Genomic DNA, 48,370 nt, shown 5'->3' on the forward strand with positions numbered 1-48,370 from the left:
GGCCCGCTCTGCTTCCAGTATACACGCATCATACTAGTATGCAACTAGTATGGGTCGGTTAAATCGCCTCTCACCTGCGGCGATGCACCCGACACCACGCGGTCAGAGCCGTTCGCGCAGGGCCCCCCTTTCCCTGACACCTGCCGATCTCGTGCGCAGCGAACGGAGTCAAGGAAGGGAACCCGGACGGGAGCGAACAATCTGGCCCGAAATAAGCGAAGCGCGGGCCAGATTGTTCGCGGACGACCGGGCGACGGCGGAGCCGGCGCCGACCTTGACGCCGGTAGCGGAGCACGAAGACTCGGGGTGGCAGGGAAAGAGGGCTGACCACCAGATCGCCCCACAACCCAAGGTCGGCCACCCACCTGCACCAGGGGACTACGCCCCGGGAGTCACCAGACGGTATTGCACGCGGGAGCTGGCCCCAGAACACCCACACCCATCGAGCAAATGGGTTATCCCCAGCAAGTCACATGAGGCTCCACATGCTGGTCACAGGGCTGCCTTCCGACTTAACTCTGGTGTCCCACCGGCTCTTTATACTGAGTTCGCTTCCTTCCGGCAGGGGTGCGGCCCATCATCCGCAGGGCCGTTGCCTAGATGGAAGGAGGTGATGTGATGGGAACCCGTCGAAATGACGAGAAGCCGACCTTCTGGGTCGCTGTGGTTAGCGCCACGGCCCAGGTCGGTCGACTTCTCTTGGATCTCATCCGCTTTGGAACCGACGCCTAGCTAGGTGACAGTTCCAGGGAGGCGCCGGAGTAGCAGCTCCGGCGTCTTCCGCATTTCAGATGCTACGCACATGACTATATGCGCGCAAGATGCGTTTGAGCAGGTCAAGGCGTAACAGGGAGTGCCTCGGAGCGGATGCTGATGCCGAGGTTGCGTGCTTTGGCTCCGGTGAGCAGGGGGTGGTCCTGGCCGTTGCTGTCGGTGTAGATGGTGGCGGCGAGGTCGTGTTCGTCGGCGTCGATGATGACGTCGTCACCGATTGTCAGGCTGGCGTGGGCGTTCTCGGCGAGTTGCTTGCGTAGCTCGACGTCGTAGACGACCTGGCCGGTGAATTTGCGGGCGGTGGGGTTGTAGGCCCGGTGGAGGACTTTGATCGTGAGCACGTTCGAGCCGGACTTGAGCTGGTTCAGCGTGCCGATTTCGATCACGTTGCCGTCGATGACCATGGTGGGGTCCTTTCTGGTTCGGGGTGACTGCGGTCGAGAGCCCAGCGTAGTCGGCCCTGAGCGCTGCGCCGTGGGCTGAGCTCGGCCGGGTCAGCGTCTGGGGGAGGGGTTGGAGACTGTGGAGATAGCGGGAAGGGGTCACCTCCGGTCCCGGTGCCAGCTCGGCAGTTCAGTGCCCCATACCCACTCCGCCGTCGACGTTGAGCACGTTTCCGGTGATGTAGCTGGCTTCCTCGGAGGCCAGGAACGCGACGGCGGAGGCGATCTCCTCGGGCCGCGCGAATCGGGCGAGCGGGATCATCGAGGTACCGAGTTCCTTGGCTTTGTCGTCCATGGCGTCGGACATATCGGTCTCGGTGAATCCGGGGGCCACGACGTTCGAGGTGATGCCCTTGATGCCGAGCTCGCGAGCGAACGAGCGGGCCATACCGATCACGCCGGCCTTGGAGGCGGTGTAGTTGACCTGGCCGGGGACGCCGGACATTCCGGATGCGGATCCGATGAAGATGATGCGGCCGTACTTCTGCTTGAGCATGTTGCGGGTCGCTCGTTTGGCGATGCGGAACGCGCCGGCCAGGTTGGTGTTGACGACGTCGAGGAACTGCTCTTCCTTCATCCGCATCACCAGCGTGTCCTTGGTGATGCCGGCGTTGGCCACGACGACGGAGACCGGGCCGAAGGTCTGCTCGGCGTATGTGAACGCGGCATCGACGGACTCGGGGTCGGTGACGTCGCATTCGACGCCGTGGATGCCTTCGCCGACGCCGCTGCCCCGGTGGGTGCCGACGACCGTGAAGCCGTCGCGGGCGAGTCGGGCGGCGATAGCCGCGCCGATGCCTCGGTTGGCGCCGGTGACCAGGGCTACGCGTGCGTCGGTCATGTGTGATCCTCCTGGGGTCGTCGTGCAGAGAACAGCGCGACTTGGCCGACCCGCCGGGTGCTGACCTCGGTGTAGCCGCGGAGCGCGTTCTCCAGTTCGTCCATGGTGTCGTCGGCGTTACCGAACACGCCGAGCTTGTTGTAGGTGCTATTCAACGCTCGAGCTGCGAGCGTCGCGGTCTCGGGATCGGGGATGAGGGTGGAGCCGAAAATGGTCCCGCCAGGCCGGAGGTGGCCGCGGAGCTGGGAGAGGCGGTCCCACTTCTCTTGACTGGGGATGCAGTGAAGCAGGAAGTTCAGACCGATTGAGTCGAAGCTGTGCTCACGGGGGAGCGGGTCGAAAAAGGACTGCTGGAGGGAGGCGACGGATCTGCCGTGGCCAACTCTGTCGGACGCGGCGGCGAGGCAGGAGGCGTTGAGGTCGAGCAGGGTGAGCGAGGGGGAGTCGATGCGCTCGAGGAAGTAGCCGGTCCCGGGGCCGACATCGAGGTGGCTACGGCCGGCGTGGCTGCGGTAGTGCTCGACCATCGTCGCTGTCGGGCATCGCCAGATCAGTCGATTGGTCAGCCCGAGGACGCCCGCGTCGTAGAGCCTGAGAGTGACGGGGTTGTAGATACCTCCGCTGGCGCCGCGATCGCGTGCTTCGCTCATGCAGTTCCTCTTCTACGCAGCATTACAGTGGCCGCCCCGCCTTCCATGTCTGCGATCGGGACCACCCTGGCATCGAACTCGATGCCATCTAACTCGACGGGGAAGACGCCGGTTTCATACAGGTCATACTCGGTGACGAGGCGGCACAGTGCCTCGTAGCTCAGCGGCGCGTCTGCACCGACACTGGTGACGGCGCTTCGCGCCAGGCGGTTGACCAGTGCAAGCGTGATGGAGGCGAACTCGACGAGCGGCCCGAGGAGGTCCGGAGGTTCCTGCGTGCGCTCGGCGAGGACGACGCTGGTGCCGATGATCCGTCGCTGCTCACCCTCGACGCGGAGCCGGCCTCCGCTGAACATGTGCAGCGGGGCAGCGTCCGGCAGGTTGAGAGTCCACTCGTATCCGACCCACGTGTTGTCCGGGTCGAGCACCGCCGCTTTGTAGCGCGTGACAAGGGTGGCGGCGTCGGCCGGAGTCAGGAATCGCCACAGATCTTGAATCGGCCGCTGTTCGCCGGCGACACGGCCGTCGGCCATGAGGGAGACGTCGTCGCCGGCAGTGACGGTGGTCAGATCGGCCAGGTCCATGACCCACGAGTTGAGCACGCAGCGCTCAACCGGCGGGGTGGGGTGGAGCCAGACGGCGATTCCGGTCGGACCGCACTCGGGGTGTTCGACCAGGCGGTAGTCAGCGTGCAGGCCGGGAGTCGAGCATGTTCGGGTGCGGGCGTAGTCCGTGAGCAGCCTCAGACCGTCACGGTCGAGGTCGAGCAGGTTGCTCTTGACGGCCCGTCGGAGCGTGCGCTGGCAGGGGATTCCACCGATGGAGTGAACCATCAGATCTCCATCGCCTCTGTCTGCGAGATCGAAGACGATCCATCTCGGATCAAGCCTCACGTGAAGCCTCCTGACGTGGTCAATGACGGACACAGCCTATGGTTTCGAGCTCAATCTCGGGCGATCAACTTCCCCCGATCACCACCCTCAGTCGCTACCTGGCGAGGCCGAAACGGTCGTTCTCCGCCGACCTGCGCTGCCGTCGCCGCAGGATTGAGCGAATGGCGTCCATGTGGCGTGACACCTGCTCAGGAGTAGCCGCGCGTTCCTCGGCTGCGGCGGCGGCCTCGGCCCGTCGGCGCTGCTCTTCGAGGGCTTGCTGTCGGTGCTCCTCGGCCACCTCGCTGGGTGAGGGGCCGGCGAGCACGTTCCGGAGCCGTGAGAGGCGATGCCGCAGGAAACCGGCCGGATTCTTGATCGTCGAGGGCCAGTCCCGCGGGTTCTTCCGCGCATCCTCGTTGAGGATCGTCACCAGATCACGCCCTGTCCAGCGAGTGCAATCCACGAGCTCGTCGATGACGTCGACCAGTGACCCGAGGTGACGGCCGTTGTCGAGGCTCTTTGCTGAGGCGACGAGCTGGGCGGTGACAATGTGTGCCTGGCGAGGCCGCTCTCGCCCCTGGAGTCTTGGTGAGCGCCCGGAGGGCGCCGGCGCGCGCTTGCGCGCGTGTGTGGGGGAACGCTTCTTACGGGGAGTTTTACTCCCCGTAGAACCGCTACGCGGTAGAGACGATTTTGTGTACCACCTGCGGGGAGTCGTCAGCGCCCATGTGGATGCAGCTCGGATCTGGACTCCGTCGTGGTGCACGGCTGCCTGAAATCGTTCCTCGGCGGTGAGGTATCGCCCCCGCGCGACCTCGACCGCGAGTTCCAGCGCCGCCAGGACGGCCCGAGCTTTCAGGACAACATCGTGGCAGTACGGACGAGCGCGACCCGCTAGTTCAGCGGCGACCCGGCCGATAGTGGCGTTGGAAGCGGTGACGCCTCGCCCGGTGCTGGAGTCTGCAAAGTGAGCGCACGCCCGAGCTACGAGCAGTACGGTCCGCGAGGACACGCCCCACTTCCGGCACAGCTGCCGGCCTGGAGCGCACGCCAACTCCGCCGCGGCGGCCGTGAGCCACTTGGTGCGGCTTTGCCACACCAAGGCTGGCTGTCGGCCGTCGAGGGCCCAGGAGTGGCCGCGTTGGCCGCGCAGCGTGTTTTCTTTCTCGGCATCCTCGATCCGCTGGCGGATCACGTCGCCGAGGTTGGGTTCTTGCGTGTTATCGAGGTCTATTGGCGCACCCTGCGACTCGCCCAGCATTGACATGCTGGACACCGCATTTGGGTGTGCGCTACCCTCGGAGCTGTCTCGCACGACAGTTCCTTCCATTGGGAGGGAGCGCAGATCAGAAGCAGGTTTGGTCGCCTGTCCTGATCTCAAACTTCAAGGACGTCACCCGATTCCCGTCGGGTGGCGTTCTTTTTTGTTTGTGAACGCTCCGCTGTGCAGTTGTCACGCAGGTACTCGGTGGTCAGTCGATACCCGCGTCAGTGCATGGTGAGAGGCGTCCTCCTATTCAGTCGTGGTCGGTTCTTAACCGGCTTGGAGCAGCTCCTGCTGCCCGCCCCGGTGGTCTTTGGGTACGGCTTCGTACGCTTCGACGCCCAGTCGGACGATCTCTTCGACAACCTGCCAGCGTTTGGGGTTGCCGGATTCCCGCCAGAGGCGCTGCACGTCGGCGAACAACTTCTCGTCGATGAGCGCATTGAGTTGAGTGCGACCTTCAGTGGTACGAGGAGGAGCCATGGGAATAGTGGTATCACGGGTGTAGTTTCAGGTGTGTTATTTCCTAGGCCGGGCGGCGTGTCGGGCCGGTATTACTTAACGATACAGATGTGCGCTATTGGGTGGAACCCTTGAGCGTGTCGTTGGCGCGTTGCCATGCGTCGCGCACGGCCTCCTGGGGCTCCCCGTAGAGGTCGGCCAGGCTGGCGCACAGCGCTTCGGACAGTGGCGAGCCCCCCTGCTCGATGGTGGAGAAGGCGCTTTGGCTGAGGCCAACGCGCTCGGCGACCTCGGACTGATTGAGCGCTGCGTGCACGCGCATGTCCGAGAGGGTTTCGCGGCCCGGGAGTACGCCCGTGAGGTCCCGAACGTTCAGCTCGAGGACTTGGGCTAGCGCGGCGAGTTTCGCTGGGGCTGGCGCCGTGCGGCCGGCTAGCCAGTTGCGCACGGTCGAGGGGTTAACCCCCACGCGAGCGGCGACCTGGAGGCCCGTGAGGCCGTGTCGGAGCATCGCTCCGCGAGCCACGGAAGGGCTGACATAGCCGGGCCTGCGAGCCACGCAACCTCCTGCATCTGGCGTGCAACTCGCATCATCATCGCAGTCCATTTCGGCCCCCTCAGCCCTTGCGCCGGTATAACTTAACGCTATAGCCTAGCGTTGCAGACCCGCTAGACAAGCTGGTCTATCAACTAAGTAGAGGCTCACCGGAATTGAGAGGGAAGCCCTTGAGCAAGCACCCAGCGTTCGCATACCGTGCCTTCTGCGCTCGTACCGTCGGTACGGCTCCGCACCGGTTGATTCTGTCCCGGTGCGATGAAGCGCAATTCCCACCACACGCGTGTGCTCTGCCGACTGTCGGCGCCCCCCTGGTCACGGGGCGCTGCCCCGTGCCGAGCGCCGCCCTCAGTGATCCGAGGATGCGATGAGCCATACCCAGGGAGACCTCCGTTCGGCCGTTCGCGGAGCAGCCATCGGCGCCTGTACAGCGTTGATCGCCTTCGGCGGCGTGTACGCGGCATCGGCCGCGACACAGTCAGGAATCGAGGAGGCGACTGCGCCCGCAGCTCGGCCGTCGACCGCTCAGGCCGGCGTGGATGTGGCTCAGAAGCCCAGTGCTTCCCAGCGGTCAGTCAAGGCCGCGCAGGCGACCTCATCCCGGACGGCTACGCAGCGTCCGGCCCAGGCCAAACAGGCCGGCCTAGCGAAGGCGGTCCAGCCAACCCGTGAGGTGAAGAAGGAGAACGAGCCCGACGAGCGCCGAGAGTCGGCCCCCAAGGTCGAAATCGCTCCGGCGACGCAGGCTCCCACGCAGCAGGTCCGCTCTCATCAGCCTGCGCCGGTGCAGCAGTCCCCGTCGTATCCCGTTCAGCAAGCCCCGACGTACCCGGTGCAGCAGGCGCCGGTTCGACAGGCTCCCGCTCCCGCTCCCGCTCCCGCTCCCGCTCCCGCTCCTGCCCCGGCAGCCACACCGCAGGGGATCACGATCGACCTCGGAGGTCGCGCGCCCGTCGTGCCACAGGCCCCGATCCTTCCGAAGCAGCTTCACATCGGCTGACGACCGCCCGGTCGCCGGTCCCACCCGTAGAGAAAGAGGAACAACCATGCTCACCGCCGCTTCTGCCATCTCCGGCGCGATCATCGCCGCGCTAGCGACCCTTGGCCCGATCGCTGCCCCCGTCATTGGAGCGGCCACCGCCGCCGGTCCGATTGCCACCGCTGGTACCGCGATCGCCGGCCTGGCCGGTACCGGAAGCGCCGCCGGTGGTGCCGCCTCGCTCGGCGCCGGCGGGGCCGCGGTCAACGCCAACCCGCACGCGGCGATGGGCGTGCAGAACGGCATCAACGACTCGATCAACCAGGCCAAGGACCACGTTGCCGGGTCGATCAACGACCTCAACATCCCGGGTGTGCCCCCGGTCCACTTCAACTGATCTGTTTTCGCGCCGAGAGCATTCCCGCCGATTGAGGAGGGCCACAAGTGTCGGAAAAAAACAATGGTGACGAGTCCTCCCTGCGGCGCGTCGACTCGGACGCTGAGCAGGACTCCAGCGCTGCTGGCGCGGATTGGATGGATGCTCTCGGCGTGGCACCTCCTCCCGGTGGCGAGGCCCCACGGACCTCGCCGCCGGAGTCGAAGACGACTCCTTCCGACCCGGATTGGATGACCCAGCTCGGAGGGAGCGGGGCTGAGCCGCCGCTGGACCTGGCCACCGACGAGGACGAATGGGCGGGCTCGGCTCAGTCGCCCGGCCCTGGTCGTCGCCGGGAACGAACGCTTGCGGTGGCACTAATCGCCGGGCTGGGAGTGCTCATAGCCGGGGTGAGCCTTCTGGCACTGGCACAGATGTCTGGTGGCGAGAACGAACCAGACAACATCGCCGCTGACCTGGACCAGATCCAAGCCGAAAGCGGAGCTGCGGCGCAGGTTGAAAGCGCACCTGCGGAGGAGTTCGCGTGCGAGGAGTCGGAGTCCGGCGGAACGATCACCGGTGCTGGAGCCGGTGACACCAAGTCCGTAGCTGGGGTGATCCTGGCCTTCGAGCACGCTTACTACTCGGCCCGTGACGCGGAGAAGGCCCTGGACCTGACCTCGGACGACTCCACGCTGGTCAATGTCGATGCTCTCCAAGAAGGCATCGACTCTGTTCCCAAGGGCACCGAGCACTGCGTGTCGATCACACCGGACGGTGACACCGCGACGGTCGAAATCACCGAGGTCCGACCCTCGCAGGCTCCCCAGACGTTCGTGCAGGAGATCACGACGAGCCGCGACGGTGACCGCGTCGAGATTGTCGAGATTGCCGAGGAGGAACAGTGACTCCCATCCTGGCTCAGACTCGTAACGACGTCGCCTCGGGGCTGGGGCCGGTACGCCCCGCAATCCAGCCACCTTCGGCGGGCGAGTGCGCCCAAGTGTGGGACACGCCCATTCCGACGAGCGGCGCTCCAGGGCTCTGGCTGCTTGGCGCTCATGGCGGCGCCGGGGTCACAACGTTGTGTCGCTGGATTGGCCCTGCGGGTGACGCTCAGGGGCGATGGCCCGGAGGCCACGCCCGGCAGTCTCCCTTCGTGGTGCTGGTAGCCGAGGAGTCAGTTACAGCGCTGACCAGGGTCCACGCCCTCGTGCGGCAGTTCGCCACCGGCGGAGCTGGTAGCGCACAACTACTCGGAGTAATCACGGTCGCGCGAGTGCCTGGCCGTCGACCGCAGCAAGTGCGCCAGCGACGGGACGTCCTTGCTGGTCTGCTCACCCAGATCAGCAACGGGGCTCTGCATATGTGGGCCGTCCCCTTTGTTCCCGGAATGACCACCGTGGCCGTGGACGAGCTGGCCGTTTGGTCCCTCGGCCAGGCGCCCACGACCAAGAAGCGGCCGTCGCTGCGTGAGGCGGTTCCACCGGCCGTCGCCGAACTCGGCACCGAACTCATCGACGCCGCGCGGACCCAGGTCGCGGCATGGGGCGGAAGGTAAGCAATGAGCATTCGAGTCGGACTGTTCTCGTCGTTGATGGTGCCGGCGTTGGTGGTGGCCGGCACCGGCCCCGCGGCGGCGCAGACAGCAACCTCCCGGACCACTCCGGTCGCGGCGAGCACCACGCAGTGCCCGGCGGTACACATGCTGCTGGCACCGGGCACCTCGGAGACCGCGCGGTTCGCCGAACCCAACCAGGACACCCACGGCTTCCTCTCGCGCGATCTGGCTCGCCCGGTGATGAACGCAGTCAACGGACCGAACATCGGAGACCTGTCGTCTGGCTTCGCCGAGCTGCTTGACCTGCCTGACGGTATGCAGTCGCTCGCCGGCACCGCCGGTAAGGCCCTCGGGGCGGCGATGACCAGCCACCAGCAGCAGGTGCCTCGAGTCTCACGTACGTACGTGACGTACCCGGCCACGGTCGGGGGAGCGCAGCCACCCGGCATGCAGGGCATCCCGCTGAATGTCGGGGATCTAACTCCGTACGGCGAGTCCATGCTCACCGGGGTCGAGATGACCGAGGACCTGATGGGCAAGATTGCCACCAAGTGCCCCGATACGAAGGTCTTCCTGGCGGGGTTCTCTCAAGGCGCCGAGGTCATCAGCAACGTCGCTCGCCGGGCCGGCGCAGGGCTGAGCGTTATTGACCCGAGCCAGATCGGCGGCGTTGCACTGTTCGCCGATCCGACTCGAGCGGGCGGCACGCCACTACACCCCGAGGGCTCCTCCACCGTTGGCCCCGTTCCTGGCACTGACGGCGAGAACGTGCAGCGAGCATTGGTTGGCCTGGACCAGCTCGCCACAGCGAATGCGGGCGGCTTGGGAACCGACAAGACCGGCCTCAGTGACTTCGGCCAGATCGCCGATCGCGTGGTGTCGTGGTGCCTGCCCGGCGACTACGTGTGCGGTCTGCCCGCGGAATCGGAGCTGGTGACCGACATCGTTCCGCTCCTCGAGGAGGTCTCGCTCGGTGACCCGGTGGCGGCGCTGGAGCGGCTCGCGCGGATCCTCGACCGCGCGGTCAGCATCGGAGACCTCTCAGAAGTGGTCGACCTGGGTTTCAGCGGTGTCGGATTCTCCCCGCGCCCCGATGGGGGTGCGAAGACCCCAGTGCTGAGCAAGCGAGTCCAAGCGGCCACGGCAGAAGCAACCACGGCCGCATCGACGAGCAGCCAGACGACGTCGACGAGCACGACAAGCTCGACGTCAGAGACCAGCGAGACCGCTGAGCCCTCGCCGGTGCAGGCGCCGGCGGGCCAGGTTCTCCCGCCCGCGCCTCCGATGCCGGCGGGGCCAGGACTCCCGGGAATACCGCCGTTGCCGACACCAGAGCAGGTGGTCCGGACCGTGGTCGACGTTGCTGCCGGCCTCGGAGGTATGGCGTTGGGCGCGGGAATCACCGTTGTTCGCAAGACCGTGACGCCGGAGAACTTGGCGCAGATCGCTGTTGCCGGTCTGACGGGTGGACCCCCGGCGGCGGGCGCTGTGGCCGTGGCGAAGTTGTCCGAATCGGCCATGTCCTTGCTCGAGCCTGGTTCCGCCTCCGGGTTGGCACGGCAGACGTTGCAGGTGTTCAAGGACGCTGGTGTCCCGGTCCCCGAGCAGGTCGAGCTGGCGGTGAGTCTGACGGCGTGGCTGTCGACTAACGAGCACAACGCCTACGCCGAGCGGCCGGTGTTGCCCGACGGCCGGAGTCCGGCAGCGGCGACGGTGGATTGGGTCCAGGCCATCGCGCAGGACGTCACCGCCGGAAGTGATGAACCCCTGGCCCCCGCACCTCGGCGGTCCGTCGATGGGCTGAGCGCTCTGGCGACCGTCGAGTTCGACAACCAGGCAGCCCGCGCGGCGCTGGATGACCTCGGTTACACCACTACGACTTCGTCGACCGCGGTGTCGACGGCAACCTCGGCGCCCTCCACGAGTGCGTCCCCCACCTCGAGCTATCTGGAAGGCAACTAGCTATGAACACCCGAGTACTCGCCCAGGGCGACACGTCGTTCATCAACAACATCACGCCCTGGCTGCCTGACTTCCTCTCTACCCGTCTGACCGACGTCGCCGGGGTCGCGCTGGCCATCGGCATCGTCATCGCAGTCATTGGCGGGGTCATGGTCTTCGCCGGGATCGCCTTCGCCCGCCAGGACGGACGCGGTGACCAGGTGTCCGGCCGCCTGCTGTGGTGGGGCGGCGGCGTGGTCGGCCTGGGCGTCCTCATGCCGATCGTCGGCTGGCTGCTCGGATAGGCGAAGCATTTATGACGCTCCGCCTGCTCGCGCAGCAACCACCTCCCACATCGCCGATACCGCTGCCCCCGGTGATGCAGGGGCTGTTTGCCAACTGGATCTCGATAGGACTCGCGTTTGTCGTCGTGACCTCCGTGGTGTTTCTCGGCTGGACATTCGCGGAGATAAGCAACGCACGCGAGATGGGCCGAGAGCCCAAACAGGGCGTGGAGCGCCTGCTGGTGATTGCCGTCGTTCTCGTCCTTGGTTCGAGCATCGGCATGGTCGTCTCACTGATCTACACCCCCGTCTGATCGCAGCGAAGGAGAGCACGATGGGCACGCTCAAGAGATTCGCAGCGGCTGCACTGGTGGTCGTGACCGCCACGGCCTGCGGCTCGGACAACACAGACGAGGTTGCCGGCCCCGACCTGACGTCAGCGCCGGAGGCGACCTGGTCGCCAATGGCCGGTATCGCTGTTCCCCGCGCTGAGCAGTGCCCGGAAAAAACCGAGCCCGTTGAACACGGGTACGCCAGGACGCCGCAATGCGCGGTAATCGCTGCGATCACCGGTCAAACGCTGCTGGCTACGACCGGCGACGCAGAGTGGCCGCGGATGGCCAATACGATCCTGGCGCCCGGGCCGGGCAAGGACCAGTGGATACAGGCTCGCGCCTTGGTCTCCGTGGAGGGACGGGTACGCAATCCCGCGACGTTCGCAGGCTTCCGGTTCACCGACTACTCGGACGATCGAGCTCAAGTGCTGCTCGCTGTCGAGTGGCCCGACGGGACGCTCACTGCCCAGCCCACGCAGCTCGCCTGGCAGACGGGTGACTGGAAGCTCGTCCTGCCCACACAGCAGACCGCGGTGGACGCCGCCGAGATCGACAACCTGGACGACTTCACCGAATTTCGGCCCAACTCTTAGGAGCTCAGCATGGACTCACAGCGACGGAGCAAGCTCACAGCAACGGTGATCGTCGCCGCTGTTGTTGTCGCCGTGGCCCTCATTGCCGCCCTCATCATGGCGGTCGTCGACGGTGACGATGACAGTGCAGGAGAGTCCGCTCCACCGCCGTCGTCGGGGCCGGCGGAACCGCCCGCCACCGCCACTACCGACGAGGATGCGGAGAGCATTGACGTTGACCTGATCGGGCGCCGGGTGACGCTCGTCGACGCCCCGGGCGGCACGCCGCGGGAGCAGACCGGCCAGCCCGGTGCTTTCCCCGAAGGGCAGGAGATGGTCGGGCCTCCCGCCGGGCTCGAGCTCCAGCGGGTAAGCAGTGGCGCAACGGTCATGGTGTCGCGCTCGGACGGGCCGACCGACCTCGACGGGGAAGTGATGACGGGGTACGCCCACTCGCCCGGTGGCGCAGCGCTCGTGGCCGCGAACTTCGCGGGCCTCGGAATGGAGATGGGAGCGGCGTACGCCGATTTCCTCCAGCAGTTCATGCCTGACGCGGTCGCCGAAGACCCGGCGGTTCTAGACGAGATCCGCTCGCGCGGAGCATCGGCCGATGGGCGGGCTCTGACTGCGGCGCAGGGCTATCAGGCACCTCGCTGGTTCCGATTCCAGCACTGCGACGAGCAGGTGTGCACGGTCGAAGCGGCCATGCCCTCGATCGCCGAGGCGGTCGGGGAGATCGAGTCGATCGACGTAGGGCCCCACGATCACCAGGTGGTGCGGGTGTCGATGGAGTGGACCGGAGAGCAGTGGGAGATCCTGTCGTCCCGCGCCATGCCTCCCGTCGTCGAGATCGACGGGACGTGGTCACCGTGGACCTGAAACCGGCAGCAAAAGTCCTCATCACGCTGGTCGTGGCGCTCTTCGCGGCCTTGGCCGTGTCCGCTCCCGCCAACGCACAGGACAACGCGCAGAACCAGTTCCAAGACTTCAACAATGACTGCCGCTCGGGCGAGCTCGACGGCGAGTTCTTCGACGGCGGCATGATTGGAGGAACCGCCGTCGGCGACTGGCTGCGCGATTCCGCCCACGCCGGCGGCCTGAGAGAGGCGGTGACGGCGCTTCCTCGTGCCGCTGTGTCCGGGGCATGCATCACGGCGGGCGCGGTACAGCATCCCGGCGATGCGATCCAAGCCGTCGCCGACGAGGTGTGGGACGGCAAACTGGCCGGGATCGTCCGCGAGATCAAGGACGGAAACCCCGCCGTCATCGGTTACACGATGACGCTGTGGACGAAGTTCAAGCTCAGTCCGGAGGCCCTGGAGCTGTCGTCGGGCGGAATCAACAACATCGTGTGGCAGGCCGCCGTTGCCGGGCTGGCGTTGAGCTTGACGATCGGGCTGCTGAAAGTCGCCTCGACCCGGCGGCAAGGCTCCGGCGAGGCGATGGAGGATGCGGCCTCGGCATACGGGCGGTACTTGCTCTACGGCGCGTTGGTTCCATCGTTGGCGATCCCGGCGATTATGGCGCTCGACGCCTTCGCTGACGTCCTGGTCAACACCTATATCGCGCCGGCGGAAGACTTCACCAAGATCACCGAAGCGGTGACGATCGGGGAGGAAATGAACCCGATCCTGGTCCTGGTGTTCGTGCTCATTTCCCTGATCGGCTCGCTGGCGATGTGCCTGGCAATGGTCATGCGGATCATCTTGCTGCCGGTCCTGATCGGTCTGATGCCGATCTTCGCGGCGTGGGCGATCGGTCGAGCGGGGCGATTCACCGTGGAGAACGCGATGGGCGTCCTCGTCGCGTTCGGGCTGCTGAAGGTGGCGGCGGCGTTCGTCTACATGTCGGCGGTATGGGCGGCGTTGAACCTCGACGGGTCCGAGGAGAACAAGCTGGTCTCCCTGGTCATCTTCGGGGCCGCCGGGCTCTGCGCACCCGCTCTGCTGGCGATCGTTCTGCCTCAGATGAAGGGCCAGGCCGGCGGGTCGGCGGGTGCGCTGGGGGGTGCAGTGCTTGGGGCGACCGGGGCGGTCGTGGGCACGACGATCGCTGCGGCAAGCACCGGCGGTGCCGGAGCGGTGGCTGCGGGCGGCGCAGCCCTGGGCGGCGGCGGCTCCGGCCTCGGACTCAGCGACGGGGGAGGCGGCGGTGGGGGCGCGGGCGGCCGAGGTCCGTCCGGTGGATCTGACTCGGGCGGCAATGGCCCGTCAACGGGCGGTGGATCGGCCCGTGGCGCGTCCGGCGCTGCCGCTGGCACGGCCGCTGGCGGCGGCGCTGCGAGCGGAGGCCCCTCCGCTGGCGGTGGCCACCAGATAGCCGGGATGGGGCAGACCGGCGCACGGATCGCCCGCAACGCCGGCGGCATGGCCGGCACGGCGCTTCGTGCGGGCGGCGGCATCCTCGACGACTCAGTAGGAGCTCCGGTGAACCCGGGGCCGTACCGGTAGGGGAGTGCGATGACTGACACGGTTGCGCCGCAACACGAGACGACGACATACACCCTGGGCCGGAAGCGGGAGCGCAACTTCATCGGCCGCATCCCGGCGCGCACGGCGGTCGTGGGCCTGGTCGGCCTTCTCGCGTTCGTGGTGTCGATGCTGGCGCAGCAGGTGCGCTTCGCGCTGATGTGCGCGCTGCTGGCCGTGCTGGTAGGTGCTCTGGTGCATTTTCACCGCGATGGCCGGTCCTTCGTCACATCGGGGCGGTTGGCAACGGCGAGGCTCTGGCGTTATGTCACCGGGGAGGATCTGTATCTGTCGGGGCCGGAGTCGCGGGTACCCGGCGGGCAACGTCGGGCCCCGGGACTGTTGGCGGGCACCGAGCTGCTCGAGGACGTCGATGCGAACGGTTACCGATACGGGGTGATCGTCAATCCCTCAGCCAAGCAGGTCACGGTGAAGCTGACCGGGCAGCTGTCGGGCGACGTTCTGCGAAGCGCGCAGGAGGACGAGGCCACGACCGCACAGTGGGGCACCTGTGAGGCCCAGTGGGCTCACAACCGGAACCTGCTGGCCGTGGTGGCCCGGCACACCACGAGGCCGTCGACGGGGATGCTGGCGCTGCGGGAAGTCGACACGCTCGACTCTCCGGAAGCACCTGAGGTCGCCCGGAAGATCCAATTCGCCCGCGCCAGGAGGCTGCAATCCGGCGGCCAAGACTACGAGTTCGAGCTGGCCTTCACGCTCAAAGCCGAACTGTCGCACGTGCGCGATCGCCGTTTCCTCGAGCAGCTCCGGTACGAAATTGTCGCGTTCTACAGCGGTGCGTTGCCGTGGGCCGGGATCGAGGCGCGGCCGATGACCGCAGACGAAATGGTGGCCTCGACACACAAGGCGTTCAACCCCGCCGCGGAGGGGGATTTCGAGGAGCTCCACATCAATGGCACCCCTCATCAGTTGCCGTGGTCGGATGCAGGGCCGGCGGTGGCTAAAGCGACTAATCGCGGTTATTTCCACGACGGCACGTGGTCTCGGACGTGGGAGATGGTGGCCGCGCCCCCGGCCACGTTCGAGAACAAGCATCTGCGCCCCTTGCTGGCGCAGCATTCGCGGATCGTTCGCAAGACCGTTTGCCTGGTCTACCGCCCGTTTCCTCCGGGCACGGCGCACTCCTTGGTCGAGGCCGAGCACCGAGACGCGATGGTCGGCGTCAACGACGGGAAGACGATCAAGTCGGTGGACGCCGAACTGCGACTCGAGGGCACGTCAGCCTCACGCAAAGCGCTGGCCAAGGGCGCTGGGTACGGGCGGCGGTCGATGTACGTCGCGGCGACGTGGCTTCCGGGCGAAGACGACCGGGCGATCGACAGCGACATCGAGGCGCTGGCCAACCAGCTCAACATTCGGGTGCGCGAGATGCGGGGGATGCAGGACTCTGCGTTCTCCTTCTGCCTCGGCGCCGGGGCACTCCCGTTCGGAAAAAAGGACTAGTTCGATGCTGAGCCTGAATCTCAAGACCGTCATCAGGTGGATCCGGGGGACCAGCCTTCCTCTGCGCGACCTCAGTGTCAGCGAGACCGTCGACGCCCGCGGATTCCCACAGGCACACATGACCGACGCCAAGCGTCACCAGCTCGCGGTAGCGAACCTGGTCGATGGGTCTGGGGTGGTGGAGCCGGACCGGATCAGCGCCTGGACTCGCCAGGTGGCAGGACTCGACCGACTGCGAGTCAGCTTCGCGTGCGACAGCACGACGTCGGCTCCGCCGCTGCTGGGTGGACTGTTCTCGGCGCAGACCAAGGCCGAACGCAAAGACCTCACGGAACTGGCCTCCATCGTCGCGGTCGACGCACCGGCCCTATATGACGCTGCCGCACTAGCCGGCCTGCCTGCGCGGCCCGCTCGAGAAAGTGACGTGGCTGGACGGTGCGGGCACCTGCTGGCCGCGGCCGTGCGAACGATCCCCGACCTGACGGAGCTGACCTGGCACGAGTCCGCGCGCAGTGTCCAGGTGGGGAGCGTGGAGTGCATCAGCTTCACGGTGTCGTGCTCGGACCCGGCCAGCGGCGCCGAAGCCAGCGCAGACTTGTCCGAGGTGCTGGCCGAGTGGGACGCCGGAGGCCACATCTGGAGAACGCGGTGGATGCGCCCGTTTGTCGACCCGGACTCGGTCAGTGCCATCGAAGCCGCTGATGGGGGGCGGGTGTGGTCGACGGTGACAGTGGCCGGCGGGCACGAGATCGCCCACCTGTTCCTCCAGGCACTACGGCCGCGCACTCGTCTTCGAGTGCGCCACGAGTCCGGCCGCCAGGGAGTGATGCTGGCCGCCAACCTGGGCCTGGGTGTGGCGGGGTTCCAGCACGCGACGATTGATACGGAGTTGCCGCGATGAGCATGCTCGGACCAGAAGACCCCACCACGGACTACGCACACCTTTTTCAGGCAATCCTCGACGGCCAAGAGAAGTACCCGTGGCCGTGGACCCGCCGGGGGCGGGCGTTGGCACGGTGGCAAAAGGCCAACCCGGACGAAGTCAGGCGGATCAAGCACGAGGCACTGGCCCGACAGGGCGTGGCCCCGGTGGTCGGCGAGGACGCGTGGCCTCGGGCCGGAGCCCGGGGATTCCGCGCCCCTTTCGCCGCCGGCCTCGGCTCGGGCCTGGTGCGATCTGTGACGCCGCCGAACGAGTTCATGATGGCCACCAACTATGCCGCTGGCTGGAACCCCAACTCGGTAGGGTCACCATCTCCCATGATCGGCCCGCCGATCGGGCGCAACCTGCTCGACGGGAAGGACCTTGGCTTCGACTGCCTGAGCTGGCTTGAGCAGAATCTGCTGTCGACCCCATCGGCGTTCCTGATGTCCGTACCCGGCCTGGGGAAGTCCTCGCTAGTACGACAGATTCTGCTCGGGCACGCGGCCCAGGGGCACGTGCCGATCGTGCCGAACGACCTCAAGGGTGAGTACGTGCCGCTGGCACGGGCCATCGACGGCCAGGTCATCCGGATCGGGCACGGGCTGGATCTCATCAACCCTCTCGATGCCGGCGCTCTGGGATCGGTGGTGCCGGTACTACAAGAGGCCATTGACGCCCACGCCGAGCAGACCCCGGCCGACCACGAGAGACTGCGCACGCTGGAGCAGTTGCTCCATCGGGCGAAGAAGGAAGTCGCCGCGGGCCAGCGACGCATGATCGAGACGCTGGTCTCGATCGCGCGGCAGGACCGGATGGCCGACTACGAGTCCGCAGCTGTGGCCGTGGCGCTCGACGACCTTTACGCCTCTCCTGGCCCGAGCGGGCAGAGCCGCTGGGTGCATCCGCCGGAACTGACGGATCTGATCGAGACGCTCCAGACCGGGTCCGAGCAACTCCACGAAGTGACCGTGGCGTCGACGCCCGAGGAGTATCAGGCCACCGTCCGGCCCCTCCTGCGGAGCCTGTACGCGATGCAGCACGGCGTGACGGGGGAGATCTTCTCAGGGCAGACCACGACCAAGATCGACGTCGACTCCCCGGCGGTGGTGATCGACGTCTCCGCGCTCGACGACAACGACGAGACCGTGAAGGCCGCCGTCATCATGGCGTGTTGGTCATCGGCGGCAGGCGCGGTGACGGCGTCGAAAATCCTCGCCGATGCCGGCCTGCGCAAGCGCAAGCTGTTCGCCTACACCCTCGACGAGCTGTGGGGCACGCTGGCCGCTGCGCCGGGACTGACCAAGCACGTAGACGGTCTGATGCGTCTGCTGAGAACACTGGGCATGGCGGTGTACCTGGTCACGCACGGCTCGAAGGATCTGGAGACCCTGCCGACAGAGGCGGACCGCAATCGCGCAATGGGGTTCATCGACCGGGCCGGTGCGGTGATCTGCGGCGGACTGCCAGCCGACGAGCTGTGGCTGCTGGGCGGCAAGCTGCCCTTCACAGAGCGGGAAATCGCCGAGATCACCTCGTGGTCCAAGGGCGCGGCCCCTGCCCGGGGCCGGGCGGCGGAGGCTCCGGTACCTCCGGGGCGTGGCTGCTTCATGATTAAGGCCAGCAAGAGCACCTCACCGGGCATCCCGTTCCGCACCGACATCTCTCCGCTGGAGAAGCAGTGGCGACTGCACGACACCAACGCCGCGTTCGAGGACGAGTGGAAACGCACGTCGGCGCAGGTGGGGGGCATGGTTCATGCCTAGCCCGGTGGGCGGTTACAGCCCCGAGTTCAAGCGTGAGGTCGTGGACCGCTTCGTCGGGTACTTCGACGCCTCGTCGACCCTGACGGCCGCGGCCGCGACCGCTGGCCGCGATTTCGGTGTGGCGACCTCGACGGTGCTCAGCTGGGCCGAGGATCAGCAGCGCATGCCCCGCCCCACCTGGGGTGAGATCCGCCGTCTTCGGGCGGCGAACGCCCATCTGACGGCCCGGCTGCGGGAGCTCGAGGGGTCGTGAAGATCAAGGGCCTGGCGACGGTGACGGTCATCCTGCTCGCGATCGCCTTCGGGCTGACCATCATCGTGTCCTCGTTCATCGAGGACGATGCCTGCCGCCCGGTCGGCGGGGGAAGCAGCGTCGCCGGTGGCGTGCCCGACGGCCACTACTCCAAACCGATGAAGGAGGGCACGCACCAGATCTCATCGGGCTACCGCTCGCCCGATCGCCCCGACCACCGGGGCACGGACATGGCTGCCGATCTGCACACGCCCATCTACGCCTTCGCAGACGGCGTGGTGACCGAGTCCGGGCCCGCCTCCGGGTTCGGTAACTGGGTGGTCATCGACCACGAGGGACCAGACGGCATGTTCTCCACGGTGTACGGACACATGCAGGCCGGTGACATCAAGGTGCGCGCCGGCGACCAGGTCAAGGCCGGCCAACATATCGCCGGAGTGGGTAACGAGGGCCAGTCCACCGGCGCTCACCTGCACTTCGAGATCTGGGTGGGGGGCCGCTACGGAGGCCGCGACGTCGATCCCGGACCGTGGATCGACAAGGCCACCAACCCGGGCGAGTCCGCCCCCTCTCCGGCTCCGAGCAGGGACCGGCTCCGGGACCGTCGCTCTGCCGGCGGTGAGCTTCCGCCCTCCCCGGTCATCGCCAGCGAAGACAAACTCCAGGTCGACGCCGTGCGGGTGGCTCGATCAGTTGCTCAGAAGTTCCCGGAAGTGGAAGCGATCGGGGGGTGGCGCCCGGTCGACGCGTTCCCGGACCACCCGTCGGGCCGCGCGGTGGACATCATGATTCCTGGCTATGACACCGGGGAGGGCAAACGGCTCGGTGACGAGATCACCGACTACCTCTTCCGCAACCGGGACGCGCTCAACATCGAGTACCTGATCTGGCGGCAGCAGTACATCCCCTCCGAGGGGCAGCCGAGCCAGATGGAGGATCGGGGCGACCCTACCCAGAACCACTTCGACCACGTGCACGTGATCGTGACCGGTGGAGGAGCAGCCGGACCGGGCCAGCGGTACGGGCCCGCTCCGGAGGGCACCGGTCCCGGCGTGGGGCCGTCGACCGGTGCGTGCGATCCGTCCGGCGTCGGCGACCACGGGCGCTCACTCAACGCCGGTCAGATCCCCGACGAGCTGCGAAAATGGATCAGCCTCGGGGGGCAGGTGTGCCGTGAGGTCGACTCTCCGCTGCTGGCCGGCCTGCTGTACCACGAATCAGCCGGCTTCCAGGCCACGGCGGTCTCGACCGCCGGCGCTCAGGGCTACGGGCAGTTCATGCCCGGCACGTGGGCGGCCAAGGGCGCGAAGGTCGACGAGAACGGGCAGGTGGCCGGTCCACCCGGTTCGGGCTCCCCGTCTGACCCGGCGGACGCCACGATGGCCGCCGCCCGCTACTTGTGCGAGATCGCCGAAGGCCAGCGCGAAGGCATCGCCTCGGGAGCACTCAAGGGTGACCCGCAGGAGTTGATGCTCGCCGGCTACAACGCGGGCCCCGGCGCTGTGCAGCAGTACGGCGGCGTACCGCCGTACGCCGAAACACAGAGGTACGTGGTGATAGTGCCCGAGGAAGCGGCGAAGTTCGCCGGAGCAGAGTGAAGGAGCAGTGGCCATGAGGGTAGAGCGACGACGATCGCTGATCGTCGGCGTCGTGATCGCCGCAGGTGTAGTGGTGGCGTGCGCGCTGGCGGCACTGCTGGTGGTCATGTTGCGCGGCGGCGCCGACGAACCGGGCACAGACGCCCATCACCCCCACCCCGAACCGACCGAGTCGGCGGACGGCGCCGCGACCGCCGCAATCCGGCAGATCTTCACCTGGCGACCTGCCGAACAGTCCGGCCCCTGGGAGGCGCTGCACGCAGCGTCGGATGTCCTGACGGGACCGTTGGCGCAGGCCGCAGCCCAACGACCCGCCGACGAGCCCCTGCCGCGGCAGTGGGATGCGTGGGCCGCCTCGGCCGACGTCGTAGTCGGCGCCGTCGAGATCGTCGGCAGCCCGATGGGCCCGAACGACGACAAGGGACCGGTGACGCTGATCCTGCGCCAAGTGGTCCAGCACCGCGACGGCAGCACGACCCCGCTTCCGGAGATGACGGTGCAGGTGGACATGGTCCGCGACGGCCCCACCTGGAAAGCGGCCCAGTACCGGTTCGAGCAGGCGAGGTAGGGACACATCATGGCAGGCAGAGACAACCCGAGGAACACCCGTATCGGACTGTTCCGTCCTGAGCACGTCGTGCTGTTGATCGTCCTGGCTGGCTTCGTCGCCATCAATCTCTCGGTGTGGGCGGCTCACCGGGCAGCGGTCAAACTCGGCCTGGCCGAGCCACCGAGCCCGTTCCCGACGGTCGGTGCGATCGAAGTCCTCGCCCGGGACTCGGTGGAGTGGACGGGCGCGGCCACCGCAATCCTCGTGGGCGAATGGGTGGTCGTGGTGGCGGTCGCCGTGACGATCATCGTCGCCCGCAGGCGGTGGGAGTTGCGTCGTACCGGCGGCACCAAGTCACGGATCGCCCACGCGACCCGACAGATGGCCTCAACCAGCGACATCGCGACGCTCTCGCCGCGAGCACGCAGGCACGAGCACATCAGCAACAATCTGCCCGATTGCGGCTGGTACGGCGCCTATCTGGGCCGGGAGTGGGCCACCGGGCAAGTGCTGATGTCGGGCACCGAAGACAACGTGCTGAACCTGTGGGCGCCGCGGGAGGGCAAGACCACCAGCAAGGCCATTCCGGAGATCTGGAACGCGCCGGGGCTGGTGGTGGCCACGAGCTGCAAGCGTGACCTCATCGACGAGACGATTCGCCTGCGCGAGCACATCGGCGAGGTGTGGGTATTCGACCCTCAGGGGCTGGCCCCCGGCGCCGGCTCCGACGGCGGGTTCTACTTCGACCCGCTCGACTTCGTCCGAGCCGCTCGATACTGGGACGGTTCGGCGCTACGCCTGGCCGAGATCTTCGAGGGCGCCACCACTTCCCGCTCCGCGGTCTCCGGCGATGCCGGCGAAAACGCATTCTTCTACCAGCAGGCCCGCGACCTACTGACCGCACTGTTCCTGGCCGCCGCTCTGGGCAACAAGCCGATCACCGACGTGTACAAGTGGGTATCGGCTCCGGGGGCCGGCGAACCCCTGACCCTGCTACGAGAAAGCAACTACGAGGCGCAACACGAAGATCTGAACGCCAAGTACTCCCTGACCCCTCGCACACGTGACGGCGTGTTCTCGGCCGCGAAGAACTGCATCGCGTGCCTGGGGCTGGCCGAGGTACGTGAGTGGCTCACGCCCCACGGCCACCGGCGCCGCCTCGACGTCACCGACCTGGCCCACGACGATCGCGCAACGCTGTACATGCTCACCGAGGAGGACAATCCGGTCGCTCGCCCCATCTCGACGGTGCTGGCCATCCTGATCAGCGAGGCGTTGAAGAAGCGGGCCTCCCAGTTCGAGAGAGACCGGCTCCCGATCCCGGTGCTGATGGTGCTCGATGAGATCGCCAACGTCGTGCGGTGGCCAAACCTGCCGGAGGCGCTGTCCACCTACGGCTCCCGCGGCATTCTGTTCGACATCTTTCTCCAGACCTACGCCCAGGGCGAGGAGATGTGGGGGCCGGTTGGGATGCGCAAGCTGTACGCCCTCGTGGCGATCAAGGTCATCGGGCCAGGACAGACCGAACCGGAGTTCGCGCAGATGGTCTCCACCCAGGTCGGCAACTACCGCGAAGTCGAGCGGTCGTTGTCGTACTCCGCCAACGGGAGCGGTTCGAGTTCTCAGCAGGTGGGCTCGGACAAACCGATCCTGTCCGTCGACGAGATCCAGAACTTGCAGAAGTGGCAAATGATCGTCATCGCCAAGGGCCGTCGGCCGATGCTGGCGCGAATGATCCCCGCCGCCAAGCAGGACTTTTCACCCACCACCCGCGATCTGCTCGACCGCCTGGAGAAGGGAGAGACCAGTGTCCCTGTGGACTGATCTCGTGCGGGCCGCAACGCCCGAACCGTTGCAGTCCCAGATGAAGAGCCTGGCCGCCGCCTCCGTCGCTGACTACGCCGAGCATCCGGGGTTGGGGCCCGCCCTGCGCCGAGCGGCGCAGCGGGCCGCCAAACGGTACGCCGTCGAAGACCTGGGAGTTCCATCGAATCCGCGGCATCCGACGGTCTACGACTTCTTCGACGACTACCTGCGCCTGGCCTACCAGGTCCAAGACCGCTCGCAGGCCAACGCCTGGTGCGGCCGGTGGTGGGCGCACGAGGGCGTGCTGTTCCGTGTCCGGGCGATGTGGCGAAGCTACGAGTATCTGGCGGTGACCGATCCCATGCGAGCCGACGAGATTTTCCTGCGCACGGTCGGCGATCACCACATGAAGGTCCTACTCGGCCCCGAATCACCGATGCTGTCCTGCCGAACACACCATGAGCCCTCCGAGCTACTGCGCTCCGATCCGATGGAGAACCCCCGATGAACAGCTACAACCGCCAGCAGCACATGTCGATGCTCGCCCGGGCCAGCCGCGTCGCCGGCCGCAACGGCAGATTTCGGGAGCGCACCCACTACCTGACCGCTGCCGAGCTGCGCACCGTACCTATCGCCCGACTACTGCGGGAGACGGCCTGGGCCGATCGCCCCGACGCCTCCGACCAGTGGCGAGACGAACGGCGCCAAATCGTCGCTGACGAGTTCGCCCGCCGGGGCTTCGACACCGCCGCTGCCGACATCTGGCCCCGGTGGGAGCCTGCCGACTACGACGGCCACGCCCTGCTCCAGGAGCAACGCCGCCTCGAGGCAGAGCGCGCTTCCGCGGAGCAGGCCACACAAGCTGATCCCCGGCAGGAGATGACAGTTCTGTGGGCGACCTCGACGCTGGTCACCGCCGCAACGGTGACTGAGCTGATCGACGGCGACGAAGTCATGGAGCGGGTGACCACCGCGCTGTCGCAGGTATGGGAAGGACTCGAGACCGATCCGGCCATCGGTGGCGAGCTGGACATGACTACCGGGGCCGACCTGGCCGCCAGTCTCGCCAACGCAACGGCGACCGCCACCGCGGAGACCAGCATCGCCCCCGAACTCGCCTCGACTTCCCCCGAGGTGGAGTCGGACGTCGAGCTATAGCGCGGTCGGGCGAGGAGGTCCCCGCGGATCGCGAGGTGCAATGCGATCTCTCGCCCATCCTGTAGGGCGACATCACAGCTCGGGCCCCTGCGCCGGCTCATGGCCGGGCGCAGGGGTTTCGTGCCGAACGGGCTCGTCCCGGTCCGCCTCAACATCGCCCGGACGCGAACTGAACGGGTCCGCGACATCAAAGCCACGGGCCGCAAACGGGTCGCCAGCGAATAGACCCCGGCGAGCCTGTTCCGCGTCGTGCGCGGGGGAGGCGGTGAACGGGTCCGCCGCGTCCGGGTCGGCGGGCTCCTCCGCGGACCCGTGGAGGAGTCGATCGTGCTCGACCAGGACGGCGGCGGCATAGTCGGCAAGCTCGGTGTTCATGCCGGGGTGGCGCGGCGGGAGCGGGCCGAGTGGAGCAGGCGATTCCTCCGCCTGTTCAGGCTCGGCGCCTTGCTCGGCCGCGGGCTGCGCGTTGGCCGTGGCCTCGGCGTTCTCCTTGTCGGCCGCGGGCTGCGCGTTGGCCGTGGCCTCGGCGTTCTCCTTGTCGGCCGGGTCGGCGAAGTAGTCGTCGATGGCGGCGATGAGGTCGCGGCCGTTAGCGGGCAGGGCGGCGTCCTTCGGCTTCTCGGCGGCCGGGGCGGTCTGGGGGTCGTCTTCCGGACTCGGCTCAGTCGGCGAATGGGCGTCTGGGGCAGCGGCGCGGTGGGGCTGGGCGTCCATGAGGTCGTCCACGGCGGCTTCGAGTGCGTCGGTGCGGTCGATCCCGTCGGCGATGTAGTCGTTCATCGCCTGGTGGATCAGCGCCATAGCCTGCGGATCGCGCTCAATGGCTCGGCGGGTGTTCTCGGGTAGGTAGTCGGGCAGGTCCGGTTCGGCGTCGATCGCCTCGAGCAGGCGGTCACGAGCGTCGGTGATGGCTTCGGTGAGATCGTGGCCGGCGTCGAGGTGGCGCTGGCAGGTGGTGCGCCACAGGGCGACGAGTTGAGGGTCGTCGCGCAACTGCGTGGTCAGCGCGACGGGAAGACCGTCGAGTAGGTGCTGCGAGTAGTCGCCGATGAGGTGGCTGCGGGCGGCGTTGTAGCGGTCGGCCATCCGGTCGGGGTCGTCGGCGGCGGCCAGGGCCTCGCGCAGTTGCTCGGTGGCGGTGGTGTGGCCCTCGTCGCGGTCCAACGCAGCCTCGAGCACCCCGCGGGAAGTGGTAAGTCGGTCGTCGACCTCGGGGTCCAGGTGCGGGGCCTCCGTGTCCAGATCGAGCGGCGCCTCGGTCACCGCGTAGGCGTGGTTCTCGTGACGGCCGCGGGTCAGGGCGACGTACAGGCCGCGACGGTTGGTCGACTCGTCGACGACCGTGCGGGCCACGTCGACGGTGATGCCCTGGGCGCGGTGAATCGTGCTCGCGTAACCCAGCTCGGTGCACTCGGCGACGTACTGCGCGTCGAGCGTGACCCGGCCGCGGTGGCGCAGGTGACGCACGGTCAGCGAACCGTCTTTGCCGACCTTCTCCACCCGCCACCGATCACCGTTTTGCACCCGCGAACCGGGGCGGGTGCCGCCCTTGGTGCGCAGCGAGCCATTGTTGGACCGAGTCACAACGATGTCGCCGCGGCCGGCGGTGAGCTCGTCGGCCAGATCGACGATGCGCCGGGTCTTAGCGGCCCCACTGTCACGGTGACGATTCTGGATCTGGGTGTTGAGCTCCCGCACTATTTCGGTGGTGGAGGCCAGCACGATGCCATCGCGGCCGGCCTCGACATCGGCGAAGTGATCGTCCACCACGGCCGGGATCATCTCGTCTCGCCCGCCGCCGTGAATCCAGCCCTTGCTCGCGTGAAAGTCCAGTGCGGACGCCTCGCCTGAGCGGATGGCGATCGAGGCAGCGGCTTGGGCGGTGTCGTCGCCGAAGCGCACCACATCGGTCAGCTCGGGGGCGTTGGTCTCGGAGGCGACCAGCCGCATGAGCCCGCCGGATTCGACGGCGTCGAGCTGCGCGGGATCCCCAATCATCCGCACCACGGCACCCCGGTCGCGGGCGATCTCCACCAGCGCTGCAACGTCCTTGGTGGAGGCCATCGCCGCCTCATCGAGCAGCAACATCGCACCCGGTCTGATGGTGACCGGAAGGTCCTCAGCAGTGCGGGCCCCGATGCCCATATAGGACAGCTTTCCGCGCCACCGATAGGTCAGCGAGGCCACGGTGTACGCCTTAACACCGATCTCCTCGCCGAGAGTTTCGGCAGCCACCGCCGACGGTGCCAGGGCGATGACCTGACGGCCCGTGGCTTGCCACGCCTTCGCCACGGCCTGCATCGAAGTGGTCTTGCCGGTGCCGGCCGGGCCTACTCCGGCGGCGACGAGTTGGCCCGACAGACAGAAGTGCTCGGCCAGGGCCCGCTGCCCGGGGTTCAGGGTCCGACCACTGTCCGACTCGAGCGCGGTGATCGTCTCGTTCAGATGCTCACCGGTGGTGAACAGCGGCACCGGGGTGCGCGCGGCATCGACGACATCGCGCTCCGCGGCGAGCATCGCCTCCGAGGTGTGGAGCAGTTCGCCGTGACGGTCCAGCACACTGAGACCGTCCGATTCCCGGCGCAGTACTGTCGGCGTCTCGATGATCTCGGGGGTGGCCAGGGCGAGCGAGTCCCGGCGCATCGCGTGAGTCACTACCTCATCGACGGTGGCCGCCCGGGCGGCGGGGGAGTCGAACTCGACGTCGGTCAGTTGGGCCTCGACCGCGGCCCGGACATGGGCATGGGTCCACGTGACGCGGGTATCGGAGACGGCCTCGATAGCGCGGGCGGCCTCGGCGTCGACGGCCTCGAGCTCACGGACTTCGGCGCCGGTGTTCTCCGCCTGTGCGCCGGGGTTCAGCGCGGCGGCAATCATCTGATCGACGGCCTGCTCGGACCCGAGGTGACGGGCCGCCAGCCGGCGCCACGTCGACTGAAGCTCGGCCAGCGATCGGGCTTCCTGCTTGCCCTCGCGGGTGTCGAGGGTGGCTTGCTGCAACAGTGCGAACTGAACTGCCTGTGTCGGGGCGCGGCCGTGCTTGTCGCGGTACTCGGCGAGCAGCTCGTCCCGGCGGGCCTCGATCATCTGACGCCTCGAGGAGAACGCCCGGCACAGCGCCTGGTCGACGCCCGCGATCTCCCACACCGGCTGCTTGTTGCGGCTCGGGTAACGGGCCTCGAACTGCACGCCCAGCTCGCGGCGAAGACGGTCCACGATGGCGGCGTTGTACCGCGACGAGGCCGCCACCGCGTGCTTATGCAGCGAGGCTCCATCGAGCGCTGACCACCGTCCGTCGGCGCCCAGCACCTTGTTCGACACCGCGCAATGCGTGTGCAGATTCGGGTCGCCGGCACGGGTGTCGTAGTGGTCGAACTGCGCCACGATGAGCCCGTGGGTGTCGATCTGCTGCTCACTGCGATCGCCCCGACGAGTGAACGCTGCCTCGCGTTCAATCCACGCCAGGGAGTCGTTCACGCACTCGCGGTGAATCCGCTCGATCGCCTGCCGAGTATCGGTGTCGGCGAGCGCCCATAGTGCGCTGACCGACTTCTGCGGAGTGAACACCAAGTCCATACCGGCGACCGGCTGACGCACGTTGCTGCGCTGCGCAGCGGCCCACGACAGCAGCTCACGCTCGGTGGCCGGCTGGTGACCGAACTTGTCGCGGTAGTGCTTATCGGCCAGCGTGCGCCACAGGTCCGCCGTGACGTCCTTGTCGATCGTATGGCCCTCGCCCGCCATCTCCCGGAGTGTGGCGTTGTAGTCCTCCACGAGGGGGATCTCATTGCGGAACTCGGGGAACTTCCGACCCAGCGCCGTGTCTTTCAGATCGGCACCGGCCTCGAGCATGGCGTCGGTATTCGGGTGCCGGCCCTCGCCAAACAGGGCCTTCATCTGCGCCTCGGAGACCGTGCCGGACACCGGGCTGATCTGAGACAACGCCTCCAGACCGGCGCCGTGCCAGCGGCCCGGCGGGGTGCCGTTGGCGGTGTAGTAGTCGGTGAGCTCCTGGCCGCGTTCGCGCAGCCGGTCGGCGGTAGCTACCTGACGAGTCAGGTAGCTGTAGCCGTCCCCGGCGTGCAGCACGTGGAGCGTCATCACGACGCCCACCTTAGACGCCGCATCGCGCCCGGTCACGGGCGTGTCTGAATTTCAGCAAGAGGTATGTAGGTTCTGGTTTGGCACTAAGCGAGCACAGCGAGCGTGGGCCAAACCTCCAAGCGGGTGAGGACTAGTGCACGCAAGCAGCGCAGCGCTAGTCAGGCCAACTCACGGGCGATAGAGTCGAAGACACCGATCGAAAGAGTGAGGGGACCAACGCAGATGGCCAGGACGTCCGACCGCACAAGCGCCCGCAATCGCGCCCGACAGGCACTCGCCGAGAAGCAGAAGGCCCGGCGCGAACGCGACGAACGCATGGAAGCCGCGGCCACGCGCTACTTCGCCGCCGCCGACGCCATCGAGAGCGCCCGCCGCGACGCCGGTCAGGCGATCCAAGCCCTCATCGACGAAGGCGAGCCCCGCGCGGAGATCGCCGAACTCCTCGGCATCACCACCCGCGACATCAAGGCCGCCCTGGATGCGCTCACCGACGACGACCAGGACGACGACGACAGCGACACCGAGCACGACGAGCCGCTGGGCGGGGAGGTGTCAGCGTCGGACTCCGAGCACGACGGTCACCGCTCCGATGAGGCTCACGTGGCGTGACCCTCTTCGACGACATCCCGCTGCCGGGGCTCGAGCTTGAGCCCCGGCACGAAGGTGTCGTCACCGAGCGCCGCGCGTACAGCAATGCGATCGCGCCGAGTGCCCACACAATCGACCGGTTCTGGTCGCGGGTGATCCGCTCGCCCGGGTGCTGGCTGTGGGTCGGTGCGATCAGCGGCGGCGACGGGTACGGCCGCATCACCTGGCGACGCGACGGCGTCTCCCGCACGATGAGCGCTCACCGCTTCGCACTCCTCCTGGCCTACGGCGACGACGATTCCTACACCGTCGGCGAGCACCGGTGCAACGAACCACTGTGCGTCCGGGTCGACGACGGGCATCTCATCCCGTCAACCCAGACGGCGAACCTGCGCTACGCCGTGGCCTGCGGTCGCGCCGGCGCCAATCGCACCACCGGAGACGGACGCACCCGCGCCCAGCGATCACTCGCCGTCCGCGCCGCAATCTGCAACGGATGGGACCCCATCGCCTACGCCGAGGCCGTCGGAAAAGTCGAAGACCGCGACCTTCCGACACTTTTCTGACCACTCCCCCGCGAACGCAGACGGGCCCCGCCAACCGGCGGGCCCGTCGATCTTTCGCGGGTCGAGGGATGTGTCAGCGTTGGCCCGACTGCCACACCTGAGACGGGACGTATACGTGTGGCCGGCGCGCTGCCTCGCGGGAGCGACGCGCACGCGCCCAGTGCTGCCAGAGCGTCCACTTCAAGGGCGTGTGCTCGAACAGAATCCGGGCCAGGATCGACGAGTACCGGGACGTTTTGAGCGCGTGCAACCAGCTACCACTAAGCCACAGAGCAGCCCCCGTTGCGATCGTCCAGCCCGCCCACGGCTCGTGGCTTAAGGTCGCAGCCGATCCGACAATGATGAGGAGAGCTCCGCCGATTCTGCCCAGTACGGGGAGCAGTATCCAGGCCAGTACCAGCGACACTACGGCTCCTGCGAACTCCACCTCGGCAGCCTCCGTCAGCTCCGCGTGGGGACCAGGAGGGCACGATTACGGTCGAGCTTGTGCGTGATCCACCGGCGCCACAGCGGGCCGGCATCTAGTCGGCGGTAGTGCTCCAGAGCGAAGCCGAAAGTGTCGAGCACCTCGTACCCGTTTGGATGGAGGTAGGTCCAATCCGGCGGGAGCGGGCAAGCGATCCAAAGGGTGAGACTCCCCTGCTGGATGGCGATCGAGATCGGCTGATTCGGATGGGGCGGGTCGACAGTAAAGCCGTTCCTGACGGCCCACTTCTCGTCGACCAGGACAGTCGCGCCGCGAGCGCCGGAAACCCATGTCGGCAGCCAGCCCGGTTCGCGGTCGAGATAGGTCGCCCAGTCTTGAATGCGCCTAAGGTCGTCCTCCGATTCGGCGGACAAAATGACTGTCCATCGCCCGTCGATCTTCTCGGGAACGGAGAAAGCAAGTGGCCTGGGATAGGTGTCCTCGTGTGACTGCATTGCGCCACTGGCGTCAAACTGGACGTCGCTGTAAGTCGAGTGCGCGATCCGCTCGGCGAGTGCATCCGGCAGTCCGAGCGCTGTGAGCTCACCGATCGCTTCTCGCGCTCCACTGCCTGAATGCCCGACCCGGACCTTGGCCGGATCGAGTGCAAACCAGTCGCCACTGCGGCACTCGATGATGACTCCGGGATCGAGATGGAGTAGACGATTCGGATGCAGGCCGGAGCCGTATAAAACTTGCGACGTGCGATCACTGGCGACTACTCGGCGCACTCCCCCACGCCCAGATGCGAACGAGACCGCGGCATCGCCGATTAAGACCCTCAGCGGCGCAACTGCGATAGCGGCAAGACTGTTGCGGCTCATTCCGTGCCCTCGCTCTCCTGCGGTGCGGGTGACTGGTTAGTGGCTCGACGGTTTGCGTCCAAGATCTCGCGGAGGGTGTCGGACGTGGCCTCAGCCCGCACTCGCGCACGATCAGCTTCCTCAGCCGCGGCCTGTGACGTTCTGACGTTCTGCTGCGCCGTCTCGAGCTGTTCGCGTAGTTGCGCCACGTGTTGACGCAACTGCTCCACCTCCCGGAGTGCAACGTCGCGGGCCGCGACTGCTTCGTCCCGCTCTGCGGCGGATCTGTCAGCCGCAGCGAGCGCGTCAGCTTCCCCAGCTCGAGCATCGTCGAGCGCGCTTGCCGATTCGTCGTAGGCCTTCTCGGCGGCGCGTTTCCATGCGGCAGCCCAGACCGACTGGACCATTGCCGCCATCGGCTCGGACAGGTCCGGCGCCTCGGGCACGTCTCCGCCGGCGCCGCCGGCGTGGTCACGCATCCACGCGGCGACGTCACCGATCCGGACGCCGGCCTGCTTCTGCAAAGCTCGAACGGTGATCTTGTCGCCTCTGGCGATGAGCTCCCCGTAGGCGTGTGCGATCTTCTGCGACGTCGACATGTAGGCATCCCTCTTGGCAGCGGCGGGTAACAGGTAACGAGTAACGTACCGCGTTACCTATGTTACCGACTCTAGCGCACCCGTCCGCGCTCGTCGAGGATTAGCCGCGGACTGCGGCGGCGTCTCGCACCTCGGAGGGCCGACGAGGGGGGCCGGCCGGAGACACGCCCTAGCGCCGATCGCGATTCTCTGGAGCTCGCGTCACCCATCCGGTCGCCGCCCCTCCTGCAATGCCAGCGATCCCAACAGCGATCAGAACAAAGAACGTCAGTACGGCCGGGTAGGCGGCGAGCAAGGCGATGCCGAGGAACACACCAGCCACCAAACTGAGCGTGACATCGCGCCACTGCCTGTAGCTTGGCGCGCTCTCCTGACCCGCCCACTCTCGAACGAGCGCCCACGTAAGGGGCACAGTCGCGGCCAGTGCGCACGCTCCACCCAAGCCCACAATCATCGGATTCATCGAAATACCTCCCCGCTCATGTGTCGCATTTGACGATCGCCTAACGCGACACTCCGAGCCGCGCCCCCGACCTAGAGGCTCGGGCAGCTCAAACCCTAACGGCGCCTCATGTCGCCGTCGCATAAACATGACGTGCAGAAAAAGCGGCGACATCGTGGCTATATGCGACACTCGACACATGAGGATCGGATACGGGCGAGTATCGACCGAGGAACAGAACGTCGAGACCCAACGAGAAGCGCTGATCGCCCTCGGCGTTGAGCCCCGACGAATCCACCTCGACCGCGGAGTCAGCGGCCGCCGCCGCATCCGGCCAGCCCTCGATCGGGCACTGGCCGAGCTACGCGAGGGCGATGAGCTCGTCGTGACCAAGCTCGACCGACTTGGTCGATCACTACGCGACCTCCTCGACATCGCAGACCAAATCCAGGACGTGGGCGCATCCCTGACCGTCGGGCGCTCCACCTACAACCCCGCCGATCCCGTCGGTGCAATGCTTTTCCAGGTCCTGGGCATGGCCGCCGAGTTTGAGGTCGCCATGAACCGCGAACGCACTCGCGAAGGCGTTGCTCGAGCGAAAACCGAAGGAAAGTACCGGGGTCGTCAACCCAAGCTCTCCCCCGCCGACGCGAACAGGCTTCGCCAGATGCACGCGAGCGGCGGGTACACCGCTGCGGAACTGGGCCGGTTCTTCGGGCTGCACCGCACGTCCGTGTACCGCTACTTGTCCGACAGTTAGTGCAGACTCCACCGACTAACCACTTCCCGTCCTTGGGTACGGGTTCACTCACAGCACCGCTATCGACGGACGGGAAAACCATGCCAGGTAACGAACCGCAGTACGAAGTCACCGAGATCAAGGCGATCCGCGGCACCGAGTCGAAAGCTATCGCCAACAAGCAGCAGGAGGGCTGGGAGTTGCTCTCTCAGCAGCAGGGCCGTGTGCGAACGACCCTGCACTTTCGTCGACCTAAGCCGCCAATCCGGTGGAAGATGTGGGCCGCGCTCGGCGGTGCCGGCATCATCCTGGCGAGCATCATTACCGTCGGAGCGCTCCTTGAAGAAGAGTCGGACTCGTCAGCGGCAGACAATTCTGCCGCTGCGAGCACCGAGCAGCCCTCGCCAGCGCCTGACTCGGGAGACGAAAGTGCGCCCGCTTCGGCCACTGATCCAATGATCTGCGAAACGAGACCGGGTGGAGATCCATGCAAGTTCGGCCAGACCGCGATCTACTCAGACGCAGTTCGGGGCGGTGAAGTGAAACTGGAGATCACAGTTGGCGAACCGGTCGAGTTCGCAGCAAGCGAGGGTGCGTTGGTCGCCTACGACCTGCCGCTACAGCCCGTGAGCGTCTACTTTCCGATCACCATTAAGAATCTATCGTCCATCTCTCCGGACATGATCCAATCCCAGGTGATCAACGCCCAGCAGGGAGAGTACGACGGCGTTCAAGAGTTGAGCGATGGCGACGTGGAGTCGTACGCAGCAAGTGGGGCAAACGGGTTATCTGCGGGGCAGACTTTGAGCGTCAAGGACGGCTGGAACATGGCAACGCTCGTGGGAGTCGAATACCGCCTCTCAATCGATGGGCTGGCCGGATACGACATCGAGTTCATGCGATGATCCAGAACTGACGGCAACGTTGCGTTGCGGCCTGCACCTCAGAGGGACACGTGTCAGTAGTCCGATCTAACCCGTGCGGCACAGGATTAAGTGTGACTGTTATCGGTAAATGGCGGGGATCGTTCGACGCCAATATGTACTTCGCGAGCGACACGATCTCGAATCCCGCGGCCCGGTAGAAGCCAACCGCGTCGTTGTCCGTTTCAGCTTCAATGATCAGCCCGGCGTATTGCATCTGGACCCAGCGGACGAGAGCGGTGCCTACGCCTCGGTTACGAAACTCCAGTGAGGTCGCGATGTGAAGCAGGGTGATCTTCGCTCTAGGTTGCGAGCAACCGTTGGGTCGAGTGGTCACTGGTGGAGGTCACTTGTAGTGAGTTGTGGCGCGGCGTCGCCGGCACAGGGAAAGATGGTCCCGAGCAGACCGAGAAGTGCCCGTAACGCCTGCTAGTTCGATGAGAGTCTGCACAATGAGAAAAGAACTGAGGTTCATCGATGGGGACGGACGACCTTCCAACAGCCGACAATCAGAGTGGCGCCCGCTGGGTTCGCGCGGCCCTCCAGGTCAACCCCTTCGGTTACGTCGGTAATGCGTCACCCTCGAAAAGATATGCGGATGAGGCAACCTACAACGCGGCCTTGATTGCCGAGTTTCAGACTCAGCAGATTGAGCTAATCGCGGTCACGGATCATTGGAACGCCAGCAGTGCATCCCAGCTGATTGCTGACGCTGAAGCGGCTGGCGTAGCGGCGCTCCCAGGATTCGAGGCGAACACCTCTGAAGGCATTCACTTGTTGGTGATGTTCGAGCGTGGAACCGCGATCGATCAGGTCACGGCCGCGATTGGGGCGTGCGGTTTAACGCCTGGTGCCGTGAAGGGCACCACGACGAAGTCCTACGGGGACATCCTGACCGACATGTGTGCCCGAGGAGCGTTGGTCATCCCGGCGCACGCCAACGTCGCCAATGCTGGACTGTTGAGTCGAGCGAAAGGTGACTCGCTTGCCGAGATGATCAAGCACCCTGAGTTGTTGGCAATCGGCATCACCCCGTCTGCCGCCGAAATGGGCGACCAGGCCAAGGTCCTCAAGGGCACCAGGCCCTACGATCGCCGCCATCCGCTCGTTGCTATCCATGCCGACGACATCTGTGACCCGGCGACGCTTGCCTCGCCCGGTGGGAGCACGTGGTTCAAAATGAGTACCCCCAGTCTATTGGGGCTACGCCATGCGGTGAAGACCCCGAAGACCCGAGTCAGCACTACCGATCCTTCATCGACGTCTCGTGTGCTGCTTCGCGAGATTGCTTGGGACGGCGGGTATCTCAACGGCCAGAAGCTCCACCTCGCCGAGGACCTCACGGCCCTCATCGGCGGCCGAGGAACCGGAAAGTCCACCGTCATCGAGAGTCTCCGCTACGTGCTGGAGATCCCACCCATCGGCGAAGCGTCCAGTAAAGACCACAAAGAGATGGTCAAGAACGTGCTTGGAGTTGGAACGGTCATCTCGCTGGTCGTCGACGTGGTTTCGCCTAGCCCGGCGCGTTTCACAATCGAACGCACAACGAACAGTCCGGCCATCGTTCGCGACTCCAGCAGCACCCAGACGAACCAGCGCCCACGCGACATCGTGGGCAACCTCGAAATATTCGGCCAACACGAACTGGCCGAGCTGGCTCAGGACAAAAACCTGATGGCTGAGCTTGTCGCACGCGTCGCTGGCAGGCCAGCCTCGCCTGCAGAGCGAGGCGATGTTCTCACGAAGTTGGCCGACAACCGTGATGCGCTTGCTAAGCACGAGCGAGACCGGGAGGCGCTTGAGTCCGAACTGGCGGACATCCCACGCCTCTCCGAAAGCATGGAGGCGTTCGACAAGTCCGATCTTGCGGCGAAGCTTGACCAGAAGACTCGACTAGACAAGGACGACGCCGTTCTCGCGGATGCCTCCGAACGGGTCCAAACCGTCGAGGGCCTGGCCCGCGAGTGGGGTATCGAAGCAGTTGTCGAAGAGCTCCGCGCCGAGTTGACCGACGTCAACGACTCCCCCCGTAAGACAACCCTCGAGCAACTCTCTCCGGTTCTCGGGCAACTCGCCAATGCACTTGAGGAGGCTGCGTCATCCGTGCAGGCTGCTATCGCTGAAGCCAAGGCAGAGATTGAAACGACCAGGCAATCGTGGGAGTCCACAACCGAAACCGAACGCGACGGTGTCTCTGCGGTTCTCCGCGAACTCGTTGAGCAAGGATATAAACCAGATGAGTATCTAACCCTGCAGTCCAACCTCAACCGGCTCACCAAGCGCGCCGAGAAACGGTCAGTCTTCGATAAAGCCTACGAGAAGCTGAGCAGCGAAAGAACGGGGTTGCTTCGCGAACTGGCCGAAATTGATAAGAAAATCGCGGATCAACTCAAGGAGGCCATTACGGCATCCAACGCGGCCACAAGGGGAGCCGTCATCGTCAAACCGATCGCATCACCAGATCGAAACCATATAAAGACCGTGGTCGCCAACCACTTCACAACACAGCGCGGTCAGGTGTTTGCTGCCATCGATCGGGATGACTTTAATATCGCGACATTCGTAACTGCTGCTCGGTCGGGATCGGAAGCGCTAGCAGGATTAAACATTACCGGCGCCCAGGCGAAGGCCCTTGTGGACGCTGGTGAACCTTTGTACAGAGAACTAGAAGAGCAATCCGTCGGCCTCGCTGTCGAGGTGCAGCTCAACGTCGCAGCCAACGGCTCAGCGACGAAGTGGCGCCGCCTTGAGGACCTTTCAAAAGGTCAACGAGCGACTGCATTGCTGCTGCTCTTGCTCGGTGCATCGATGAGCCCGCTTGTCATCGACCAACCGGAAGACGACCTAGACAACCGTTTTGTCTATGACGGCGTCGTTCAGAAGCTGCGATCTCTGAAGGGCACCCGACAATTGATCGTAAGCACACACAATGCAAACGTGCCCGTCTTGGGAGACGCCGAACTGGTTGTGACTATGGAAGCTGACGGGCAGCACGGCCGCACGGTACGTGACGGCGTCGGATCGCTCGACGATCCGAAAGTGCGAAAGTACGTGGAGGACCTGTTGGAAGGCGGTCGCACTGCATTCGACGCGCGTAAGCGCCTTTACGATTTCTGACCAGATCGCTGACACCGCGACGATGTGCACCGGGCGATCGCTGTAGACGGCTGGTGGCCGCATGGTTGCATCTGTGGCTGAAGTACGAGCGTTTCAGTACACCCTCGAAGCGAAGAGACACTGTGTCTCAAATTTTGATACTCACCCTGTGACACGGCAGAAACAGTGCGCCGACAACCGTCCCGCGTGGGCGTACCCCAGGTGGACAGGGGTTCTGTGGAGGTCGGACGTGTCGGAGCGGGCTCCTATGGTTGGCCGCATGTCAACCACGCTCTACGTGCTTCACAGCCTCGCCTTCGTCGCGCAGATCATCGGCGGAGCCCTGGTCGTCACCGAGACGGTGACGACGCTGCGCAATGTCCGAGCGCTGCGGACCGGCCTGATCGCTGCGGAGGCGGCAAAGCAGGAGCACCGGGAGTCGTTCAGTCGAGTCCCTACCTCGATGCCAGGTTTCGGCGGCGGTCGGATCTCGCTACCGAGAGTCTCAGCGGAGATGCAGGAGCAGCTCGTAGAGCAAGTCGGCCCCGGGGCCGCGGCCGAGCGTGCGGCGCTGCGGAAGTTTCTCGAGGGCCAGTTCCCCGGCGACCGCCGTTGGGTGTGGCTCGGCGCGGGCCTGCTGCTCGCAGGAATCGTGTTCGGATACATCGCCAACATGCTCTCGGTCGCTGCGTAGGTGGCTCCGGAGGCGGACAAGCGCCCGGCCACCCCATGCGAGACACTGCGACCTGGGACTGCCCGCCTTGCCCGACCACCCGCAGAGCGTCTCGCGAACGACCGGCTTACGGACAGGCTCGCCCGGAGCGGAGAGGGATAGCTGTGGCTCGTCGCCATCCTGGGTCAGGACTCCTCGGCAAGACGTATCTCCCACTCGATCGTGACCGAGGCGTGGTCGCCGCCACCGTAGTCTGGCGTGGGTTCAATCTTCTTGACCCTGCACAAAACGTGCCCTTGCGGGTTGCGCATGACGCCAATCGAGCCGACCGGAACTTCGGCGAAGTGACTCGCGTAGTCGAGAGCGTCGGGATCGTCAATCTCAGTGAACTTCTCGGCGTACCGTGCGAGTGCCACCCTGCCCGGGATCCCACCAATAAGGTAGATGGCAGAAGCGCCACAGTTGCCCCATCGAGTTTCCCAGGCTGGTGAACTAGGGAGCTCGTCGGCACTGATGGTGAACTTCCCACCGTTCTGTGTGAAGTCGAACTTTGCACCTCCACTCATGCCGAGCCCGTGGGTGAAGTTCTGCGCGAAGTTCTGGTTCGCTTCAGCCGCAAGCGAACGCAAGTCCGCGGGGAAGTCTCGCAGCTTGACCCCTGCGTCGCGCAGGTGCTTCCACCCCAAGCGGTAGATCTGTGGATTGCGGTCGAACTGGCCGATATGGACGGTGGACACACCTGCCTCGACCAGGAGCTGGGCGCACGGAACTCTGGCCGTACGTGAGTTCGCGCAGGGCTCGAGGGTTGTGTAGACCTCAGCCCCGGCGAGCGTGGCGCCTTCGTCACGAGCCTTCTGGAGTGCGACCTGTTCGGCGTGCAGGTTTAAGAGCTCGCCTCTGTGGCCAGTCGCTACAACGTGGCCATCCTTAACGAAGACCACGCCGACACGGGCATTGCCTGGCGACTTGGAGGCCTCGTCGATGGCGAGTTGCGCGAACTCCCTCTCGAGGTCTTCGCGAGATCGGTTTTCCGGTTGAAGTTCCATATATTGAATCCCCTTAGGCGCAGTGTCGAATCCCACCGGCCAGTGTCGGACGGTGTGGTGGGTCAGCCGCTCAGTCGCTGCACTCAGGTGGGTCCGCGGGCGGATTCGGCGGGTAAACCTCTTGGATTGGTCGCATCTCGGCCGGAACTTCACCATCAGAAACGGAGGACATGCCGCCGTCGACCGGCTCTCCGACGTACCACTCGCCTCTAATCTCCCAAGTCGTCTCACTGACTACGACATCGGCGCCGAACGCCTCGTCGGGTAGGACGAGATGCCCTTCGTCTGCGAGGTGCCGGAGATAGGCCAGCGTCTCTATGGCAACCACAGCAATATGGGAGAACACGTGGGTGGCGGCCCGGTAGCGCTCACGCAGGCCGAACTGGTCGAAGCTAGGTGGGTCACCGTGCAGTGAGTCCTCGTAGAGCCATCCGTAGGCAAGGTCCAGATCGCTGACCGGCTCACCGTCGCCAATAACGCCGTAGGCGCGCGTAGTCGAGCCACGATTTGCGCGGTCGCGTCGTGTGGCGAGGGTCCACTCGCTGCGAAGGTGGTCGTTGGACAGGCGGGTGGTCAGGTCGTCGGTGCCGGTGAGTCTGTCCAGCGCATCGAAGACCCTGCCGTAGCCGATTCGGTCTTGCTCCAGAGTCATGGGACGAAGCCGAGCGGCCAAAGACTCGAACAGCACCTCGTCGGGCAGGTTGAAGGTTTGCACTGCTTCATTCAGTTGTGGATAGACCGTGACGTGCATCTGTGTCGAGCAGAGTTCGCGGATCAATTCGCCATTGTCTGTGGAGATGAGTGGGTGAGCCTCGATGCGCCGCAGACGGCGGACGAAAGTGCTGAGAGTCTCGACGGGGTCAGTTGCCACGGCGTGAGCCCATCATCATGTCACGACTGACCAGAACCCTGGTCAGCGGTTGCCCTTGGCGCGGTTGTGCGTGATGCAGAGCATCTCGCAGTTGTCCAGACTGGTGCTGCCGCCGGTCTTCCACGCGGCGACGTGGTCGGCCTCCATCTCGCTCTGCTTGTAGATCCGGGTGGCGTTGGCGTTGCCACCGACGGCACACAGTGGACAGTTCGAGACGCCGGCGGCCTCGGCCGCGCCGGTCTGCCGCTTGTAGGCCTGCTTCTTGGTTGCGGTCTCGAAGAGCCGCACGTCGAGCAGTTGGGTGTTCTGCTTGCCGTCGAGCACGTACTCGTAGATCCCGCGTTGGCTCTTGACCGAGTCGTCGTCGCGCAGCGCCTGCACCGCCTCGTCGACCTCGACGGCGTTGTAGTGCTGATGGTGATACGTCTCGTAGAACTGCCCCCAGGGCTGGCCTCGCATCTCGGGATCAGGCGAGCGGGTGAAGACGTGGTCGATCCAGCTGATGACCTCGTCAAAGTAGGCCTTCAACTGGTCTGCGTTGTCGTCGTGGCGATGGGCGGCCATATAGGCGTCGACGGTGATGCCCTGCGAGTCGGAGATCCACTTGAGGGCCTCGGCAAGTACGTCCTGCCGCTTGGGGTCACCCTTGATGTAGCTCAGCCATTTCTGCATGAGTGAGCTCTTGGAGTTCGAGAACACCTCCTTGGCTGCGGTGACGAACGGCCCGGAGTAGATCGCGTTGAGCAGCTCTTGAACGTTGAGTGGGATGCCGGCGATGTTGATGGTCTGGAACCACTCCTTGATCTCAGACTCGGTGCCAGTGCAGTGGTAGACCAGCAATTCGCTGTCCATGATGCGGTCTTGCAGGTGCTTAGGCAGCGAACCGAAGGTCTGCTCGTTACCCTCGTAAATAATGGCGAACCGACCGGTCACGAATCGGCCGATCGAGGTGATGCGCTGTTGGCCGTCGAGAACCTCGTAGTCGCCGCTGTCTGTGACGGAGAAGTAAATGAGCCCGAGCGGGTAGCCCTTCAGCAGGGATTCGATCACAGCGACTTCTCTATTACTGTTCCCGTATAGATAGCTGCGCTGAAACTCGGGTTGAATCGTGAGCTTGCCGTTCAGTCCGTACAGGCCCTTGCCCTCGAGCTCGTTGTACTGGAACCCTTCGACGATCTGGGTGACTGTGTATTGCTTCAGCTCTGTTTTCACTTCTGCGCCCCCGCGCGGTGCCGAATCACGATCCGCTTGAACACGGCTTTGTGTGTACTTGCAAGCCCTAGCTTGGTACGGCCGACGTTACCCACGTAGTCAGGGCCCAGAGGCTTGACCCCGAGCTCTGCAGCGAAAGACCCGTCGCTAGTCCCAATGATCTCGAACTGATCTGGGTTGTACTTGTCAAGGAAGGTAACAGGAACACCCATCAAACCGCTGTGATCCGATGGGATCGCGTCAGTATAGGGAACCTCGATGGCGTTGAAGTTGTCGTATTTCTGGTAGCCGACACCTCGAACCTCCTTGTGCTTGGAGAACTTGATGTTGTCGGCTGTATCCATAAGTTGGAGCGGCTCGTGGCGGCGGCCGTGCTCAATGTTCGTGAACCAACAGGAGTTACCAAGCCGGGTGTAGTCGTACTTCCCGTCCGATGGGTAGCCGAGTCGTTCGGCCTTAACCTTGTCGGTCGGGTTGACATCAGCACCCTTCGGTACGCCGAAGACCATGTCGGTGGAGTTAGCAGTGGCACCCTTCCAAAGCTGATTGCTTCGGATGAGCGGAAACACTTCCTTGTAGGTCACGGCATTGCTGCTACCGATGATCGAGAACAGTTTGTCACCGTCGACAAGCCAGTTGAGGAATTCGCGGAACAGGCTAAAAGGCGGGTTAGTTACGATGATGTCGGCTTCGTCACGCAGCGCGGTCACCTCGGGGGATCGAAAATCTCCGTCACCCTGGAGGTATTGCCACCGAAGATCCTCGATGTCGATCCTGCCGTCACCGCTGATGTCCTCGGGCAGCAGCGTGAAGACCTTCCCCTTTGTATGGGTCTTTACTTCATCAAATTGGGGGGACTCGATTTCAAACAGCGAAGGCTGATACGACTCGAGCCCCGGATTGCTGTCGGGAGCGAAACTGGTCGAGATGAGCTTGGCTAACCCGAAATCAGTGAAGTGAAGCGCAAAGAACTTGGCAAAGTTGCTCCACTCGGGGTCGTCACACGGGCAGAGAACGGTCTTGCCTCGGAAGACGTCCGCGTCGTAATCCAAGTAGGCGTTCATCTCACGTTCGATGTCGGCCCACTGGGTGTAGAACTCGTCGTTCTTAGCCTGGCGAGCAGTTCTAAGGTTGCTGTTCTTGTGGGCTTCTGTGCTGGTCATGGCTCTATTGTAGGGAGTCCACTGTGCAAATAGTTGCGGCCACGTCGGGTGAGCGACGTGTCGCACTCAGGGGCTATTTGGTTACACGGACGGCTTTCAGAGCGGACCGAAAAATGCCGCACCGTCCTCGAGGGCCTGCTCCCGGGGCAGGGCGCGATGCAGCCAGAGGTGGCGAGTCGGTATCGTCCATCTATCGTTTGCGCAGTGGCGGGCGTCTGCTGACACTTCTTAGGGGATCATGTTCAACAGCTCTTCGATCTCGGTGCTGCGTCGTCGTCGGTACAGCACTGCAGCCTTCTTAGCCGCCATCCCATTCCTGCTTGCGGCGTGTGGCGAGCAGTCGAATCCCTACGTCATGGCTGACTTCAACGGCATGACTCTGGAAGAGGCCGACGCAATGCTCGATGAGGTGGAGCTCCATGCTGATGTCGAAGACCGGTCGGGCGATAAGCGGCAAGTGTGGGCGCCCGAGAACTGGACGGTCCTCGATCAAGAACCCGCCCCGGGGACTGAGGTGGGCGATGGTGTCTCAATCGTGTTCGGCATCCTCAAGACCGACGAGCTCAGTCAAAACGATGCGCCCGCCTCGCCAGCGATCGAACCCTCCCTCGAGTTTTCCGAGGCGATGATCCGCGCCTACGGAGTGACCAAACAGCACAAGGGCGGACAGTCCAACGTGCGCTTCGTCGCAGGCACATCCGATCCCGATGAACTGCGCCGATTGACCGATCAATGCATCGACTTCTATCTCACCAAGACCCGCGCAGCTTACTGCTACGGCTACGAGACTCAAACGGATTTTGACCAGAAGGACCCGTCGTGGACTGTCGAGAGCGACGAGGATATTTGGGGAGGAGCCCGGCCGTGTTGGTCCGCCCATGGAGGACAGCCTCTCAACGGCCCAGACTCGAGCATTGAGACCATCGTGCAACCTAAATCGTGCTGATCAACCACTCGAACGCACTCTGCAGATAGGACCCCATGCGACTCTTTCTTGGCATCACCGCTCTGAGCCTCTCTGTCCTCGCTCTTTCCGGATGCGGTTCGTCTGACTCCGAAGTCGAGTCAACTGAGCTGGCATCACCCACGTCCTCGTCGTCGAGCACCGCCAGCTCCACCACTTCGACAGCCGCTCCTACTCTCAACAGACCTGTCGCACTCGACCTGAGTGCGAATCTCGATGGAGACAAGGTTGCGGTCACAGGAGAGACGGGCCTGCCCGATGGATCCGTGCTGTCGGTGAGCCTGGAGCGAGCTTCTGCAGCTAACAACGACCCAGAAAAGGGCTACTTCGAGGTCGATCGAGTTCGCGCAATAGTCCAGAACGGAAAGTTCTCCGGGACCCTGACCGACAAGAATGCGCAGGATCCACAGGAGTTCGTCGAGGCCTACAACTACAACGAGCCCCCGGAAGCCCAGCTCTTCTTGATCGATGAAGTCCAGATCACGGTGACGTTCGATCCCCGAAAGGATCAACCGGACGACGTGGTCGACGCAGTCGGAGGGCCCGACGGCCTAAACCTGGTAGATAGCCCGGCGGCCAACGAGATCGGCGGATGGACGGATGATCCTTACACCGCGCTCAAGGCGATGGTGGACCTTGCGATGCCAGCCTGAGCCCCGCAGCCGCTCGCACCTGCTCGTGCCGGGGCTGCGCCAATTACATCGATTCTGTCGTCCCCGGAACAGTCAGGCGAGCCCGGGGTGCGCTTGCTGCATTAGCCGGTGAACGTTGTCGGTAGGAATCGCAAGAGCAATGCACGCCGATACTGCCGGGCTGATGGGTCAAAGCGACCTGGGAACGTGGGTTACCGGCACAGGACGGTGACGCTGCCGCCTTCGGGTGCGGCGACGAAGGCGTCACCGTTCTCGTCGACGTCGAGGACGTAACCTTTCACGACGGCTCGGGTCGCTTCGTCGGTGTCCTCAAGGGTGGCGTCGCCGTGCAGCACCCAGTCAGTGCTCTCGTAGGCGACCGGGTTGCGGACCTGAGCGACCGGAGACGGATGGCCGACCAGGAATTTCATCTCCGGGGAGTCCTCGACGTCGAACAGCACGCGGCTGACGGTCTTCTTCGCGAGTTTCACTTGCTCGATGTTGGCGACGGATGCGCGCATTGCGTGCGTGACCAGACCGTCGGCGCCGACGGCAATTAGGTGGTCCACCCGCTTGGCGCGCTCGGGTGCACACACCCAGGTGCCGCGGATGACGTCAATTTCGGACTCGCCATTCTCGATGCGTGTGCCGCCGTTGTCGGCGGAGATGAAGACGAAGATCGTCTCGCCTCCAGAGGTGGCCAGTTCGGCGGTGTTCTGCTTAGACACTGCGATACCTTTCGTATCCGTCGTATACATAATCTAACAGATCTAAAGGTACATAGATGTTGTATACGGCGCAAGACTCATCTATCGAACATGCCGGGCCGGGCACCACGGCCCCTTCTCTGTCCGCCCACCACAACGCACCAATAGGCGCGTGAACAGCACCGATGCCCTACCTTGCGGCCTGCGCAGACGGTTCCAAAGTTAGAGAGCACGCACTCCCCGCCCAACGGCTGGAGGCTCCAGACCGCCTTTAACCCCGAGGCGCTGCCCCACATCGGGACCCTGCCGGCGCTCGAACGCGCACTGAGCGAGCTGCGCAACGGCGACAAGCTCGTGGTCAACAAGCTCGACCGGTTCGGCCGCTCGCTGCGCGTCCTCCTCGACATCGCCGCCAAGATCCACGCCAAAGGCGGGTCCCTGACCGCTGGCCATACGACATATGCCGCCGACCCAGTCGGTGCGACGCTGTGCCAGGTGCTCGGATGGCCGCCGAGCTCAAGGGCGCCATGAACCGCGAACGCACCTGCGAGAGTGTGGCCCGGGCGAAAGCCGAGGGCATGTACGAAGCTCTCCCCGCCGACGCCGAAAGAGCTACGTCGGATGTACGCCTCCGGCGACTACGCCGCGGAAAAGCTCGTCTGGCTCCTCGGCCTGCACCGTGCGTCGGTTTACAGATACCTCGGGAATCGGCCCGAGGGCGTCGACATGGACGGGTAGCGAACTCGCGCAGTCCTGCAAGTCCTGAGTGTGCTGCCCGCCGTCGACGACGGTTCATTCAGGTCAGCAGGGGAAGTTCGTAAAGAACTCCCACAGTGACCCACCTGCGCCGGTCCCGCTCATTGCGCCGTAGCCCAAGTGAGCGATGACCTTCGCAGCGAACCAACGTAGCTTGCTGCTACGTCTCCGCTTCTCTGGTGTCAACCATCGGTACTCCTTCCTCCACTCGTCAGTAACTGCGTCGCGACGAGGGCTTGAGATCAGTGGCGCTTACCGCTACTATGGCTTTTAGAAGGAAGTTAAGTAGGATAGGCGTCAGCTGTAGCTGCGACCCGTCTACCAGTGTATCACATCGTGTCCAGCCCACGCGGGAGCGCGTGGGCTGGCTGCGTTCCGGGGGGCGGTCTGCGGTCTCGCAGTGAGTGTGTCCGGTTCACTTCGCCGCTCCGGCGCCGTCGTTCGACCCGCTGACGCCACGAGCCGGTAGTAGCGTCCGCTGCATGTGTGGTCGGTACTCGGTAGCAGTGTCTGGCGCAGCCTTGGTCGACGTTCTTGACCTGGACGGGTCGGAACCGGGGTTCGAGTGGGAGCCGGCCTACTCGGTTGCTCCTCGCACGCGGGCGCCCGTAATCCGGGATCGTCTGATCGGCGAACAGCGGGTGAGTGAGGCGTTCATGCCTACGTGGGGGTTACGTCCGTCGTGGGCCAAAGAGAAAGGTCCGCGGCCGATTAACGCCCGGCTCGAGACTGCTGCGACCAATGGCATGTTTCGTTCTGCGTTCGCCTCGGCGCGGGCCCTGGTTCCGATGACCGGGTACTACGAGTGGCAGGAAGCCCTCGAGGACGGCAAGAAGGTCAAGAACCCCAGCTATGTGCATGCCCCGGGTGACGAGCTGCTGCTCGCTGCGGGACTGTTGGCCTTCCACCGCCAGGACGGTGACGAGCAGTGGCGGACGACGTTCACGATCATCACGCGCACCGGTGAGGATGCGGCTGGCGAGGTGCACGACCGCATGCCGGTCTTTGTGACCCCTGCCTCGTGGGACACCTGGTTGGCCCCGGAGAAGCTCGAGAAGGACCAGGTCGGAGACGTGCTGGATCTGCTGGACGTCGAATCGCGGGCGGTGGCGTCGACTCTTCGAACCCGTCCGGTGTCGCGGTCGGTCAACAACGTCCGTACCTTGGACCGCCGCGATGCCGACCTGATCGAGGCGGTTACTCGCGGTGGTGGTGATTGCTGACGGTTCGGCCCTGGCGGTAGCGAGGTTTGCCGTCGGCGCCGTTGCGATAGCGGCGGGGGTTGAGGGCGAGTCTGCGCAGGTCGCGCAGTAGCTCGATTGTGCGCGCCTCCCCCAGCTCGGCGATGGCGTCTCGGTAGGCGCCCTGCTTGGTGGGGTCGACATCTGGGAGGCCGGCCACGACGAGGTGCCACCGTAGGAGTTCGAGGAACTGATTCTCGCCTGCTTGCTCGGCTGCTCGGCGCAGTGGGCCCAGCAGTTCGTCCATGTGGCGCACCCTAGGTGTCGCCTCCGACAATGCTGGTTAGTGCAGGTCTCGGGCGGCGATGAGTCCGGTGATGAAGTCGGTGACGCGGTCGGCTTCGGCGTCGGTGAGGTCGAAGCGTTGGCCTCCGACGAGGGTGCGGGCGGGGCCAAGTGGTTCGAGCCCGTAGAGGACTCGGGTGGCAGCGGACAGTGCGGCTCGGTTGGCGATGGATTCGATGGATTCGATGGTGCAGTCCAGCGCTTCGGCGATTGCGGTGAGCTGGTCCTGGCTGATGACGGCCGGCGGCGTGGCCTGTCGGTAAGCGGTGGGTTGGGATTGTCCCCGTTCCCAGGCGCTGATCCAGGGGGATTTCACTCCGATGGCCACGGCCAGTTTGAGCTGGGTGAGTCCGGCCTCCATGCGTGCGGCGCGGATGGCGCGGCCGAGTGATCGGGCTTCGTCTGGGGTCACCGGGGCTCCTTGCCTGTTGTGTCGGTGTTGAGGGTGGCCAGGACGGCCCAGTGGCCGTCGCTGCAGGTGACGTCGAGGACGGTGACGGCCGGAGTCGTCCCAGGCTGGATGGTGGCGGTGATGCGGTGGTCGAGGTCGATGTGGGCGTGCAGCTCGGTGGGGCCTGTCCCGACAATGAACGTCATGCCTCCCCCTCTCCCCCACTGGTCGGTCCGCCGGTGAGGTCGGCGCGACGCGTGGTTTCGCGACGCATGGCGCGGCCTTGGCCAAGGAGGATCTCGAAGAGGTCGTCGGTGGGCGCTTCGGTGCTGGCACGGGTCAGCTCAGCGGCGGTGCGGGCGAAGCGGCGGCGGTAGGCGGCGTCGAGGACGTCGGTGGCGAGGGTGCGCACTCCGATGGCGGGGGTTCCGAGTAGTGCGACGACCTGGAGGGCGTCGGCGAGGAGCCGTCCTTGGTGGCCGGCCAAGCGGCCGGCGTTGGTGAGTGCGGCGAGCACCCGCGGGGCGTGGTGGGGTTCGCTTGCCGCGATGAGGTCGGCGATCACGCTGTACAGGTCGCCGTATCGGGGGTTGAGGAAGTCGCTTGCCTCGAGGTGGGCGGTGATGTGGCGAGCTTCGGTGGTGTCGGTGGTGTGCAGGAGGGCGCAGAGGAGTGCTGCTTCGGGGTCGAGTTCGGGGACGGTGGGTGCGTCGTCGGTGGCGGCGAGGTCGTCGACGTCGACCGGGTCGGCGGTGGCCTGCGGGTCCTCGGTCATGGTCTGCATTGTGATGTCCCCTCCCCTGCTGGTGGGTGGCTTAGGCGGCGTGGGCCGCGAGGTTCTTGATGCGGTCGGGGCGGAAGCCGGCCCAGTGGTCGGTGTCGGTGACGACGACGGGGGCCTGGAGGTGGCCGAGGGCCATGACGTAGTCGCGTGCGGCGGCATCGGCGGTGATGTCGACGAGTTCGTAACTGATGCCGGCCTTATCGAGGGCCTTGATGGTGGCGCCGCACTGCACGCACTGCGGCTTGGTGTAGACCGTGATGCTCATCGGGAGATCCCTTTCGGGTGGTGCCCGTCTGCCTCTCGGCGATGGGCTGCGGCTCGTCAGTAGTCGAACTCGTCGAGATCGACGACGGGGGAGGTCGAGTGGGTCGCGATGATCGCCTCGGCCATGCCCGGGGTAGAGGCGATGGTCTCGCAGATGATGTCGTCGACGGTGACACCCTCGGCGAGGGCCTTCTCGGCGGGGAGGCCCTGGGTGCGGGGGTCGCTGATGAGGTAGCGGAACGTCATCGCGGTGATGTAGGCGATGCTGTAGATGTCCTCTTCCCTGCCCGGGTGCAGCCGCTCGTCGACGAGCTTCGCTGCCAGCATGGCGACCCCTGCGATGTGGTCGCCGTTGTAGAGGCGGGAGTCCTCCACTTCGTAGTTCTGATTGTCCATTGCTCTTCCTCCCTCTCCGGCTCTTGCTTACTTCTATCATACACGCATGATGCGTGTACGCAAGTAGTTCCGGGGCTTTTTTTGGTTCTCGCCTGCGGTTTTCCCGTCTGCCTCTCGGCGATGGGCGGTTGTGGACTAGCCCTGGCTGGGGATGGGGGCGAGTCGGTCTCCGGTGACGAGCAGGTCGCCGTTGTAGTCGTCCCGGTGTTGGGGGATGTTGTGGGCGAGGTAGAGGCCGTGGGTTCGCATGGCGACTCGGCTGATCTGGGGGTAGAGGAATCTCTTGTGGCCGTTGAGTAGGGCGGCGGCGTCGTGGCGTTCGATCTCGTGGGTGATGTGAAGTGCCGGCCGCACCTGGGTGACGAGCTCGCGGTTGTCGAGCAGGTGGGTGGCGTTGGCTGCGGTGGGCTCGTAGTAGCCGGTGCGGGTCTTCTTCGGGCTGGTGTTCATTGTGTTCTCCTGGCTGGTGAGGGGGCGTGCGCCCGTGGGCCGCCCCCGCCGGGTGGCGGGGGCGGCGGAGGTCAGGCGGCGGTGACGATCTCGGCGCGGCCGTAGTGGTCGTCGCCGCAGACGGTGCAGCGGTAGACGCCGTGGTTCTCGCTGCCGGTGTGGGTGACCATGCCGAGCGCTTCGGCGGTGGAGATTGCGGAGTGGTTCTCCTCGATCGCGGTCCAGTCGTCGTTGACCAGGCCGTCGAGGCAGGTAGTGCAGACCAGGTGGTCCATGTTGGCTCCTTTCGGGTTCGGGGCGAGGGGCCTTGT

53 protein-coding genes and 1 pseudogene are annotated in these 48,370 nt (G+C 65.4%); 29 read left to right on the plus strand and 25 right to left on the minus strand.

Annotated elements, in window-relative coordinates; all coding sequences use genetic code 11:
• Positions 1-836 precede the first annotated feature (836 nt).
• The 5 genes from OPF83_RS14970 to OPF83_RS14990 all read right to left on the minus strand — a co-directional run bounded on the left by OPF83_RS14970 (position 837) and on the right by OPF83_RS14990 (position 4,013).
• A complete protein-coding gene (locus OPF83_RS14970) occupies positions 837-1,178 on the minus strand; it encodes a hypothetical protein (RefSeq protein WP_119192483.1) in 342 nt (113 codons plus the stop codon).
• A gap of 169 nt (positions 1,179-1,347) precedes the next feature.
• On the minus strand, positions 1,348-2,058 hold the full coding sequence (gene fabG / locus OPF83_RS14975) for a 3-oxoacyl-ACP reductase FabG (protein WP_070720967.1): 711 nt from the start codon (positions 2,056-2,058) through the stop codon (positions 1,348-1,350).
• Entirely contained in the window at positions 2,055-2,708 is a 654-nt protein-coding gene (locus tag OPF83_RS14980; protein ID WP_063972548.1) for a class I SAM-dependent methyltransferase, read from the minus strand. The genes fabG and OPF83_RS14980 overlap by 4 nt, the downstream gene beginning before the upstream one ends.
• Positions 2,705-3,541: a hypothetical protein gene (locus OPF83_RS14985; RefSeq protein ID WP_264888389.1), complete on the minus strand. Its 837-nt coding sequence runs from the start codon at positions 3,539-3,541 to the stop codon at positions 2,705-2,707. Before OPF83_RS14985 ends, OPF83_RS14980 begins: the two co-directional genes overlap by 4 nt.
• Before the next feature lie 154 nt (positions 3,542-3,695).
• On the minus strand, positions 3,696-4,013 hold the full coding sequence (locus OPF83_RS14990) for a hypothetical protein (protein WP_119192486.1): 318 nt from the start codon (positions 4,011-4,013) through the stop codon (positions 3,696-3,698).
• A 702-nt stretch (positions 4,014-4,715) separates the two neighbouring features.
• Here OPF83_RS14990 and OPF83_RS14995 point away from each other — a divergent pair.
• Entirely contained in the window at positions 4,716-4,847 is a 132-nt protein-coding gene (locus OPF83_RS14995; protein WP_264888391.1) for a hypothetical protein, read from the plus strand.
• A 270-nt stretch (positions 4,848-5,117) separates the two neighbouring features.
• Here OPF83_RS14995 and OPF83_RS15000 read toward each other — a convergent pair whose 3' ends face one another.
• From OPF83_RS15000 to OPF83_RS17560, 3 genes and pseudogenes are all read right to left on the minus strand, one after another.
• The gene (locus OPF83_RS15000) at positions 5,118-5,330 is read right to left on the minus strand and encodes a hypothetical protein (RefSeq protein ID WP_132064161.1); all 213 of its coding nucleotides are present in this window, start codon (positions 5,328-5,330) and stop codon (positions 5,118-5,120) included.
• Between the two features lie 94 nt (positions 5,331-5,424).
• Positions 5,425-5,631, minus strand: a complete 207-nt coding sequence (locus tag OPF83_RS15005) for a helix-turn-helix transcriptional regulator (RefSeq protein ID WP_241504510.1) — start codon at positions 5,629-5,631, stop codon at positions 5,425-5,427.
• Positions 5,632-5,682: 51 nt separating this feature from the next.
• Positions 5,683-5,916 (minus strand): annotated as a pseudogene (locus tag OPF83_RS17560) (helix-turn-helix domain-containing protein); the annotation flags it as partial.
• Positions 5,917-6,911: 995 nt separating this feature from the next.
• Here OPF83_RS17560 and OPF83_RS15010 point away from each other — a divergent pair.
• From OPF83_RS15010 to OPF83_RS15095, 18 genes are all read left to right on the plus strand, one after another.
• Positions 6,912-7,241, plus strand: a complete 330-nt coding sequence (locus OPF83_RS15010) for a hypothetical protein (protein ID WP_063935009.1) — start codon at positions 6,912-6,914, stop codon at positions 7,239-7,241.
• Positions 7,242-7,288: 47 nt separating this feature from the next.
• Positions 7,289-8,128 carry a hypothetical protein gene (locus OPF83_RS15015; RefSeq protein ID WP_264888392.1) on the plus strand — a complete coding sequence of 280 codons (840 nt, stop codon included), beginning with the start codon at positions 7,289-7,291 and terminating at the stop codon, positions 8,126-8,128.
• Positions 8,129-8,499: 371 nt separating this feature from the next.
• Positions 8,500-8,781 (plus strand): hypothetical protein, encoded by a 282-nt coding sequence (locus OPF83_RS15020; RefSeq protein WP_259894671.1) that lies wholly within the window; start codon positions 8,500-8,502, stop codon positions 8,779-8,781.
• A 3-nt stretch (positions 8,782-8,784) separates the two neighbouring features.
• The gene (locus tag OPF83_RS15025; RefSeq protein ID WP_264888393.1) at positions 8,785-10,743 is read left to right on the plus strand and encodes a cutinase family protein; all 1,959 of its coding nucleotides are present in this window, start codon (positions 8,785-8,787) and stop codon (positions 10,741-10,743) included.
• A gap of 2 nt (positions 10,744-10,745) precedes the next feature.
• A complete protein-coding gene (locus OPF83_RS15030; protein WP_119192490.1) occupies positions 10,746-11,027 on the plus strand; it encodes a hypothetical protein in 282 nt (93 codons plus the stop codon).
• 11 nt (positions 11,028-11,038) lie between these two features.
• Complete coding sequence (locus OPF83_RS15035; protein ID WP_264888395.1) at positions 11,039-11,320, plus strand: hypothetical protein; 282 nt, start codon at positions 11,039-11,041, stop codon at positions 11,318-11,320.
• Between the two features lie 20 nt (positions 11,321-11,340).
• Entirely contained in the window at positions 11,341-11,934 is a 594-nt protein-coding gene (locus OPF83_RS15040; protein WP_264888396.1) for a hypothetical protein, read from the plus strand.
• A 9-nt stretch (positions 11,935-11,943) separates the two neighbouring features.
• Positions 11,944-12,792 carry a hypothetical protein gene (locus tag OPF83_RS15045; RefSeq protein ID WP_264888398.1) on the plus strand — a complete coding sequence of 283 codons (849 nt, stop codon included), beginning with the start codon at positions 11,944-11,946 and terminating at the stop codon, positions 12,790-12,792.
• Positions 12,783-14,363, plus strand: coding sequence for a hypothetical protein (locus OPF83_RS15050; protein WP_264888400.1), 1,581 nt, complete (start codon positions 12,783-12,785; stop codon positions 14,361-14,363). The genes OPF83_RS15045 and OPF83_RS15050 overlap by 10 nt, the downstream gene beginning before the upstream one ends.
• Positions 14,364-14,372: 9 nt before the next feature.
• Positions 14,373-15,845 (plus strand): SCO6880 family protein, encoded by a 1,473-nt coding sequence (locus OPF83_RS15055; protein WP_264888401.1) that lies wholly within the window; start codon positions 14,373-14,375, stop codon positions 15,843-15,845.
• Between the two features lie 4 nt (positions 15,846-15,849).
• Positions 15,850-16,746, plus strand: a complete 897-nt coding sequence (locus OPF83_RS15060) for a hypothetical protein (protein ID WP_264888403.1) — start codon at positions 15,850-15,852, stop codon at positions 16,744-16,746.
• Positions 16,743-18,533 carry an ATP-binding protein gene (locus OPF83_RS15065; protein ID WP_264888405.1) on the plus strand — a complete coding sequence of 597 codons (1,791 nt, stop codon included), beginning with the start codon at positions 16,743-16,745 and terminating at the stop codon, positions 18,531-18,533. The genes OPF83_RS15060 and OPF83_RS15065 overlap by 4 nt, the downstream gene beginning before the upstream one ends.
• A complete protein-coding gene (locus OPF83_RS15070; RefSeq protein WP_146776272.1) occupies positions 18,526-18,786 on the plus strand; it encodes a hypothetical protein in 261 nt (86 codons plus the stop codon). Before OPF83_RS15065 ends, OPF83_RS15070 begins: the two co-directional genes overlap by 8 nt.
• A complete protein-coding gene (locus tag OPF83_RS15075) occupies positions 18,783-20,384 on the plus strand; it encodes a peptidoglycan DD-metalloendopeptidase family protein (protein ID WP_264888409.1) in 1,602 nt (533 codons plus the stop codon). The genes OPF83_RS15070 and OPF83_RS15075 overlap by 4 nt, the downstream gene beginning before the upstream one ends.
• Positions 20,385-20,397: 13 nt before the next feature.
• A complete protein-coding gene (locus OPF83_RS15080; RefSeq protein WP_119192498.1) occupies positions 20,398-20,952 on the plus strand; it encodes a hypothetical protein in 555 nt (184 codons plus the stop codon).
• 9 nt (positions 20,953-20,961) lie between these two features.
• Positions 20,962-22,758, plus strand: a complete 1,797-nt coding sequence (locus OPF83_RS15085; protein ID WP_119192499.1) for a type IV secretory system conjugative DNA transfer family protein — start codon at positions 20,962-20,964, stop codon at positions 22,756-22,758.
• Positions 22,742-23,248, plus strand: a complete 507-nt coding sequence (locus OPF83_RS15090) for a DUF4913 domain-containing protein (RefSeq protein WP_119192500.1) — start codon at positions 22,742-22,744, stop codon at positions 23,246-23,248. The genes OPF83_RS15085 and OPF83_RS15090 overlap by 17 nt, the downstream gene beginning before the upstream one ends.
• Positions 23,245-23,898: a hypothetical protein gene (locus OPF83_RS15095; protein ID WP_264888411.1), complete on the plus strand. Its 654-nt coding sequence runs from the start codon at positions 23,245-23,247 to the stop codon at positions 23,896-23,898. Before OPF83_RS15090 ends, OPF83_RS15095 begins: the two co-directional genes overlap by 4 nt.
• A 72-nt stretch (positions 23,899-23,970) precedes the next feature.
• Here the strand turns inward: OPF83_RS15095 and mobF are convergent, their stop codons facing one another.
• A complete protein-coding gene (mobF, locus tag OPF83_RS15100) occupies positions 23,971-27,999 on the minus strand; it encodes a MobF family relaxase (RefSeq protein ID WP_264888412.1) in 4,029 nt (1,342 codons plus the stop codon).
• 225 nt (positions 28,000-28,224) lie between these two features.
• On the opposite strand from mobF, the gene OPF83_RS15105 reads away from it, so the two are divergent.
• Positions 28,225-28,611, plus strand: a complete 387-nt coding sequence (locus OPF83_RS15105; protein WP_264888413.1) for a hypothetical protein — start codon at positions 28,225-28,227, stop codon at positions 28,609-28,611.
• Positions 28,608-29,156 carry a hypothetical protein gene (locus tag OPF83_RS15110; protein ID WP_264888415.1) on the plus strand — a complete coding sequence of 183 codons (549 nt, stop codon included), beginning with the start codon at positions 28,608-28,610 and terminating at the stop codon, positions 29,154-29,156. The genes OPF83_RS15105 and OPF83_RS15110 overlap by 4 nt, the downstream gene beginning before the upstream one ends.
• A gap of 441 nt (positions 29,157-29,597) precedes the next feature.
• Here OPF83_RS15110 and OPF83_RS15115 read toward each other — a convergent pair whose 3' ends face one another.
• A complete protein-coding gene (locus OPF83_RS15115) occupies positions 29,598-30,446 on the minus strand; it encodes a hypothetical protein (RefSeq protein WP_264888417.1) in 849 nt (282 codons plus the stop codon).
• Positions 30,443-31,024 carry a DNA-binding protein gene (locus tag OPF83_RS15120; RefSeq protein WP_264888418.1) on the minus strand — a complete coding sequence of 194 codons (582 nt, stop codon included), beginning with the start codon at positions 31,022-31,024 and terminating at the stop codon, positions 30,443-30,445. The genes OPF83_RS15115 and OPF83_RS15120 overlap by 4 nt, the downstream gene beginning before the upstream one ends.
• 641 nt (positions 31,025-31,665) lie before the next feature.
• Between OPF83_RS15120 and OPF83_RS15125 the strand changes: the two genes are divergently transcribed.
• Together OPF83_RS15125 and OPF83_RS15130 are read left to right on the plus strand one after the other, a co-directional pair.
• A complete protein-coding gene (locus tag OPF83_RS15125; RefSeq protein WP_264888419.1) occupies positions 31,666-32,226 on the plus strand; it encodes a recombinase family protein in 561 nt (186 codons plus the stop codon).
• 80 nt (positions 32,227-32,306) lie between these two features.
• Positions 32,307-33,110 (plus strand): hypothetical protein, encoded by an 804-nt coding sequence (locus OPF83_RS15130; protein ID WP_264888421.1) that lies wholly within the window; start codon positions 32,307-32,309, stop codon positions 33,108-33,110.
• Here the strand turns inward: OPF83_RS15130 and OPF83_RS17565 are convergent.
• Positions 33,100-33,465, minus strand: coding sequence for a GNAT family N-acetyltransferase (locus OPF83_RS17565; RefSeq protein ID WP_375546279.1), 366 nt, complete (start codon positions 33,463-33,465; stop codon positions 33,100-33,102). The genes OPF83_RS15130 and OPF83_RS17565 overlap by 11 nt on opposite strands.
• Before the next feature lie 140 nt (positions 33,466-33,605).
• On the opposite strand from OPF83_RS17565, the gene OPF83_RS15135 reads away from it, so the two are divergent.
• Entirely contained in the window at positions 33,606-36,245 is a 2,640-nt protein-coding gene (locus OPF83_RS15135; protein ID WP_264888422.1) for a TrlF family AAA-like ATPase, read from the plus strand.
• 259 nt (positions 36,246-36,504) lie between these two features.
• Positions 36,505-36,918: a hypothetical protein gene (locus tag OPF83_RS15140; protein ID WP_264888423.1), complete on the plus strand. Its 414-nt coding sequence runs from the start codon at positions 36,505-36,507 to the stop codon at positions 36,916-36,918.
• A gap of 164 nt (positions 36,919-37,082) precedes the next feature.
• Here the strand turns inward: OPF83_RS15140 and OPF83_RS15145 are convergent, their stop codons facing one another.
• Genes OPF83_RS15145 through OPF83_RS15160 form a run of 4 tightly spaced genes read right to left on the minus strand, consistent with a single transcriptional unit; the run spans position 37,083 to position 41,189 of the window.
• Positions 37,083-37,979 carry a deaminase gene (locus OPF83_RS15145; protein ID WP_264888425.1) on the minus strand — a complete coding sequence of 299 codons (897 nt, stop codon included), beginning with the start codon at positions 37,977-37,979 and terminating at the stop codon, positions 37,083-37,085.
• A 34-nt stretch (positions 37,980-38,013) separates the two neighbouring features.
• Positions 38,014-38,814 (minus strand): hypothetical protein, encoded by an 801-nt coding sequence (locus OPF83_RS15150; RefSeq protein WP_264888427.1) that lies wholly within the window; start codon positions 38,812-38,814, stop codon positions 38,014-38,016.
• Positions 38,815-38,856: 42 nt separating this feature from the next.
• Positions 38,857-40,026: a DUF262 domain-containing protein gene (locus OPF83_RS15155; protein ID WP_264888429.1), complete on the minus strand. Its 1,170-nt coding sequence runs from the start codon at positions 40,024-40,026 to the stop codon at positions 38,857-38,859.
• Positions 40,023-41,189, minus strand: a complete 1,167-nt coding sequence (locus OPF83_RS15160; protein ID WP_264888431.1) for an adenine-specific methyltransferase EcoRI family protein — start codon at positions 41,187-41,189, stop codon at positions 40,023-40,025. Before OPF83_RS15160 ends, OPF83_RS15155 begins: the two co-directional genes overlap by 4 nt.
• 238 nt (positions 41,190-41,427) lie before the next feature.
• On the opposite strand from OPF83_RS15160, the gene OPF83_RS15165 reads away from it, so the two are divergent.
• Both OPF83_RS15165 and OPF83_RS15170 read left to right on the plus strand, forming a co-directional pair.
• Positions 41,428-42,135, plus strand: a complete 708-nt coding sequence (locus OPF83_RS15165; RefSeq protein WP_264888433.1) for a PASTA domain-containing protein — start codon at positions 41,428-41,430, stop codon at positions 42,133-42,135.
• A gap of 35 nt (positions 42,136-42,170) precedes the next feature.
• On the plus strand, positions 42,171-42,806 hold the full coding sequence (locus OPF83_RS15170) for a hypothetical protein (RefSeq protein WP_264888435.1): 636 nt from the start codon (positions 42,171-42,173) through the stop codon (positions 42,804-42,806).
• A gap of 191 nt (positions 42,807-42,997) precedes the next feature.
• Here the strand turns inward: OPF83_RS15170 and OPF83_RS15175 are convergent, their stop codons facing one another.
• Positions 42,998-43,513, minus strand: a complete 516-nt coding sequence (locus OPF83_RS15175) for a hypothetical protein (protein WP_264888436.1) — start codon at positions 43,511-43,513, stop codon at positions 42,998-43,000.
• A 174-nt stretch (positions 43,514-43,687) separates the two neighbouring features.
• On the opposite strand from OPF83_RS15175, the gene OPF83_RS15180 reads away from it, so the two are divergent.
• Both OPF83_RS15180 and OPF83_RS15185 read left to right on the plus strand, forming a co-directional pair.
• On the plus strand, positions 43,688-44,023 hold the full coding sequence (locus OPF83_RS15180) for a recombinase family protein (RefSeq protein ID WP_264888437.1): 336 nt from the start codon (positions 43,688-43,690) through the stop codon (positions 44,021-44,023).
• 707 nt (positions 44,024-44,730) lie between these two features.
• Entirely contained in the window at positions 44,731-45,471 is a 741-nt protein-coding gene (locus OPF83_RS15185) for an SOS response-associated peptidase (RefSeq protein ID WP_264888438.1), read from the plus strand.
• On the opposite strand, the gene OPF83_RS15190 is transcribed toward OPF83_RS15185, so the two are convergent.
• From OPF83_RS15190 to OPF83_RS15225, 8 genes are all read right to left on the minus strand, one after another.
• Positions 45,446-45,736 (minus strand): hypothetical protein, encoded by a 291-nt coding sequence (locus tag OPF83_RS15190; protein WP_264888439.1) that lies wholly within the window; start codon positions 45,734-45,736, stop codon positions 45,446-45,448. The two genes, OPF83_RS15185 and OPF83_RS15190, sit on opposite strands and share 26 nt — an antisense overlap.
• Before the next feature lie 36 nt (positions 45,737-45,772).
• Positions 45,773-46,186: a helix-turn-helix transcriptional regulator gene (locus OPF83_RS15195; protein WP_264888440.1), complete on the minus strand. Its 414-nt coding sequence runs from the start codon at positions 46,184-46,186 to the stop codon at positions 45,773-45,775.
• Positions 46,183-46,371, minus strand: a complete 189-nt coding sequence (locus OPF83_RS15200) for a hypothetical protein (protein ID WP_119192530.1) — start codon at positions 46,369-46,371, stop codon at positions 46,183-46,185. The genes OPF83_RS15195 and OPF83_RS15200 overlap by 4 nt, the downstream gene beginning before the upstream one ends.
• Positions 46,368-46,940 (minus strand): DnaB-like helicase N-terminal domain-containing protein, encoded by a 573-nt coding sequence (locus OPF83_RS15205; RefSeq protein ID WP_264888441.1) that lies wholly within the window; start codon positions 46,938-46,940, stop codon positions 46,368-46,370. Before OPF83_RS15205 ends, OPF83_RS15200 begins: the two co-directional genes overlap by 4 nt.
• A gap of 40 nt (positions 46,941-46,980) precedes the next feature.
• Positions 46,981-47,214 carry a glutaredoxin-like protein NrdH gene (nrdH, locus tag OPF83_RS15210; protein ID WP_061230154.1) on the minus strand — a complete coding sequence of 78 codons (234 nt, stop codon included), beginning with the start codon at positions 47,212-47,214 and terminating at the stop codon, positions 46,981-46,983.
• A 56-nt stretch (positions 47,215-47,270) separates the two neighbouring features.
• A complete protein-coding gene (locus tag OPF83_RS15215; RefSeq protein ID WP_119192533.1) occupies positions 47,271-47,609 on the minus strand; it encodes a hypothetical protein in 339 nt (112 codons plus the stop codon).
• A 135-nt stretch (positions 47,610-47,744) separates the two neighbouring features.
• On the minus strand, positions 47,745-48,059 hold the full coding sequence (locus OPF83_RS15220; RefSeq protein ID WP_070721492.1) for a hypothetical protein: 315 nt from the start codon (positions 48,057-48,059) through the stop codon (positions 47,745-47,747).
• A 71-nt stretch (positions 48,060-48,130) separates the two neighbouring features.
• On the minus strand, positions 48,131-48,370 hold a 240-nt coding region (locus tag OPF83_RS15225), incomplete at its 5' end, for a hypothetical protein (protein WP_264888443.1).

The sequence above is a fragment of the Dietzia sp. NCCP-2495 genome (assembly GCF_026011735.1).
Taxonomy (GTDB): Bacteria; Actinomycetota; Actinomycetes; order Mycobacteriales; family Mycobacteriaceae; genus Dietzia.

What these genes read in the sequence shown, in the direction of transcription:
- OPF83_RS14970 (WP_119192483.1), bottom strand. Translation starts at nt 1,178, where the DNA reads ATGGTCATCGACGGCAACGTGATCGAAATCGGCACGCTGAACCAGCTC.
- fabG (WP_070720967.1), bottom strand. Translation starts at nt 2,058, where the DNA reads ATGACCGACGCACGCGTAGCCCTGGTCACCGGCGCCAACCGAGGCATC.
- OPF83_RS14980 (WP_063972548.1), bottom strand. Translation starts at nt 2,708, where the DNA reads ATGAGCGAAGCACGCGATCGCGGCGCCAGCGGAGGTATCTACAACCCC.
- OPF83_RS14985 (WP_264888389.1), bottom strand. Translation starts at nt 3,541, where the DNA reads ATGGTTCACTCCATCGGTGGAATCCCCTGCCAGCGCACGCTCCGACGG.
- OPF83_RS15000 (WP_132064161.1), bottom strand. Translation starts at nt 5,330, where the DNA reads ATGGCTCCTCCTCGTACCACTGAAGGTCGCACTCAACTCAATGCGCTC.
- OPF83_RS15005 (WP_241504510.1), bottom strand. Translation starts at nt 5,631, where the DNA reads ATGCGCGTGCACGCAGCGCTCAATCAGTCCGAGGTCGCCGAGCGCGTT.
- OPF83_RS15010 (WP_063935009.1), top strand. Translation starts at nt 6,912, where the DNA reads ATGCTCACCGCCGCTTCTGCCATCTCCGGCGCGATCATCGCCGCGCTA.
- OPF83_RS15025 (WP_264888393.1), top strand. Translation starts at nt 8,785, where the DNA reads ATGAGCATTCGAGTCGGACTGTTCTCGTCGTTGATGGTGCCGGCGTTG.
- OPF83_RS15030 (WP_119192490.1), top strand. Translation starts at nt 10,746, where the DNA reads ATGAACACCCGAGTACTCGCCCAGGGCGACACGTCGTTCATCAACAAC.
- OPF83_RS15035 (WP_264888395.1), top strand. Translation starts at nt 11,039, where the DNA reads ATGACGCTCCGCCTGCTCGCGCAGCAACCACCTCCCACATCGCCGATA.
- OPF83_RS15040 (WP_264888396.1), top strand. Translation starts at nt 11,341, where the DNA reads ATGGGCACGCTCAAGAGATTCGCAGCGGCTGCACTGGTGGTCGTGACC.
- OPF83_RS15045 (WP_264888398.1), top strand. Translation starts at nt 11,944, where the DNA reads ATGGACTCACAGCGACGGAGCAAGCTCACAGCAACGGTGATCGTCGCC.
- OPF83_RS15055 (WP_264888401.1), top strand. Translation starts at nt 14,373, where the DNA reads ATGACTGACACGGTTGCGCCGCAACACGAGACGACGACATACACCCTG.
- OPF83_RS15060 (WP_264888403.1), top strand. Translation starts at nt 15,850, where the DNA reads ATGCTGAGCCTGAATCTCAAGACCGTCATCAGGTGGATCCGGGGGACC.
- OPF83_RS15065 (WP_264888405.1), top strand. Translation starts at nt 16,743, where the DNA reads ATGAGCATGCTCGGACCAGAAGACCCCACCACGGACTACGCACACCTT.
- OPF83_RS15070 (WP_146776272.1), top strand. Translation starts at nt 18,526, where the DNA reads ATGCCTAGCCCGGTGGGCGGTTACAGCCCCGAGTTCAAGCGTGAGGTC.
- OPF83_RS15080 (WP_119192498.1), top strand. Translation starts at nt 20,398, where the DNA reads ATGAGGGTAGAGCGACGACGATCGCTGATCGTCGGCGTCGTGATCGCC.
- OPF83_RS15085 (WP_119192499.1), top strand. Translation starts at nt 20,962, where the DNA reads ATGGCAGGCAGAGACAACCCGAGGAACACCCGTATCGGACTGTTCCGT.
- OPF83_RS15095 (WP_264888411.1), top strand. Translation starts at nt 23,245, where the DNA reads ATGAACAGCTACAACCGCCAGCAGCACATGTCGATGCTCGCCCGGGCC.
- mobF (WP_264888412.1), bottom strand. Translation starts at nt 27,999, where the DNA reads ATGACGCTCCACGTGCTGCACGCCGGGGACGGCTACAGCTACCTGACT.
- OPF83_RS15105 (WP_264888413.1), top strand. Translation starts at nt 28,225, where the DNA reads ATGGCCAGGACGTCCGACCGCACAAGCGCCCGCAATCGCGCCCGACAG.
- OPF83_RS15115 (WP_264888417.1), bottom strand. Translation starts at nt 30,446, where the DNA reads ATGAGCCGCAACAGTCTTGCCGCTATCGCAGTTGCGCCGCTGAGGGTC.
- OPF83_RS15120 (WP_264888418.1), bottom strand. Translation starts at nt 31,024, where the DNA reads ATGTCGACGTCGCAGAAGATCGCACACGCCTACGGGGAGCTCATCGCC.
- OPF83_RS15125 (WP_264888419.1), top strand. Translation starts at nt 31,666, where the DNA reads ATGAGGATCGGATACGGGCGAGTATCGACCGAGGAACAGAACGTCGAG.
- OPF83_RS15130 (WP_264888421.1), top strand. Translation starts at nt 32,307, where the DNA reads ATGCCAGGTAACGAACCGCAGTACGAAGTCACCGAGATCAAGGCGATC.
- OPF83_RS15135 (WP_264888422.1), top strand. Translation starts at nt 33,606, where the DNA reads ATGGGGACGGACGACCTTCCAACAGCCGACAATCAGAGTGGCGCCCGC.
- OPF83_RS15140 (WP_264888423.1), top strand. Translation starts at nt 36,505, where the DNA reads ATGTCAACCACGCTCTACGTGCTTCACAGCCTCGCCTTCGTCGCGCAG.
- OPF83_RS15160 (WP_264888431.1), bottom strand. Translation starts at nt 41,189, where the DNA reads ATGACCAGCACAGAAGCCCACAAGAACAGCAACCTTAGAACTGCTCGC.
- OPF83_RS15165 (WP_264888433.1), top strand. Translation starts at nt 41,428, where the DNA reads ATGTTCAACAGCTCTTCGATCTCGGTGCTGCGTCGTCGTCGGTACAGC.
- OPF83_RS15170 (WP_264888435.1), top strand. Translation starts at nt 42,171, where the DNA reads ATGCGACTCTTTCTTGGCATCACCGCTCTGAGCCTCTCTGTCCTCGCT.
- OPF83_RS15185 (WP_264888438.1), top strand. Translation starts at nt 44,731, where the DNA reads ATGTGTGGTCGGTACTCGGTAGCAGTGTCTGGCGCAGCCTTGGTCGAC.
- OPF83_RS15190 (WP_264888439.1), bottom strand. Translation starts at nt 45,736, where the DNA reads ATGGACGAACTGCTGGGCCCACTGCGCCGAGCAGCCGAGCAAGCAGGC.
- OPF83_RS15200 (WP_119192530.1), bottom strand. Translation starts at nt 46,371, where the DNA reads ATGACGTTCATTGTCGGGACAGGCCCCACCGAGCTGCACGCCCACATC.
- OPF83_RS15205 (WP_264888441.1), bottom strand. Translation starts at nt 46,940, where the DNA reads ATGACCGAGGACCCGCAGGCCACCGCCGACCCGGTCGACGTCGACGAC.
- nrdH (WP_061230154.1), bottom strand. Translation starts at nt 47,214, where the DNA reads ATGAGCATCACGGTCTACACCAAGCCGCAGTGCGTGCAGTGCGGCGCC.
- OPF83_RS15215 (WP_119192533.1), bottom strand. Translation starts at nt 47,609, where the DNA reads ATGGACAATCAGAACTACGAAGTGGAGGACTCCCGCCTCTACAACGGC.
- OPF83_RS15220 (WP_070721492.1), bottom strand. Translation starts at nt 48,059, where the DNA reads ATGAACACCAGCCCGAAGAAGACCCGCACCGGCTACTACGAGCCCACC.